We start from the raw sequence: 57671 nt of genomic DNA, 5'->3' as shown, positions 1-57671 counted from the left end.
CGGCGAGCGCGGCGTTCGCCCGAGATTCGGCCGCGCATTCAGCCGCGCATTCAGCCGATACGCTCGTCGGGCCGTGACGCGCTACGGGGGGCGCAGGAGCGATATCGACTGCGGCCCGACGGTCGAATGCATGCTAGTCATCGCGCCAAACGTCGCGCGAAATGCGAATGGCAGGATTCGGCAACGCGGCGCCCGCGGCGGGCCGCGCCCCGCTCATCCACGACCCTCGCCTCGACGCGATGTCGTTCTACGTGTCGACGTCGTCGAATTGCGAGGTCGTCAGCTACGCGGCGCTCGTGCGCATGACGATCTCACACGCCGGCAAATGCTTGTCGATCGGCGGTTTGAGTTGGGTCGCGACCGATCCCGGCACCGTCTCGGCGGCGACGCACGAACACCGCGCCTCGCCGCCCATCGGCCACACGGGAGCACACGCTAAACGACCGCGCCGGTCGCCGCCGCGACGACCGGATGCAAAAAAGCCGCTGCCTCGCAGCGGCTCTCGACAGCCGGCCGAAAAAAAAAAAGCGCCGTGCGGAAAACCTCCGCACGGCGCTTTTCCACGCCTGGCGAAACGCACGCCGAACGACTCCCGGCGCGCGTCCGACTGCGCTTACTGCTGCGCAGCAGCGGCGCGATCCTTCGACACCAGCTTTTCCTTGATTCGAGCCGACTTGCCCGAACGCTCGCGCAGGTAGTACAGCTTCGCGCGGCGCACGTCGCCGCGGCGCTTCACGACGATGCTCGCGAGCAGCGGCGAGTACGTCTGGAACGTACGCTCGACGCCTTCGCCCGACGAGATCTTGCGGACGATGAACGACGAGTTCAGGCCACGGTTGCGCTTCGCGATCACGACGCCTTCGTAAGCCTGAACGCGCTTGCGGTTGCCTTCCACCACGTTCACGTTCACGATCACCGTGTCGCCCGGGGCGAATTCGGGGATCGTCTTGCCTGCGAGCGCGCGCTCGATCTCTTCCTGCTCAAGTTTTCCGATCAGATTCATCACTGACTCCTAAAGCCATCTTGTCGACGTTTGCGCCCGCCTGCTTCCAGGCTCGGCCCCGATAGAGGATGGATTCACATCAGGCGCCGCGCACGCATGCGCGGCACCGCCAAATTCGCAAACGAAAGCGCCGCCGCCTCAGGAGGCCTGCTTCGCTTCTTTCGCGAGACTTGCAAGCCATGCCTCGTCGGCCCGGCTCAGCAACTTTTCGCGACGCGCCCGCGCAATCAGGTCGGGGCGCTTCGCGAGAGTGTTTCTCAACGCTTCCTGCCGGCGCCAGCGCTCGATCTCGGCATGATGTCCACCGAGCAGCACGTCCGGCACGCGCGCGCCCTCGTACTCCTCGGGACGCGTGTAATGCGGGCAATCGAGCAGCCCGTCGGCGAAGCTGTCCTGCACCGCCGATTGCGCATCGTTCAGCACGCCCGGCAGCAGTCGCACGACGGCGTCCATCAGCGCCATCGCCGGCAGTTCGCCGCCCGACAGCACGAAATCGCCGAGGCTCAGCTCCTCGTCGACGCAACGGTCGATCAGCCGCTGGTCGATCGCCTCGTAGCGCCCGCACAGCAACACGACGCCCGGCTCCGCCGCCATCCGCGCGACGCGCTCGTGCGTGAGCGGCGCGCCCTGCGGCGACATCATCACGACGCGCGAGCTCGCAACGCCTTGCGCCGCCTGCGCGGCCTTCGCCGCACCGATCGCCGCCTCGAGCGGCTTCGCGAGCATCACCATGCCGGGGCCGCCGCCATACGGGCGATCGTCGACGGTGCGGTAGTTGTCGGTCGTGAAATCGCGCGGATTCCACGTGCGCAAGCCGAACCGCCCCTGCTTCACCGCGCGGCTCGTGATGCCCCAGTCGGTCAACGCGCGAAACATCTCCGGAAAGAGTGTGACGACGTCGAACTGGATCGCGCTCTGCGTGGCTTCGTCCATTTCAGTAATCGGCTTCCCAGTCGACGACGACGCGTCCCGCCGCCTGCTCGACCGCCTTCACGTACACGCCGACGAACGGAATCAGCCGCTCGCCGGTTTTCGGCCGACCATCCTTGCCCGTCGCCGGATATTCGACGCGCATGATCGAATGCACGCCGTTGTCGATCAGGTCGGCGACCTTGCCGAGCGCGACGCCCGCCTCGTTGACGACGTCGAGGCCGATCAGATCGACCCAGTAGAACTCGTCGGCGGCGAGCGCCGGGAAATCGCCACGACGCACGAACACGTGAAAGCTGCGCAGCGCAAGCGCCGCATCGCGATCGGCCGAGCCGGCCGGATGCGCGACGACCGTGTCGCCGTGCAGCTTCGCCTGCGTGACGCGCACGAACTTCCGCTCCGCATCCCGCCCCACACCCTTTTGCAGCCACCAGTCGCGGGCCTCGAGAAGCGCATCGCCGCCTCGCCCCGCACCGGCATGGGCCGCGAGCTTGATCCAGCCCTTGAGGCCGTACGCATCGACCACCGCGCCGACCTCGACCGCATCGTCCGGCCATGACTGCACCGCATCGACGCAACTTGCTTCCGAATCAACCGCGCCGTCGCGCCCTCCCTTCTCGGGCGCGCGCTCGACCGGCTTGCGGACGAATACGCCGAACGACGGCGACCGCCCGCGCTTTGCATTACCGGAATCGTGACCAGCCATCAACGAACCTCACAGCCGGCACTTCCGGCACGCCGCGCCATATCAGGCAGCCGGCTGCGCCTTTTGCGCCTGCTTCACGAGACGCTCGACGGTCGGCGACAATTGCGCGCCGACGCCTTGCCAGTACGTCAGACGGTCTTGAGCGATGCGCAGCGCTTCGCCCTTCGTCGCGACCGGGTTGTAGAAGCCGACGCGCTCGATGAAGCGGCCGTCACGACGGTTGCGCGAATCGGTAGCGACGATGTTGTAGAACGGGCGCTTCTTCGAGCCGCCGCGAGCCAGACGGATGATGACCATATGAAATCCTTCGGGAAAACCGGGTTCGAAAACTACTGAAACGGGCGATTATAGCCCGAAACCGGTGGCACAACAAACACTTACCTGTCAAAAAACCCGGTCGCCGGCGCTGGAGGCTTACAATCGATCTGTTGCGCGCTCCGCGCTCGCCCGCCTTCGCCCGCCATGCGCCCTCTCATCGCCCTGTCCCGCATCGTTTTGTCAGGCCCGCCGGCGGTGCTGCATGCGGCAGCCGTCGCATGTCTCGTTCTTGCCACAATTGCCGCCCCCGCCGCGTCGGCCACGCTGCCGGTCGGCGAACTCAGCGTACCGCCCGGATTTCGGGTCCAGGTGCTCGCCGACGACGTGCCCACGGCGCGCGAAATGGCGTGGTCGCCGCGCGGCATTCTCTACGTCGGCAGCATGGACGGGCGCGTGCATGCGCTCGTCGTGCGCGACGGCCATGTTCGCGAGCATCACGTGATCGCGTCGGGGCTCGAGATGCCGGTTGGCGTCGCGTATCGCAACGGCGCGCTCTTCGTGTCGGCCGTGTCGCGGATTCTACGCCTCGACCGGATCGACGAGCGGATCGCCGCGCCGCCGAAGCCCGTCGTCGTCACGGACGCACTGCCGACCGACCGCCATCACGGCTGGAAATTCATCGCGTTCGGCCCCGACGGCAAGCTCTATGTGCCGACGGGCGCGCCGTGCAACATCTGCGTCGCCGACCGGGACCGCTACGCGATGATCGGCCGGATGAACGCCGACGGCAGCGGCTACGAGGTCTACGCACGAGGCGTCCGCAACACCGTCGGCTTCGCGTGGCATCCGGCGACGCACGAACTCTGGTTCACCGACAACGGCCGCGACCTGATGGGCGACGACCGCCCCGACGACAAGCTGAATCGCGCGCCGCGCGCGGGACTCGACTTCGGCTACCCGTTCTGCCACGGCGGCGACGTGCTCGATCCACAGTTCGGGCGCGGCCACGCGTGCGCGAGCTACGCGCCGCCCGTGCTCAAGCTGGGCGCACACGTCGCCTCGCTCGGCATGCGTTTCTACACGGGCGACATGTTCCCGCCCGAATACCGCGACAACATCTTCATCGCCGAGCACGGCTCATGGAACCGCAGCCGCAAGGTCGGCTACCGGGTCGTGCGCGTGATCGCGTCGCCCGACGGCCGCGCCGCGCGCCAGGAAGCGTTCGTCCAGGGGTGGCTGCGGCCCGACGAAAGCGTCTGGGGGCGCCCCGCCGACGTGCTGCCGCTGCCGGACGGCTCGCTCATCATCAGCGACGACTACGCGGGCGCGATCTACCGGATCACCTACGATGCGACGCATTGACACAACCGTAGCGTGACCGCACCGCGCCCAACATCGTAGAATGCGAGCCGACCCCGCCGCTCCCGGGCCTCACCCGGGCGTCCACGAAGAAGACCCATTGCCTCCCGACATGTCCAGCAGCACGTCCACGCCGCCCCGCTTCCGCTCGAAGACGCTCACCGCACTGCTCGCTTTCCTGCTCGGCTCGCTCGGCGCGCACCGCTTCTATCTGTACGGCTGGAAGGACCTCGCAGGCTGGGCACACCTGCTCGCGACGATCGTCGGCATTCCCGGCTTCCTGCTGCTCGCGGCATCGGGGCGGGCCGCCGCGCTTGGCTGGTGGCTCGCCGCGCCCGGCGCGATATCGCTGCTCGCCGCGTTTCTCGCGGCGCTCGTCTACGGACTGCGCGCCGACGACAAGTGGGACGCGCAATTCAATGCCGCGACGGGCCGCCAAAGCCGCTCCGGCTGGGGTGTCGTGTTCGTCGTCATCTTTTCGCTGCTGATCGGCGCATTCCTGCTGATGACCGGGCTCGCGCTCGCGTTCCAGACGTACTTCGAATCACAGGTCGAGGCCGCCAGGCAAATTTCGCAATGACGCATCCGCCGGCTCTGCCGGCGCGACACGACGCATCGCCCACGTCGCTCAGAACAGGCTGAGCTGCGACTGATCTTCCGAGTGGCCTTCCGCTTGCGCCGCCGTGCGCGGCCGCGCGAGCGACCGCGGCAGTTTCGAGCGCTGCGCGCAAAACTGCGAAAAATCGAGAATCCCTCGCGCGCGTTCGTTCAGCCCGCAGCGCTTGACCGCCATCCGGAAGCGCTGCTTGAGCAGATCGGCCCACATCCCTTCGCCCTTCATCCGGCGGCTGAAATCCGCGTCGTAATCCTTGCCGCCGCGCATGTCCCGCACACGCGCCATCACCCGCTCCGCGCGATCAGGGAAATGTGCGGCGAGCCATTCAGTGAAAAGCGGCGCGACTTCCCACGGCAGCCGCAGCACGATATAGCTCGCGTGCGTCGCCCCCGCGTCCGCGCACGCCTCGAGCACGCGTTCGAGATCCGGTTCGGTGACGAACGGAATCATCGGCGCGACGCTCACGCCGACCGGCACCCCGGCGTCGCGCAGCGCACGGATCGTTCGAAGCCGGCGCGCGGGCGTCGCCGCACGCGGCTCGAGCGCACGCGCGAGTTCGGGATCGAGCGTCGTGATCGTGACGGCCGCCATCACCTGCCGGCGCTCGGCCATCGGCGCGAGCAAATCGAGATCGCGCTCGATCAGCGGCGACTTCGTGATCGCGGCAAACGGCTGACCGTGGTCATGCATCACCTGGATCACCTGCCGCGTGATCCGCAGTTCGCGCTCGACCGGCTGATACGCGTCGGTATTCACGCCGAGCGCGATCGGCTCGGGCACGTAGCGCGGCTTCGCGAGTTCGCGCTCGAGCAACTCCGCGGCGTTCACCTTCGCGTAGATCCGGCTCTCGAAATCGAGCCCCGGCGACAGCCCGAGATAGCTGTGCGTCGGCCGCGCGAAGCAGTAAATGCAGCCAAGTCTTATACGTCACGCACCTTGTTCAGTACAGCCGCAAAGCTATACGAGGTTGCTACGCGCAGAAAATTACTGTACATATATACAGTAATACGATGGCAGAGTGATTGTTGTGAAAACCCAACAGATTGACTTCGTCAGGGGCAGAGGTGCGGCAACGAACCGAACGTCGAGGTTCGATGACTGGGAGCGTTCGCCTGATGATGAACGAGGAGCTGCAGACGCTGCCCAGGAGACCAAGACCGGCTGGCGCACAATAACTACCGAGGAGACAGCGCGGAGAATCATTTCTCGGAATCAATCCCCTGACATACCGTTCGACCAATCAATCAACCCCTACAGGGGCTGCGAACACGGGTGTTCGTACTGCTTTGCTCGCCCGACGCACACCTATCTTGGGTTGTCGGCAGGCCTCGACTTCGAAACGAAGCTATTTGCCAAGACCAACGCCGGGGAGCGACTTCGGCGTGAACTGTCTCGGGTCGGATACAAGCCGTCAGTCATCGCACTGGGAACAAACACCGACCCATATCAGCCGATTGAGCGCGAGCTGAAGATAACAAGGGGGATTCTGGAAATTCTGGAGGAGCATGACCACCCCGTGGCGATTACCACCAAATCTGCCTTGGTGACCCGCGACGCCGACGTCCTCGCACGAATGTCCCAAAAGGGTCTGGCTCGCGTGTTCGTCTCCGTCACCACGCTGGATGGGGCGCTCGCGAGAAAGATGGAACCCCGAGCCAACGCCCCGTTCAAGAGACTTGAAGCGATAAAAATCCTTGCGGATGCGGGAATACCGACTGGCGTTATGGTCGCTCCCGTGATACCTGCGCTGAACGACTTCGAAATTGAACGAATTCTCGAAAAGGCAGCAGACGCCGGGGCAGAAGCGGCTGGGTATGTAATGCTGCGCCTTCCACTAGAGGTTCGAGACCTCTTCGTCGAGTGGCTGGCGGTGCATTACCCGGACAAGCAGCGACACGTGCTGAGCCTGATTGAACAAGTGCGCGACGGTAACCTTAACGACTCGACGTTCGGTCAGCGGATGCGTGGCACCGGCATCCTGGCAGAGCTCATTCAGAAGCGCTTTTCGATGGCTTGTCGCCGGCTCGCCCTCAACACCCACCGACGGCAACTTCGCACCGACCTGTTTCATCAAGTCCAGGAGAAAACCCAACTATCCCTCTTTTAAGAACTAGCCGCCGGGTCCCCCCCACGCACACACTCTCTCAAACACTAGGCGACATAGCGGACTACCCTCGTGCAGCAACTTCAGCAAGTCTCAGTAGTTCCGACGCGGCGATGTCAAGCGCGTCGGCTAGGGCAAACAGTGAGTCAAGGGCGATTTTGCTCTGTCCGCGTTCAATCAAAGAGACGAAGTTCCGATGCAGGTTCGCTTTTTCAGCGAGCGCTTCTTGTGTAAAGCCCTTGGCAAGCCGGACTTTCCGAACGGCCTCCCCAAAGGCGGCGATACGGTCCATCTATCCCCCGACGTCAGACAATCGGGGAAGTGTCCCGGCACTTAGCGCAACAATCTACACAATATATTGTGCAAGACGCTTTGCGGCTTTACAATGCACAGTATATTGTGAATTGGCGCTGCTGGCAGCTACAAAGACCCGGGCCCAGCGGACGCACTGCTCCATCCTTTTCAATTCCAACCAAGACGGCCATGCGTTCAGTTCTTTTCCTGGATTACGACGGTTGCCTGCATCCCCACGATGTCTACCTCGTCGACGGGGTACCGGTCATGCGCAGAGACGGCCCGCAGCTATTCGAGCACGCCAACTTGCTCGCAGAACTGCTTGAGCCGTACCCCCAGGTGCAGATTGTTCTCAGCACGTCCTGGGTGGCTAAGTTCGGAATGATTCGGGCAACACTGTATTTGCCCGCAGCTCTGCAGCAGCGAGTCGTTGGGACGATATACGAGTTCCGTACTGACAAGACAGAGTGGGCCGAGCTCAGCCGGTTTGACCAAATCATGCGATATGTGAATGCAAATGACGTCAAGTCCTGGGTCGCTTTGGATGACGACAATAATTGTTGGCCCGAATGTTTTGAACGCCATCTCGTTTGCCCGATTCCCCGGCTCGGTCTCGGTGAGCCTCGCATTCAGAAGGAGCTTGCGGACAAGTTGCGGTCGGTCCATGACGCTGTCCAGCAGCGCCAGCGCCGTCAGCTCAACGAAGCTTGAGGCCTGTCGGGAGCTCTTGTGACGATATGGCAGTCGCGACCCGTAGCCGACATTCCGGAAATCGTGTTGCAGGCATGGCGAATTCTCGAGACCGATATCGGCGAGCGGCACTTTGTTGGCTTCCGCCCCGACCGAGGAACGGGGCGCGTGAGCTCTGCAATCGTTGAATGCGACATGCGCAATCGTGTCGGTGTAACCTGCTCCGGTCGCAGGTACGTACTCAATGGCCCTCCAGGTGCCGACCTTGAGGAAGGTGACTACACTTGGACTGCTTGGTGCCAAGTCAATCACATTAGCACCTACAGAGACGTAACCGACGAAATGCTCAAAGACTTGCGGTAGACCACATCGTCATGGCATCCGAAATCTTCTCCTGGGGTTATACCGCTTGGCGCTCGCAGCGTCCCAACGGTTTCGAAGTGTGCGGGTTTGTTGATGGTCGAGAGGTATCTGTTCTCTCAGACACGCCGGACTCTGCAGAGCGGCAGTTCTGTCGCGCTGCTCGCAGCGCATGGCTACGTCGGAAACTACGGCGTCTTTGTGGTCTGCCGGCGCGCGAATCAGTACCTCTTAGTTCAGCAGACACATATCAGGACGTCTCACTCGCCCGGATGCTCGCGGCCATCTTGAAAGGCACCGCAGAGGGGATGTGCCAGCAACTTGCAGGGGTGGTAGGTCGCCGACTTTAAAGGCCACCAGCAAGACTCCTTAAAACAAACAAGACGAAGTGGATGAAGAGATTAACGCTTGCGGCCACTGCGGCAGTTTTGATTGCGGGATGCGCTGTCACGCCTGGTATCGTCAATAAGCCAGCAGCCACCACCACAACTAAAACCGCCGCTGTCCAAAAGCCGACGACGCTCCCGACGCCGAAGGCGGTAGGAGCATCGAATCAATGCTTCATCCGCCATCCGAGCGGCTACGACGGTCTGCTGGTTTTCGGTGGTGTGAACACCCAAGGCCAATACCATTCGTGCGCCCCAGGTGCAACGTTGGAGATTACGCCCGCCTCGGCTGACTTCATCGGGGAACTCGTCTCCTACGTGTGCGACGCAAACAAGCCTGTCACCCAGACTCAGGTCCTGGACGGCACCGCAGTTCGGGTAACGTGTGTCTTTCGCGACAATGGCATCCCCCAGTATGTGCAAGGCGTTCACATGCAGGTCGTGCGATGAAGTACATGGTGGCAACAGCGGATAAGGCCTGCACAGCGGACGAGGAGACGCTGCTGACCACAGCCAACGCGGCCACCGAGCTGGGATGAAACGCAATGACGTTGTGGGACGATACTGAGCGACAAGCACTTGCCGCGACGCGTCAGATGACGCGGTCCGGCGAGTTGCTGAGCGAAACGGCGTTCCGCCGGCAACTCCGCGTCAGCGCGAGACGCTTCGCATGTCTGATTACGAACGGGAGTGTTTTTGCGATAGATGTCGATAGAGTCCAGTATTTTCCGGCGATACTCGCTGCCCGCGAGATTGACCTCCGACGTTTGCATTCAATCTGCCGCATTCTCGTTCCAGCTCCGCCGTGGAGCAGGTTTGTCTATCTGACCTCGCGCCACGCAAACATTGGCGGCATTTCACCAGTCGACGCGCTGCGAGATGAGAAGCAATACCGCCTGTTACGGCGTATGGCGTCCGCGTGGGCCGCTGAGTGGTCGCGAACGTCGGTGTCGATTTATGCAGGCCACCACGAGGAAGTACCCGTCGATACGGAACCTATCTTGACAGCGGCTGACGAGGTGGACCCGAGGACAAGTCTCTGGAAACGTGCAACGGCAGCTTTGCGAGTGGGCGGGTACAGACACCCGAGCGGGCCATACCCATCGGTTAGCGTCTTCACCGTGTTCGTCGTGCGCCATACTGCTGGCGAGACGACGACCATTCCAGAGGCGCGTATCCATGTGACCATCGACCACGGGACGGCACGGGCATTGTTTGTTCCTTGCAACGAATCGGACTACGAAATTAATGAAATCTCGGTCGCGTCCGCTGTCAGCGTCGTCGACGTTTTGCTCCGTACAATTACAAAGGCGGCAAAGAGCCAACGGTCGGCATGACGTACTTACTTTTCGAGCGCTGCTACCTTTGCTGTGAGTCGAGGTCGCGCATCCGACGCTGAAGGCTTGTCGGGGAACGACGCCCCATGAGGTCAGATGACTACTGTGCCGTGGGTAAGTCTTCCCGTGGTGGCCGGTGCGCAGAAAAGTGCTTTTTAAGAAGCGTCGTGACTTGCTCGCCCCCTTGCGCAGCATCCGATTGGCATGCCGCGTTGAAACTCCGATTCCATCATTCGACAGACTGCTTCACTGTACGATTCGAGACCGACACAGCCGCCAAGCTTACCTCCGACGTTCTCGTAGGCAAAGGAGTTGATGGGCGGCGGCGATACGTCGGACGTTGGGAGGCCGCTTATGCTTCTTCGGAAACCGAAAACTCCCAGACAAATGAAAGTCGAATCGTTTCGGAAGATTCTGGCGACCATTCGATTCCAACGCACCTTGCTTCGTCGAAGGCCGCGTATGCAAGCTTCGCGAAGTCGTCCAGAGGTACGAGATAGCAGGCAACAACCGATATCGGTGCCGCATGAATTGGTACGTCTCCGAGATGACCGATAACGCTCGCTGGGTCGTCTGCATGCGGATAGCTGAACGCGAACGCACTCGCTGCCAAGCCAGGGCCTTCACGCAGATGACCGAGCCAAGTAGGAGCATTCTGACTTGGGACGAGGACAACCGGAGTACCGCCTCTCTGTTGAATCCGTTGAGCTTGCTGTACAAGCTCGTCAAGGAAGATGGCGGTGTTTACATCGGGCAAAGACTCTGTGCCCTTTGCGCGGAAATACTTTTCAAGCACGCTCGAAGCAATTTGTTCTCCGACTAGCTTGTTGTACCACTCGATGGTGCAGTCATGTCCGCCTTCCAAAGGCGGGTCCGCGAATGGTCCTTTTCTAACGTTGGCAATGTTCACTCTGGAGACATCACCAGAGCGGGGTTCCGCGATAAACGTCGTTGCGATGGACAGTGGGAATGTCTTGCATTGTCCGTCCAGGACATAGCGTGAAACCGCCGAGGATGCGAGGTGCAGTCTGCTGTCCGCGACTTGTGCGTTCACGAATATAGCTTGCCTTGCTTCGGTAGTAGCAGTAGTCAAGGCGTCCAACTCACTTATCAATGCTGTTCGCGCGTCGTCGGCGCTGGTGGTCTTGCCCAGCGCCCGCCTCAGCTTATCGACAATGGGTAGTCTTGATGCGAGACCGGGCCAGTTCAGGGCGTCACTCAGTTGTCTAGCAATATGCCGCAGCGACTCTAGCTGGTTCAGGTCCCGAGACCAGTACGGAACCGCCGATACTACGGTGAACACCCCGGATGGTGTACGGCTACCAGCGGCGGCAAGCAGCAGTTCGATTTGAGTATTGAGAAGCGAGTGCATATCGGCATCGCCAAACCCGGAGAATACTCGTCCGCCAAGCCGGTCAGGCTCAAGGGCTTCGCATATCGTGCGCACGACGCCGTCGAGCCGACCCGCGTATCGCCTGTCAGCTATCTGCCCCCGTATCAAATGCAGGAAGACCCTTTGGAATTCGGCAATTTCCTTCAGCGCTACCGTGCCGCCATCCTTGTAGCTGCGGCCTGTCAATAACGAAATTGCCAGTTCGAAAGAAAATGCGGACTCGTCAGCCGCGTCTCGCGTCCATGAGAGCAATACGAGTGCGGTTACCAAGCGGACGTCCACCCAATGGCGTCGCAGTACGACCGACGCGAGCGCCTGCGCGGTGGCGGCCTGCTCCTCCTTGCCATCTGGAAGATTCTCGATATTGGTACGTACGACTGACCAATCGTCGTCAATGTGGGCTAGCGTATGGAGGGGGAACTCGTTGTCAGGCAGCGGGTGACCGTCGAACTGCGTTTCTTGAGTGCTCCACCATTTCAGGAGCGAATCCACGAGGTAGAGAGAGGCCACCCGGTCGCCTCGGACCACTGCTCCAGAGAACATCTTGAGTAGGTATCGGAGGTACTCTGCCGAGAATCTCAGTTGCTCTGACAGCGCGCGCCACGCATTTCCTGCGCTTTCGCGGGGCACACGGATATCGCGATAGCAGCTGGCTTCCCAACCTTCGATGAATGTCTTTAGGGCGGAATCGTACTGTCTGGATACAGGTAGGGGCAGTGCCACTGCATTCTCGGCGTCACGCGTCGTGAGACCCCGCTCGTCGGCCTTCGATTGCCACCAGATTCCAAGGCGATGCGACATCAATGTCGACAAGTTCAGCACGTACGAAACGATGTCTGAGTGCTGGTCGTGCAGGCGGTTGAGCAAACGGTAAGAAAGGTAGCAGCAACGACGATAGAACGACGTGTCAAGATTCGCGTCCGTTGCGGCGGCGATGACAAGTTCCCGGTAACCTCGCACCCAATCTTGGTGGAGGCGCAAACCTGCCATCTGGTATGGGTCCGCGAGTAGAGCAGCGTTATCGTTTGCCCCGTCGTCATTGATGAATGTTCCCGCTTTGATTAGCTCGGCGTGAAGGTCCGCCAGTGCAGATATCGTTTCCGTCGCGCCTTCGAATCGTCGTTGCTCGACGAGCGAGAGCACCTCGGTCGCCAACTCCTCGAAGATATCTATGGTGGAAATCGAGGGCTTCCTGTGTCCAAGTACCACCGAGCGACGAATTAGGAATGCCCCGATGTGACTTGGCGGCTTTCCGCTCCTGACCGTACATAGCGTTTCGCGTCCGCTGAGCGACTCGCCCGGGGCAAATGTCATTGAAAGGAGCGGTCGACCAGCTTGTGCAACCAGGCGCGGGGCCACTGAGCGCTTCCCCTCATGTGCCCGGACCCACAACTTCGCGGCTATACGAAGCGGACGGAGGCGGACGTCGACAATCGTCTTCGAACCTCGAACCACGATGGTGACGCAGGGCTCGCCGTCGGGCAATGGAAAGTACCGCACGTGCGGCTTGTTCGAAGGTCGGACCTCGTCTTCTAATGTTTCGTCGATACGGCCTTCGTGCAAAAAGACGTTGCCTTGGAGCCGTTCGCGAACGTCTACCGGTAAGGCCACGTTAACCGCAAAGCGCGTGAAAACCCGCATCCTGGTGCTGTCGTTGAGATATCGAACCGTTCGGTACAGAAACCAGGCGGTAAGCGCAACGTCGACAAAAAACCAAGCGCAGTCACCAGCTATGCCCATGGCCACCCACTCTGGCGGCACATAGGGAACGGCCAGATACTCAATTCCCATTGTCGCGACCAATGAAATCGAACTGATGCCGGCCGGAAGCACAGCCGCGTCCAGCAGATACAACTGTAAGCTAAGTTTTGCTGTTGCCCGCCGTTGGAGAAGCACCGCTACGAACGCAATCACGATTGGGTAGACGAGTGCGGCAATCGTCGCCTGCACTGACCAGAGCGTCCCGAAGTATGCGGAAAACTCGGCGTTGCTCCAGCTGTAGGAGGGAATCGTTAGCGCAAGGAATCGTGGGGCAGCCCACCAGAGCATCGCTATGAGGAACTTGAGCGCAACCAACGCCGATACGCAGATGAACGGGTGCGCCACCATAAAGGAAACTCGTCGCGCCGTCCGTGAGGCTACGAAAGCCCCTGAGCCTGGCTGACGCCCCAACCATTCATCCACAGTTTGATTGACCCGGCGTGATAGATTGTCGAAGACTATGCTCAGCATCGGCGGCTCCACCTGACCCGCAGGTTGAACGTTTCAGAAGTTATTTAGTGTTACCGGGAATCTCGAGCATTGTGTAAGCATGTGGCTCATGCGGCCAAGTACGATTTGTTTCTCGCGGGCAAGCCCAGTGTTGGGACTAGTTGTCGGTGGTGGCAAAGTGATAGGTCATCGACATATAGGGGTGAAAGTCTGGAATGATGCTCCGGAACTGTCCATCCTGCAGTCTGTGTTGGGCGATGCCCGGGAACATATCGTCCGCTATCGGAATCCCAGCATTGGGATTGTGAAACAATGACAATCCCTCTGCCCAGGTTTCGGTGACCTCACCCGGCTTCACTTCGAAGTGAAACAGCAACGGTTTGCTAGCGTTTGGGGCGTGGTGATGGCACGCACCCATGCGTATCATCCTCGACGCATCAGTGCCGAATCCAGCGATTCGACCAATACGATTGAACTTGGACAAAGTTCCTGTACTCGAAAACAGGACACCGCTCACGTGTTCCGCGTTCGGTAGATTGAAAAATCCAGCGGGTATCTTTGTGCCGTTCTCTTTGACGTACGGGTCGACCGCTTTGGTTTCAAGGCGAAGGTTGCCGTCTTCGTCGTGGCTTGCAGTCTGTGTGAGGCCGTAGAGATACTCAAGCACCGCCGGGTGACTCCACGTCATCGACTGTGGCTCGTGGAAGTCTGCAAGGGCAAAGACGAGCGGCAGACCCTTAACGTGTTCGAGCTCCCAGTAAGGCGGCTTCTTTGATAGCTTCGAGTGTAGCGTGCTTCCAAATTTGAGCGGCATGTATGCGAGCAACCGCTGCTCGATGTCGGCTTGGTCGCGTGGTTGCCAGGCGGGCTGGTCTTTTCGACGGAGGACTTCCGTATCACTCGGATTGACAGTGACTGCTTCGACGGCGACCTTTTGACCATATCGACCGAGTACGAAGTCGGGCGCATGCATGTCTCTGTCAAAATGGAACCCAGCTTCCTTAAAGTAAGCGAACAAATATAGTTCCCAGAGTCGAGCGTCGAACCCCGTAGTCTGAAATTGCTCAACGAAGTTGCCATCCACATCTACGAAGTGCCTCATCATCTCGGAAACGACTGTTCGCGCGCCGACCCAAAATTTATTTTCGGACAGAACAAGGAAGGAGGGGTGTAGGCGTTGCCGCTCCACAATAGGCGTCAAAACATCGAAGGCCTCACCTGTGGCGTCATGCTGAGGAAAGACCTTTTTGCCCGTTTCGATGTGTCGAGCCATCAACCGTTTCAATTGGCTGCGGGCAGTACCGACATATGGAAAGCTTAATTTTAAGTCGATTGCGCGGAAGCGTCCGACCTCATCACGGCCGAGTACGACAAGACTATAGTCGTTGTCCGTCATGTCCATGGCGACGACGCCTAGCACTCGTTCGTGAACATCCGCATACCACTCGAGCTCTAGAATTGCATCGCGAATGTGCGCGGAACGAGTCCAGTCGACATAAACATTGAATCGCTCACGGGATATCGCCTTGATGTTTCGCATAGTTAGAGTGGTCGCCGAGTTCTTGGGCTCTATTGCAATAGCTTGCCGTGTTCGTCGATGAGCAATTCCCCCCGGATGATGCTGGCTTCGCGAAGCAACCAGTGCAGGTTGTCGCTCTCTGGGAATCCTTCTTGCGAAAGTAGTGGTCGAAAGTATTCCAACAATGCGTCTCGCGCATAGCTACGCAACATATTCGCCACGCTGCGGATATTGTCCAAGTTGAGCGGAGCAGAGATGACGCGTTTCGTTAGAATGAAATGCGTCTCGAGAAACGAGGGGTCGCTTGCGGTGCGCAGCGCATGAAAAAGCTCATCATGCTTTACGTGGTCCGATTGGACGAAACGCAATAGTTGGTTCGGCGGGAATAAGTTCAGCGCGTCGGCGAACACTTTCGGTATCAGCGACACCAACATGGCGCTGCCAATCATCCGCTCAAAGAGCGCGTGGTCGTAGGTCGGCAAACTCTCAAGGCGTGCGAGAACTTTGTGGGCTTTGTCATCGTCGTTGGCGAACGGGCCAACGACTGCTTCGACGGCCATGTGAGGAACAAGTCTGAGTGCTTCGGGCGAATTATGCTCGTCCCAGTCGTGAACGAACCGTCCCACCACGTACCAATCCTCGAACGGACGCTGAGCTGTCGCGGACCCAACGGTTATGCTGTTTCCAGTCTCGCGCCGCCAATCAACATATGCACCCAAGAAGCGCCTTGCGTGGTAACCATCAAAGATTTTCGGATTGGACAAGCACTGGCGGACAAGCCAAGCTATCCCCAGCGGCTTCACCGTTGCAGCGGCTTCGATGACGGACTCGCCGACTTTCGGGCTAATGCCTAATTGTTGAGTGACGCTGTTGAAGACACGCGAGTTCAGCTCATCGATAAAGGAGGCAGGTGTGTCTTTGAGAGAGGCTATGACCTCGAGGGCGAGCACGCGCGGCTGTCCCCCGAAAGACGGCGGTAGTTGTGCAAGCAGCTCGGGCAGTGCTTTAGCTCCATAGCGAGCAAGTAGCACTTCCCATCCTGCGTGGTAGTAGCCACGGGCTATCCAGTCGCGCGCAGTGCCGTCGTCAATCTCTAGGCTTACGGTCTCAGCTAGACGATGATGATGTTGCGCGCCCGCCGATGCAAAGGCCACCTTCTGAAATTTGGCTACCCAGGCGCTCCCGAGCTCTGGGATTGTCATCCCGAGGACTTGCTGCGCGCTTTTGCTCATCGAAGGAAAACGCAGTAGGAGCTCTTCGAACACGCCCTCGTCACCGCACGAAATCAGTACTCGGTTAACGTGCCACCAGCCACTGGGTGCAGTCTCTGGCGCTTGCGGATAGTTCTTTGCCAACCAAAGAGCGAGTTCCCGGTTTGACCGTCGGTTACTGGCGAACCTAAGATGCCACGGGGACTGAGAAACTAAGCCCTGTAGATGCTGGGCTCCCCACTTTGGAATTTCGCTCCCGCATGCCAGTGCCGCTGCGAGCGCGAGCTTCGGCTCAACACGCTCGCTGAGAAGCATCTGCTCCAGCCACGGCAGCCATCGTGCGTCACCGTTTGTGGCAATTGCCTCAAGGGCCATCTGCGTTCCAGGGCCGCCAAGCCAGTTCCCCAGCGCGACCTTGTTTGCGAATAGTGTCGCAGAATCCAGGGCCGCCACCAACTCTGGAACATAAAGTTGAGCTGCCGATACTTCGCTCACGACATCGAGGGCCCTGCTCACGTAGCTTGCCCGGCCCGAACGAAAACCTGCGATGGCTCCCCGGCATCTCACTGCTAGATGCGGATGCAGGAACATCGACTCAAGCACGGCGGCAAGGGAGGTATCCATCGACGCGCGGCCAAGGCTCGAATCGAACGTCGCCGCCAAGACTGCGTCAGTGTTCGCAGTCGAAGCAACAAAGGCGGGTTCGACGAGTTCACCGGACTGGAGAGCTAGGGACAAGCTCTCACGTGTATCCAGTTGGAATAGCGATTGCTCAATCCGTGAACAGCGTAGAAGACCGGCACCCGAGAGCCAGCTCCAGTACAAGTCATGCACGGCGACTGCAACGCTTCCTCGGGCGGTGATAGTGCCGAGCTGCTTCAAAGCAGATTGCGGTTCCGTAATTTCGCGTGCTGTAGCCGCCCTGCGCAGTGCCGATAGAAATTTGTTATATGACCGTTCTTTCGCGAGAGAAAGGAGCGAAACCGCGTCGGAAAGCGCATCCTCGAACTGCTCCGGCATTTGTTTCGACACATGTCGGTGAAAATGGGCAATTAGTTCACCTTGGGTCGAAGTAGGCCCACCAAGCAGCAGGTAGAGCGACAGCATGAGCGGTAGCCGCAGTAGGTCGACTAGGTCGTCGCTGAGGGCTCGGCTACCATCAAGTGCTGACTCCAGAACCTCGCGAATTTGTCCAGGTGTGAGCCGTTCGAGAGACCAGCGCTTGAACGCTGTGTCGCTTTCATCTGGATGCCGAGCACAGGCGATTACTCGAACCCCGGCGAGAGTACGAAGGAGGGCGGCACGCTGGCTAAAGTTTTCTCCCGTTGCGAACTCGGACCATCCATCTAGTAACACGCAAACTTGCCGGCTTCGCAGTACTTCCGCTGCGTCGACGTCTGGAAGTAAAGTTCGAATTTGCGAAAGCACTTCGTCTGCAGTTTTGATGCCCCCGATGGGAAGGAGAAGTGGCAGAACACCATCTGACTCGGAGCTGGCCGTGGCGCCTGGGCGCTCGCTATCAACGCTGTCTGTGTCTTCTGCGGATGTTTTCGAGTCTTTCGTTTGTTCAAGCGGACCTGTTGCGATGCGAAAGAGCGCGTGGCTCTTGCCAGCTCCCGGCGCGGCATACACGATATGATGAAGCTCTGGATGGCGCAGGAGGTCTGAGAGTCGTAGTCGTGCAGGCTGTTTGTCGTTTTCAGTAACGCTGCTAACGACCCATCTGTCCACGTCAGATAGGCTGTCCAACGCTGCTAGTGCGCTAGTTGGAGCATCCGGAAAAAGCGGCAATAGCGAGGGTGGCCGGCCTTGGTCGCGCAATTTTCGAGCAACGTCCCTTAGCCGACCTATGGCGACCGTTGGGGCGTCGGTACGCGCGGGCGGAGCGCCCTCCGCTGCTGAGCGGAGCATATTACCGGTCAGGTCTGCGACTACTTGTGACGGAAGTGAATAGGCGGTCGCCTCCGCAAAAGCATTTATAAACTCTTGGCGGTCCAACTTTCGGCTCTGAGGTCTAAGCGCCGCTCTATATAGCGTTCCGAAAAGAGCGTCGTAAGCCCTCCGGGCAGCGCTTGCCTCAGCGTGAACCTCGCTTCGGATGCGGACCAAGTGGTCCCTTCCGTCCTCTCCAAGTTGCTCCCAAGGTGGCTCTCCGCATGCAAACGTCAACCTGGCCAGCAGACGACATCGAAGGTCATCCGCCGAGCAGTTGTTAAGAAATTCGGCGAGTTTGCCATTGGTAAATCGCGCTCGAAGTGCATCGTGCAGTTCCCCAACGTCACCGCCATTTGCGGCAATGGACCACACTTCCAGAGCTGGGGTGCCGCTCGGGAGTGGGTCCTTGAGCTCTCTGCCAATCGGTGAGGTGGTCAGAAACGTCAGGAACACCGGTCGCCCCGGATTGCTTTCTTGGAGCGAAAAGAGTGTTTCTACGGCTTTCAGGACATCTGCCGAGTTGAGTGTAATGGAGCCCGACTCACGGGTGTCCTTCACCTGCACCGCACGGAGAATCTGCTCGGCTTTGTCGGGGGAAGTAAGGAGCTCTGCGTAGTCTTCCGCAACTTCGAGATGTAGCTCACCATCGGGCGGGAGGCGCATCCACGCGGCTACCGAAGAATGCAGCTGATAGACATATCCTCGCAGAGAGGCAATCGCTTGCCTTGCCGCTTCTTCCTGACTTAGCGCCCACGGAGTCAGGGCCGGGCCGAAAGCAGTAATTGTATGGTTTGCCATCAACTCGCCCGCGCTCGTATCGTCTGAGACCTTGCGTTTAGAGGCGGCGCCGAAGTTGCGGCCCGCCCTCAACCATGCAATCAAAGTGTTGTTACATGAGCCGGGCCGCTACCGCAGAAAACTGCTCAAGGGCCGCCGCCAAGTCATCCGCGATTTCCTGCGCTAGCACAGCCGGCTCGGGGAGGTTCTCCGAATCTTCAAGGTCTTCGTCCTTCAACCAGAAGATGTCAAGATTCGTCTTGTCCCGCTTCACAAGCTCGTCGTAATCGAAATATCTCCAGCGACCATCCGGCTGGGCTTCGCCCCACGTGGCTTTACGCTCGTGACGGTTCTCGGCGTTGAAGCACTCCACAAATTCATCCAAATTCGCTCGCTTCAGCGGATTTGTCTTCAATGTGAAGTGCATATTTGTCCTCAGGTCGTAGACCCATAGTCCCTTCGTCCACGGAGCCTCCTGTGCCGGCTTTGCGTCGAAAAACAGCACGTTTGCCTTCACTCCTTGTGCGTAGAAAATACCGGTTGGCAGGCGTAGCAATGTATGTACATCGAACTGTTGCAGGAGGTTCTTTCTGATGGTCTCTCCTGCACCGCCTTCGAACAGCACATTGTCGGGCAAAACCACTGCAGCCCTGCCATGGATTTTCAGGAGGGACTTGATGTGTTGGACGAAATTGAGCTGCTTGTTCTTCGTCGTCGTCCAGAAGTCCGTTCGTTCGTAGGCCTGCTCCTCCTTTTCGAGCTCCCCCTCTTCGTTAACGACAGAAATGGAGGACTTCTTTCCGAACGGGGGATTAGTTAGCACCATCGAAAACCGTTCACTCGGTTGACTGGCGAGACTATCAACACCCGAACGAATCGGACAATCCTGCGACTGGACGCCGTGCAGGTACAGATTCATAATGGCCAATCGCGCGGTGGCAGGAACAAGTTCTCCACCTTGCACGAATCCATTCCGCAGGTGCTTCTTCTGGTCGGGGTCGAGGTCGGCCCCATAGTGGCGGTTGACGTAGTCGATAGCTTGCATCAGGAAGCCGCCGGTTCCGCAGGCCGGGTCGCACACCGTATCACTCGGCGCGGGCTGCATCGCATCGACGATGGCCTTGATGAGCTCGCGCGGGGTGAAGTATTGCCCTGCGCCTTTCGGAGACTCGGCAGCGCTCTTTGAGAGCAGCCCTTCGTAGATGTCCCCTTTCACATCGGCCTGGAGTGACATCCAGTTCTCGCCCCCAATCAAGTCGACGATGAGTTTCTTGAGCGTCGCGGGATTTTGGATATCCGGCCTCGCTTTCTTGAAAATTTCACCGAGCATGCCGGGCTGACGGCCGAGTTCGTCGAGAACGTGACGATAGTGGACCTCAAGTTCGTCGCCGTCCTTGGCTACAAGAGACTCCCAGTCCATGCCCTTGGGCACAATCGGCGGCCGGCTGTATGGGGACTGGGTCAGTTCGTGGGCCATTTTCAGAAAGAGCAGAAAGGTAATCTGCTCGGTATAGGCCATATACGACAGGCCGTCGTCGCGCAGCACGTGAGCGAAGCTCCAGGCTTTGTTGACGATGCTCTGAGTGGCGTTACTCATCGATATGTTCCTTTTTTAAGATTTCCGCGTCGCCAACATTCACCGGTAGATGCTCCTTTGAGGACTCTTTGGCAATCCAATCATCTACGCTAGCGGGTAAGTCATCAAGTTGGCGCGCAATAGCTTCTGACGCATGTAGCATTGTTCGTCAGAGTCACAACTCTGACGAATCATTGGACAGTCACGCCGCCTGCTCAGTACAGTCGATTAGATGTTCAGCGCTCGTCAACTTACCTTCGAATGCCGCCTTCAGTATGGACTGACGAAGCTGACGGGCACGAACGACGTCATGCTCCAATTGCCCTTCAATCCTAGTATGTGCAGCGAGTTGCTCGTCGATAAGTTGGACAATTTGCGACTGCTCACTGAATGTTGGTAACGGCACTACAACCGAGGCGACCTGTTGTAAATTCAGTCCTGGCTTTCCCGCGCCGTAAGCAAATTTGAGCAATTGACGTCGCCCTTGCGATTCGCACGTCAAGCACGCATGCAGGTACCTGCTAATTTCAGGCAGAACGGGACGCGCCAACGCAACATGCTGACTCACGTACGCCTCATCAATGTGACACGTAACCTCGGCGCACTTTGCAACGTTAGCGCCCGTGATTGTAATTAGCAGGTCACCAAGACGCACCAAAGTCCTTCCACCTTCAGAATCCTTCGGCGGATTCACATGTGCGACAGAATCAATGTTCAACAAGTCAGTGTTGATATCTTGCGAACGAATAAAGATTGGACCATCGTTTGAGTAATATTTTGCCCACCCCCTCGACCCACTCGTGATTGTTCCAGTGAGCTGCTGGAGTGTCGCCCAACACCATCCTGCCGGCAATTCCGGCAAATTCTTTACGTCGGGCCCAGCAGGTTCAGCATACTTGTCCCGCCAGTTCTTCGGGGGCCGCTTGCCCTGCGCAGAGAATCTCTCCGATTGCTCCCTCTCCCACTCGTCACGTCGCGCCGTAAGAATGCGCGAAAGAAGTTGCTCCCCAGTACTCGTGGAAGGATTGTTCGAGCGCCAGTCGACAGTCAGGCGGCCTTCCAACGCCATCTTGAGAACCGAAGCACGGTAGCGTCTCAAATTTCCGTATGCGCGAGAGAGACTTGCAACTCCGGTATCGACGTCAGAGAAAAGCTCGTCAAGTTTTTCAACGATTATGCGCTGCTCATCTTTCGTAGGAACTGGAGCAAGCGTCGCGTTGTAGTCATCGCGGCTAAGGCTTGGAATGGTAGTCGATTTATCGAGCGCATCGAGACGCAGAAATTGCAGCAGGTAACATGCAAAACTCAGGTCATAAACTGAATCATCAACCGTGTAGTAGGCCGTGTCGATTACCCAACACGCCTCCCGGGAAAGGTGCGCAATCCCCGCACCACCTTTCCTGCCAATAAGTAAAGTCTGTCCAGATGTCAAAGCCCGCGAGTGCCTTCCTGCTATGCCATTGGACCCGTAAACCGGAACTATTCCACTTCCGTCCCGTAAATTGGCGGGAAGAGCTTTACCGTATTCGATGGGCAGTGTTTTGCCCAGCGGCTTTATCGGCCACTTGTCACAAAAACTGAGCTTCTTCAAGCTGCTAACCTCTGATTTAATTCATCCAGCAATGGCCGCCACTGCTCACCAAAAAGCTGCACAACCTTACCCAGGCCGCCCATACGTGCAAAATTGACGTCGTCGGTCAGGTCGTCGGCATCAATGCTCAAAGCGTGTGCGATGTGGTCCTTGATAGCAACCAGCCATGCGAGCTGCTCGTCGTTAAAATTCATACCTTGGGCCTGCTTCTCGCCCAGCCACCGCGCAAATCGGGATTCCACCACATCGGCAATTGGCTCCGCCACTGTGGCTGGGTCAATCGCATGACGCACGAGTGCAATCAAATCCACCAGATGTTGCCCACCACCGTGGCGCACTTTCTCCGGCTCCGCGAGTTCGGCATATTGCCAGAGTCGCGTCACCGAATCGGGCTGTGCCGGATTTACATGGAATGGTGCCGCCGCAAGCTTCCGCGCAAGGTCCTTTACCTGTCCAAAGCGCAGCCCAAGCCGGTACGGCTTGCTGTACAGCACCTGGATGGCTTCGATGTCGTCCTTGTGCTGCTCCACGAAAGCCTTGAACTCCGTCATTATCGTCTTGGCCTTTTCCTTCGCAGCGGCCGAATAGGCGGCGGACAGCAGCTCGTCTTGCGTAATCTCATCAATGACCTGCTCGGCCTGCGTCTTGACCTCAATCAGAAGCTCGCGCAGCTTCGGGTTGGCAAATGGCTTGAGCGCCTCCCGCATGCGGTCACGCTCCACTTCGTCCCGCTGAGCTTCGGAAGCATCATCGGCACTGACCAGACCAAAGCGTTGCTTTGCCGCTTCCGCATTCGCGTCGGGGTCAATCGCTGACAGCAACCGGCCTGTTAGGGTGGCTAGACTCTCTCCGCCCGACGCCTTTGTAATCTCGCCAGCCTGCTCGGCCGAGAGCTCCCGCCCGAGCCTAGCCAGCCTCGCGGCCAGGGTCGACACGATATCGGCATGGACGTAACCTTGGGCGACCGCCTGCAGTACCTTGCCGAACGGGACCGAATGGTCGACGTCGAGAGGCTTGCACGCGGTCTTGTCGGACTCGCATACTCCAACGGCATCGACAATCACAAAGTGGGTCTTCGGTGGCGTTTTCTCGCCTGAGACGGCCTTGAGGCTGTCGTGGTCAATGACTCGACTGCCGCGCCCCTTCATTTGCTCAAAATAGCTCGCCGACGTGATGTTGCGCATGAACAGCAGGCACTCGATGGCTCTGACATCGGTGCCGGTGGCAATCATATCCACGGTCACCGCCACGCGCGGATTGTAACTGTTGCGAAACTGCGCAAGCAGATTCTCCGGCTTGTCGCCGGTCGTCTTGCTCGTAATTTTCACGCAGAAATCATTGCCCCGTCCAAATTCCGCCCGGATGACTTTCACGATGTCGTCCGCATGCAGGTCGGTTTTCGCGAACACGAGCGTTTTCGGCACCTCAGTTCGCCCTGGAAAAATCTCCGTGAACAAGCGCTCCTTGAACGTACGGATAACAAGGCGAATCTGGTCCAGCGCAACTACATCCCGGTCCAGTTGATTTGCCGTGTAAGTCAGGTCGTCTGCTAGTTCCGCCAACCGCTTCTTGAGCGTGCGTTTGTCCCGGTGCGGCACCAAGATGCCAGGTTCCTTTTCCAAAGTGGCACCCTGGGCCGAAAGCCGGGTCGCAATCCGGTAGACCTCACATCCGACGTTGACGCCATCGGCTACGGCCTTTTCATGGCCATAGTCGACCACCACATTGTTGTCGAAGAATCCTATGGTCTGCGGCGTGGGCGTTGCGGTCAGGCCAACCAAGAATGCGTCAAAATATTCGAGTACCTGCCGCCAGACGTTGTAAATCGAGCGGTGACATTCATCAATGATGATGAAATCGAACGTCTCGATGGGAACCTTCGCGTTGTAGACGACCGGGACGGGCTCCTTGAGCAGCGGATTTGCCACTTCAAATTGCGACACTTCCTCGTTGCCTTCGTCGTACTCTTCGTCACCCTTGAGCATCGAGTACAGGCGCTGAATGGTCGTGATGACGACCTTGCTCGAGTCGGCAATCGTGTTCTTGGTGAGCCTCTGGACGGAATATTCCTCGTTGAACTTATACCCGTTGTACGGCGACTGAAAGTTCTGGAACTCCGCCTCGGTTTGCCGGCCGAGGTTGGAACGGTCAACCAAGAACAGGATGCGTTTGGCCTTCGCAAAACTGAGCAGCCGGTAGGCGATATTGCACGCGGTGAATGTCTTGCCCGAACCGGTAGCCATCTGGATGAGCGCCTTCGGGCGATTCTGCGCGAGCGACTCCTCCAGTTTCTTGATGGCCTTCCCTTGTACTCCCCACAGGGTCCGCTCCTCTACTGGCGGCATTTCGCGCAGGCGCCCACGAACCTGCTCGCCAAGCTTGGCGAGGCGAATCAGCTCCTCGGGACGGTGAAACGTGAACACATCCCGACTACGGGCGTCGGGCTCAAGCGCGTTCGTGAACTGGGTGACCGTGCCCGTCGATTCGTACGCAAACGGGAGCGGCTTTTTCCACACCGGCAAGCCGTTCGGAAGGCCCAGCGTATATTTGCTCGACTGAGTTTCCACTCCCGTCAAGGTATGGCCTTCGGGCTTCGCCTCGACAACCCCAATAACCTGTCCATCTGCGTACAACAGATAGTCGGCGAAACCGGTTTTCAGCGGAAACTCCCTAACCGCGATACCCGGGCCCGCGTACAGGTCCATGTCCTTGTGGTTCTGAACGGTCCAACCTGCAGCATGAAGCTGCCGGTCGATTTCTTCCCGGGCAATCGCTTCGGCACCCATAGCTCTCGCTCTTTTCTCGTTGGTTTTCAGTGAGGTTCCTCGGTGTGTCAAACCGGTCGCGCACGGACCACCTTTGGCCCCCGGCTATCCCCCGTGCACGCTTGCCAATTCGGCGTTCCCGCTCGCTACCTGGCGCGACCTGCTTTGGTCTGCCACTATTAACTGCAACGAGCATTCCGGCGCAATCAGCGCGAAGCAGCATAATATACCTTGCCGCCTTCAGCGCGTGCCCCGCGAGTCTTCCGGTGGTTCCCGCCACAAGTCTTCCTTTCGAATAGCTTATTAGATTGTTGTGGCGCATTACTTATCGTCGTCGCAGGGCCCATCGACTTCTGCCCAGCGTCGCTTCACCGTAGGGTCCAAACATTAGAATCTGATTCCGTCGGTGCCGAGACTGTCTGGTCGCACCGAACGGGATTACCTGAAAGAAACGTAATAACACTGAGAGCAGAGGGCAGTCTATGAACCGGGGTTCGACGTGGGGCAAATGGGACCTGCATATTCATACGCCCGCCTCGTACGAGTGGCGTGGCGGGAGCAGATTGCGAACCGCAGCGAGTGAGGCCGAGCGCGATGCGCTGATGAAAGAGGTTGTGTCCGCGATGAACGCCTCGGGGTGCGTAGCGGTCGGCGTGATGGATTACTGGACTTTCGACGGTATCAAGGCCATCCGCTCCTACCAAAAAAGGCCGGACGCCCTACCGTTGACTCCGACGTTGTTTCCCGGTATCGAGCTTCGCATGGTCTCGCCGGGAAATTTCCGCCTGAACATGCACGTCTTGCTCAATCCCCGGCTCTCTGACGACCAGCTGGACGCATTCAAGGCGCAACTTCGTATCGCCAATTTCGACCGGCCGTTAGTCGATGCCAACCTGATTGAATACGGCAGGGTTCGCATTTCAAACGAGCGTCTCGCACAGTTGTCATTGCCCCGCGAAAGAGTTCAGGCGAATGATGCAGACGCGCTTATCGCCGCTTCGAAGACCATCGAGGTCACGCCGGAATCGGTGAAAGAGGCATTGAAGACTTTCGGCACCGACGACGCCATCTTGATGATTCCGTTCGATACGAACGATGGAATGGCGAAAATCCAGTTTCGCGAGCACTACAACTTTCCACGGGAGTTGCTCGCGATGGAGGCGATTTTCGAGGTCAGCTCCCTTGATACGCGTGACGCCTTTGTTGGCATGCGCACACCGAGAAACGAAAGGTTCTTTGATGAGTTCCAGTCCGCCATCGGGCAGCCCAAGCTCGCGGTTCGCGGAAGCGACGCGCACCGTTTGGCAGACTACGGTAAGTGCCCAAACGAGAAGTACACGTGGATAAAGGCTGAACCCACGTTTTCCGGCTTGCTGCAAGCGTGCAAGGAGCCCAACAATCGTTCGTACATCGGACTAGAGCCGCCCAAGCTGGAATTTGTTCGCCGAAACCCGCATCTTTTCGTGAGTGGGGTGGATATTCGCAAGACTGCGAGCAGCAAGGAGCCTGGCGTCTGGTTTGACGGCACCAAGCTGGAATTCAACGAAGACCTCGTCGCTATCATCGGCCGGAAGGGCAGCGGCAAGAGCGCCCTTGCAGACGTTATCGGCTTTCTGGGTGACACGCCAAACGGCCGTTATTTCTCGTTCCTTTCCGACAAGCGCTTCCGCCTCCCGCGCGACAACAAGGCAGCCTCCTTCGAAGGGCGACTCAACTGGGCGCACGGCGCCCGCGCAGGGGAATTTAGGAGCCTATCGAGTGATACCAACACTGCAGCGGTAGAGCGGGTCAAGTATTTGCCCCAGCGTTATTTCGAAGAGTTGTGCAACGACCATGTCGAAGGTAAGGACGACCTGCTGCAGAAGGAGTTGCAGAAGGTCATCTTTTCCCACCTTTCTCCTTCCGAGAAGGAGAACGCTAAGTCCCTTGACGAGGTGATTGAGATTCGCAGCGCGGTCATTCAGGACAGGCTGCGGCGTAACCGGAAGGAAGTCGAGAGGCTGAATGGGCGAATCGCCATGCTATCGACGCGGGCCGGCCACGACCGCGCAATGCACTTGCGACGCGAGCTTGACTTGTTCCTCGAAAAAATCCGCGTGCTGAAGGAACATGAGCCGAAGGTTCAGTTGCCTCCCAAGTCGGACGACCCTGGTCTCGCACAGCTAAACGAGGCCATTTCAAAGGCCGAAGGCGAGTTGCGTGAAGCCGATAACGTCATTGCGCAGAAGCGGAAGGAACAGGACTCTGCTCGGCTGAAACTAAGGCGCATCGGCGAAGTGCGAGCACGAGTAGCAGCGTTGCGGGAAAGCGTTGAGGATGCCAGGGGGCAGATGCACGACGCTCTCTCAGAGTTAGGCATTGGCTTCGAGCAGCTCGTGCGGTTGGAGGTCGACCTGTCGGGTCTCGATACACTTGAGGCCGCTATCAAGGCGGCGCAAACCGACGTCGAGCGCGCCCTATCGCCGGACGGCGAGGGCTCGCTGATTGTCTCGCGTCATCAGCCGGAGACGACGCTCGCGGAACTGAAGGCGAAGTTGGATGAGCCGAACCGGCGATATCAACAGGAACTATCTGCCCACGACGAATGGGAACAAAGCTGGCTGCAGCTTCTCGGGGGCGCGGATATCCCGGGCACCTTCTGGGCGGTGTGGTGGGAACTCGAGGCGCTGCCTGCGCTTGACGGTGAGCTGACGGACCTTCGGACCTTGCGCACCGCTGCGGCAAAGCAGATTTTGGCGGATATCCGGGGAATGGCGGCGGTGCGCGCCTCCCTTTATCGTCCCGTGCAGGAACTGGTGGACAGTGACAGCGATATTCGCACCCACCTACACGTCGAATTCTCCGTGAACCTGTCGTTTGATTCGTTCGCTTCAGGCATATTCGACTTCGTCAAACAAAGCGCGGGCTCTTTTGTCGGATACGAGGAGTCAAAGGCCCTCGTCAGTCGGATGCTTAGTGCGCACGATTTGAACACCGAAGCCGGGTTGGAGCGTTTTTTTGCAGAGGTCGAGACGGCGCTCTCGGTGGATGTCCGGGGCACAGACAGACGGCCTGTGAATCTTGGCAGCGTGTTGCGCAGTGAGAAGAAACCCCAACAACTGTTCGATTACATCTACCAGCTCGAGTACGCGCAGCTCACGTATGGACTCAGTATGGGTGGGGTTTCACTGGAACGTCTGTCGCCTGGACAGCGAGGGGCGTTATTGCTCATCTTCTATCTGCTCGTAGACCGTGACCGCATTCCGATTGTTTTGGACCAGCCGGAAGAGAACCTGGATAACGAGACGGTGTTCCGCCTCCTCGTGAACGTTATCAACAAGGCGAAGCAGCACCGTCAGGTCATCATGATTACGCATAACGCCAACCTGGCCGTGGCTTGCGACGCCGAGCAGATTGTCTGCTGCGACATGAACCGGGACGAGGGCAACCGTATCACGTACCGGTCGGGAGCCATTGAAGAGCTGCCGATGAACAAGGTCGTCGTCGATGTGTTGGAGGGGACCAAGCGGGCATTTGACAATCGCAGCCGGAAGTACGCATGAGACTCGCATACTGCGTCTGGCCCGCAGGCGTTGCGTTCCGGCTGCGACGCTTGCGGACCGCTGTCTGCTTGAGGCTGCGGCATCCAGCCTCGCATACCGGGGTTGTAGGGTGAAAATCCCGAAACCGGGGCGACTTGCCCGCAAAGTCGGGGCCTTGTCAGCTTTGTGGCTCCCCGATGACGTCGCATCTCGTCCGTAGCACCCTTCGCCCATCGAAGAAACTGTTGGAAACAGGTGAGCGTGACTGCCGGCATGAGAAGCGAGACGGGCGCGTCAGCAGCGCGACCGGCTGCTGAGGGCATGGCCGGGAACGATTTGGGAGCAGCAGCAATCGGGGAATGCTGGCAAGCGAGTGGCCGGAGGAGTATCCGGACGGGGCGGTGGCGTGGCTCGTGCTCGGTGATGCGGCTGCCGTTTGCCTGAGCGCTGGCCGGGCGGCCTATACACTTGCTAATGAGCGGGATACCCATTGTAAATCAAGCACTTATAGGTATTTCCAATTTTCTGGCTCGTGCCTCATCGGCTAATATTCGGTCAGGCGCCTCAATCAACGAAAAGTATCGCTCAGAGTCCTTAATAGGATAAGTCTACCCTGCGTGAGCCCACCCACCACGCACGGCGTTATGCACAACCTTTTCATCGAACTGCACGCCCTTCCTGAGCGATGTGGAGACTGACATCGGCGTCGCTTCGCGCGGCTGTGCACAGCCTTGTGCTGTGTACGGACAAGTTGTCCACACGGAGTTTACCGAGGTCGCGAATGATATGAATTGCCCAAATGTCCGACAAGAACGCCGCCCAAGACTCAATCGAACGTGCCGACGACCCCACGGAATGGGTTGTACGAAAGGTCAAGGAACTGTCCGATACAAAATCGAAGCGAGAATCCGATTTACAGACGGTTATTGGTCGGCTGTTACCGACTGGTTTCCCTTTTGTTGTGGACGATATCTCTGGAGCAATCTCAGAGTTAATTTTGTTTTACCTGTACGAAAAGCACTTCAAGGAGAAAGCTTCAGTACTCGTCATAAACAAGCTTGTTGCCTATGCGTTTGATTGCAAGGACTGGCTCAATTTTCTAGATTGCTTTGAAATTATATGGCACCAAGCTACCTTAGAAGACCTTGAGCGTTATGTGGGTGTGATGAATGCGGTGATTTCACCGAGTTCCGGCGAAGCATATCACAATTCGACTCCGCGACGGAGAGTTTCAACGATAGAAGGTCTTTATCAGTGGGCGCGCGAGAAAGTCATCTACGATGGACCCTTGCCTAAAAACGCGCTTTTGTGGCCCATAGACGGTAGCTCTTCAAACGAAGAAGGAACGTCGAGAAACAAAGTCACTGTTTCCCTCACTGCAGAAGAGGATGAACCCGTTCATGTGATGGAACTCGAGCAGGCGCGTTGCATTATGAAAAAGCTAGGTCCTTTACCTCGAGAAGTGATAGTTAATCGAGAGAATGTGCTGTTCGACTCAACTGATGAAGCCATTCGAGTCATGAGATTAGATGTACGCTCGTCGCGTGACCGGCTTGCCGCTGAGTACGGGCTGAATTCAGGACTTCGGATAAGCGAAATTCGCGGTATGAATTGCAATCTCTTTAACGGCTATAAGACTGAGTCAGTCGAACCGAACAAACATTATAAATTTTGGGTCGTTGGGAAGGGAAGAAAGCGTCGGAGAGTTGACGTGCCGGGATGGCTTATTCAGGAGACGCTCACTTATATGGAATGCGAACGCAGTCTAATCGTCTCCTCAGTCGGAATCGCGGCCAACGCGAATGCTTTGTTTCTTAATCCCGTGATTACTCGTCAGCATGCAGGGAAGCGCGTATCGGTTCGTACCTTGGAGCGTCAGTTCGCGAAAGCTTGCGTAGAGACTGGCCAATGCGTGCTAGAAGAACGAACGTCAATCAAACAACGGGGGAGCGTCGTTGAAGAGAAGACGTTTTACCAAGAAACTCCCCTCTTTGTTTTTCATGACCTTCGGCATACCTACGCCGTTTGGACTTATTACGCTCGGAAGCGGGCTGGCGACTTGGAGCCTTGGGCATACATCCAAGCGCGTCTTGGTCACAAGCATTTGACGACCACGATGAACAGGTATCTGAAAGCAGCCGGAGATTTTGAGGCTGCGGTGTCCGACGCTTTCATGCGGCACATCAATGAAAAATACTAACAGTTTACGCTATGCGCAACTCAGCGCTGAGCAGCTGAAGGCTATCGCAACAAAGGCCGAAAATGTTGTCATCAAATCCGAGTTGGTCTCTTACATCGGAAAGAAGGAGAATCTACCGTTCTTTGAGAAGGCGCTAACGAACGTGCGAATTTCGTTTTCAGGTTTGGCATGCGCTGACGAATTCATCGCAGCTTTTGTTCTATGGTGTAACAGCGGGAAGCGAAAGGCAAAGCGAAATTTCGAAACAGGGCAGTCCCAGGTATTCAAGGGCTGGGTTACGTTTCTCTGGAAACGGGGCCTTCAAGAGCTTCCGACGCATGAAATCACACGTTCAACCACTGACGACTTTATTTTGTATCTCAAAAAAGAGAGTGGTCTTGCGTACGATACCCAGAGGCGGTACTGGGGGATAGTTCGCCAATTTCTGGAAGAGATGCGGAAGAATGTCGACTTGCGAAGGAGATTGTCGCCAGACCTCTCATGGCAGAATCGGCCGTACCCGAGGTCCGCAGGTGACAAGAATTCCGCAGAGGCATTAGACGCTGTGACACTAGGTGGGCTGTTGCGCGCCTGCCGGCAAGAAGCCACGGAGACCATTCGCGATTTTTGGCCGCTGCGAGCAGTAATCACCGGGCGAAAACCCTATCTTCCTGACGAGACGCGTCGCGGCAGAGGACGGTATGCCGCAATCGAGGCGTGTGTCTGGCGTCTAAAGGAACGTCATATGCCGCTCATCCCGCAGCAGGTTGAGCTTAATCGAATCGACCGAGATTTGGGCCATGCAATCCAGAACATACATGGCCTACATCGGGTAACTCTGCCGTTCTACCCGACTCCGGAGCGACTCATTCCTTTCGTCCTGCTGCATGCAATCTACACTTTCGGAAACACAGGGCCACTCCTCGGAATGCGCCTTCGACAGATAACTCACAAAGAAGTCTTGGGCGTCAAGAGGATTGTTTACAGGTTCGTGAAACATCGCGCGAAGAAGCAGTATCTGAGGAGCTTCGCACATCAGGACGACGACCCCCTTTCCCCGGCGAAACTGCATGAGTTCGTGGTTGCATGGACGTCTCGAATCCGAGAACATGCAGGGATTTTCGCGAACAACCTCTACGTCTTCGTTACGAGAGAGCGAGTTGTACGAGGGTTTTTGACTGGCGAGCAGTCTGGCAGTGATTCTGACCAATGCTGGAAGTACGCATTGAATGAGTTTCTGAAGCGCCACAGTCTTCCGAAAATCACCATTAGTAATCTTCGCGCGACCGGTCTCGACATCGTTCGCGTGCTGAGCGGAGATGACCTTCGCGCCGTGAAGGCCGCCGGCGGTCAAGAAAGCGCCCAAGTCATACGCGACCACTATGAAGGTGTTCCCGCGCAAGGTCGTCGACAGGAAGCCTTGGGCGAAGTGATGACCACGATGGAAGGTTGGATTATCACCGAGGGAAGGATTGACCCTCGCGGCGCTCCGACATATTCAGACATATTGGCCGCAACGCCTGGATGGCATTGTGCTGACCCTTTTGATTCTCCAATCCCTGGCGAGGTCAAGGGGCGGCGTTGTCAGGCCTTTGGACGGTGTCCTGGGTGCGGCTTGGGGACCGTCAATAAATTCTCTGCCTATTCGCTCGCGCGAACTTTGCAACTTCTCGAAGAGGTGAAAGCGGCTAGAGAGTATCTTGATACGCCGCGCTGGAATGAGGCCTACAAGGAGGTCCAAATCGCGCTTCAGGAGAAGTGGATTCCGTCCTTTACGGATAAGGACATTTGGGACGCAGCGTCGAAGCTTTCACTTAACCCGATTGGTTGGCTTGAATGAAACAGGCACAGACAAAGGCGAAGAAGACGACCACGCGAAACGCTCGAGAGTCCGGACCCCCGACGAGGGTCTCCGAGCTCTCTTTGTGGACTGACTTTGTGTGGAGATTCGTCAACACTACACCCGGGCAGAAAAACAACATTTTCTGGGACTTTCTGCTTCCCGACGGCACTCGGTCAACGGACAAACAGAACAAGGTTCTGCTTGAATCGTTTCGGGAAGTTTGCTGGGGAATGCTCCAAGACGGAGGATGGTACGGGCGCACCTTCAGTGTGGGTAGCGCCGTACGTATGAACGTTGGTGTGAAAGAGTTGTTCTGTTGGATGAACTATAACGGCCTCACAGACTTAGGGGAGCTTACCCGCGAACATTGGAAGCAGTATCTCGCAGATTTGCCGACGCTCATTATGGACCGTGAGCGCTTTTATGAAGACGCGCAAAGCCTTTCTGATAGCTGTGAAAATATCGAATCTGTCGAGGAAGCTGACGAGTACGATGACACTCAAGATGAAGACGACGAAGAGGCGCGAGATTTCGACCAAGTGCTGAAGGGCCAAAAGGTTGAAGACGACGAGCTAGCGCTTGACGATGACGATGAGATTACCTATGGACGGGTCAACAATCGAGTTCAAACCGCTTACTTGATTTACGCACAACGCGCTCGCGTGCACGCACGAGGTTTCCCCTGCTGCGACTTATTGCCGTTTTCGGGACGGAAACTAGCCGATGTGACCGGCGAAATCGCGAGGTATGTCATCAAGCGTATCCCTCCGCTGCCGGATGAAATTTCGCATCCGTTGCTTGAAGCCGCTCTTGCATGGGTCGACTTATATTCCACAGACATACTTGCTTTACAGACGTCATATCTTGACGCTAGAACCGACGCTCTTGCGCGCGGAGTGTCAAGAGCGCAAGCAACCAAGCTCGGTCGTGAGGCGATTGCCGATTTTTCGTTCACTGCGCGCGGACCAGATGGCGCGCCTTGGAGAGAGAAGCTGGAGTCGTTCAACGTGTTGATTCAAGACGGCCACGATACGACTTATCGCAGAGTTGAGACGCTGAGATATTTCTGCAATCGCGTTAGTAGCGCTGCCACAACGGTTCTCCAGTATATGGTGGGCTTGCGCGGTAACGAAATTTGTGGGCTGGAGGCCGGCTGGGACGAACAAGAGGGGCTGCCCTCGTGCGTTGTACGGAAGTACTCTAGTTCCGGCTTGTTAGAGATGTTTTTCGTTCGGGGTCTCGTGAGCAAAGGGAGGCCGAGCCCTCAAAATGATGACTGGTTGCTCGGCTGTCGTCCAGCTGGTGCGACCTACCTTCCACCGCCTGTTCGCGCGCTATGCGTGCTAGAGAAGTTGTTCGCTCCATGGCGTAAACTGGGAGAAAGGACTGAGCTCATCGTTAGCTTTAGTGCGAGCCGGGGAGTGGCTTGGCTACCTTCGTCCATCGGCCGATTCACCGTTGGTGCATTGAGACGAGGCTTCAAGAACTTCGTTTTATCGGAGCTCGACGTGAGCCGCTTACCTCTCGAGAGCAAGCGGGGAGAGGACTTGACCGCATACATTCAAACTAAAGGGCGGAACATTCTACCGTCCCAGGGACGAAAAACATTTGCGGCATACATATTGGATGCTCGTTCATCTTTGCTTCCTGCTGTGCGCCAGCATTTCAAACACTACAGCGAGGCCACCACCGAGTCAGCGTACTACCCGACCGAGGCACGGTTGCGTAACGAAATCGAGGCAGTCGTCTCGTCGGAAACAATCAATTTCTTCGTTTCAGTAATTCAAGGGAAGAAGCTTGAAGGTCGTATGGGCGACATAATCGCGAAGTATTTCAACGAGGAGCAGTTCACTAGCGCTTCGACCTTTGCGGAGTTGGTAGACCGAGTTGCCGACGTCGTTACCACGCACGATTTGCGGATATACTTTTCCGAGTACGGAAACTGTTTCATTCGAGCGAACCCGCTAGAGTCGCGATGTCGAGCCGCATCGGAAACCATTGGATGGGGAGCAACAACCCCCGATTTCAATATTCGGAACCCGGGGATGTGCGCAGGTTGCGGCTGCTTCGCAATCGATTCGTCTCACCGCATCTTCTGGGTCAAACGATACGAACATTATTCATCGATGTTCAAGCGCGCATTGGGAGCTGGACACGAACATGAGTTCGCGGTCCATAAGGCTAGAGCGGACCAGGCCAAGAAAGTGCTCATCTTGCTAAAGCATGTCAACGCCGATTGAGGGCATGATAATGGAAACGTTGAATGAAGACCCGGTCGCTGCTGATTTCATCTCTGCGCTCCAGCGCCTCATTGATGGAACGCCGACACATCCAAAGCTCATCGCGAAAGCTGCGGACGGAAAGCTTCGCGTGAATCTTCTAAGCGTTTCCATTGAAGCGGGGCATTCCCGTACCCTTATCGGCCACAAAGATTGCGCCTATCCGGACGTGCGCAATGCAATTCTCCGGACCCTTGAGAACTTCGGCCCCAAGGAAACACTCAAGGCCGAGATATTGAGGTTGCGCAACCAAGTTTCTGAGCTCCAAGACAAGCTAGAAGAAAGGGACAGTTATAACGTTAGGTTGCTTCTGCGATTGCGAGCTTACGAACAGGGAAATGACGCCTCCGGTAAGCGAATGAAGCCAGCCTCAAAAAGTGAACGTCAGGCAGCTATGTCTATTGTTGGCGGCTCAGAGCAAAGAACCGAAAAGAAGAAGCCGAGCCCAAATCAAACAGCTGGTGAGACTTAGAACACCCGCTGTGGGTCTTTTGCGTTTTGCTCGAACACGAGTCAGGTCTGGATTTGTCAGCCCTGAGGAGCTCGAATTAAACAGCTCGGGTTCGGGCTCGAAAGACCAACGGCTGCCCCGAGGCAGCCGTCGCATGCGGGATTCTAAAGTATATTTGCGCTTTCGGCGCTTACGTCTGACATTTGGATAATTCATCACATCATTTCGCACGCCAAATTGAAAGCTTCCGGTAAACCCCGTGTGGACAACTTGTCCGTACACAGCACAAGGCTGTGCACGGCCCCTTCGGGGTTCACAAGTTGACCACACTTGAGGTTGCGCCCGCGAGCGGGCGCCTATCAAGAGATATCCAAAGGTCAAAACCAAGGGGTACCACGAGCGTGAACAAAAAGGAATGTCGCATAACGTGCTCGCACCCGCGATACGGGTTCAGCGACACGTTGAACGGAATGTCCGGCGACGCATTGCGCGTGAGGATCGTCCTCGCGCGCTCCTCGAACACCTGCGTGCGCAACGGCGCGGGCGGCTCGCCATCGTTGTCGCGCGTCCAGCCGTCGTCGACCGTCTCGCGCTCGACGGTCTCGTAACGCCCCTGCAGGTTGCCCACCGCGCCGCGCCCCTTGCGGGGCGCGGGCGGCGCCACTGGATATTCGACGTCGGATCGTTCGCTCATCGTGCCTCTGGTAAGCGGCCCGGGCCGCCAATGACAAAACCGCCAATCACTGTACAAACATACAGTAATTGGCGGTTCATGCCAAGCGCCTCGGACGCGCGCTCACTCGTTGACCGCGATCATCAGCGTCTCCTTGATTTCCTCCATCACGACATAGCTCTTCGATTGCACGGCGCCCGGGAGCTGCAGCAGGATGTCGCCGAGCAGCTTCCGGTAGTCGGCCATCTCGCCGATCCGCGCCTTGATCAGATAATCGAAGTCGCCCGACACCAGATGGCATTCGAGCACCTCGTCGATCTTCATCACTTCGCGGCGAAACTGCTCGAACATGTTGCCGCTCTTGTGATCGAGCGTGATCTCGACGAACACGAGCAGCGCGGCGCCGAGCTGCGCGGGATCGACGTGCGCGTGGTAGCCGGTGATCACGCCGTCGCGCTCCATCCGCCGCACCCGCTCGATGCACGGCGTGACCGTCAGGCCGACGCGCTCGGCGAGGTCCTTCATCGCCATGCGGCCGTCCTCTTGCAGCAGCTTCAGAATGCGCCGGTCGAGCTTGTCGAGCGCGCGTACCGGCTGACGTTGAGTTCTCATCTCTTTTTTACTGAAAATTGGAAAAATACAATAACAAAACCTAGTGACTCAACCATACCATAGCGCAAAAAACTAGGCCGTATGGAGATCGCAGAGCGCATCGGGTGCGCCGCGCCATCCGGCGTTTTCTCTATCCGGAGCAGCTATGCGTGTGGTTATTTTGGGCAGTGGCGTGGTCGGCGTGGCGAGCGCCTATTATCTGGCGCGCGCGGGCCACGAAGTCACGGTGATCGACCGCGAGGCCGGCCCCGCCCTCGACACGAGCTTTGCGAACGCGGGCCAGATCTCGCCCGGCTACGCGGCGCCGTGGGCCGCGCCCGGCGTGCCGCTGAAGGCGGTCAAGTGGATGTTCGAAAAGCACGCGCCGCTCGCGGTCCGCCTCGACGGCACGCGCTTCCAGTTGCAATGGATGTGGCAGATGCTGCGCAACTGCACGACCGAGCGTTATGCGCTGAACAAGGGCCGGATGGTGCGCCTCGCCGAATACAGCCGCGATTGCCTGCAGGCGCTGCGCGCCGAGATGGGCATCCAGTACGAAGGCCGCACGGGCGGCACGCTGCAGGTCTTCCGCACGCAGCAGCAGCTCGACGGCGCCGCGAAGGACATCGCGGTGCTGCGCGAGGCGAACGTGGCGTTCGAACTGCTGTCGAGCGACGCGCTGAAGAAGGCCGAGCCGGCGCTCGCCGCGGTGTCGCACAAGCTGACGGGCGGCCTGCGGCTGCCGGGCGACGAGACGGGCGACTGCCAGCTCTTCACGACGCGCCTCGCCGCGCTCGCCGAGCAGCTCGGCGTGACGTTCCGATTCAACACCAGCATCGACGCGCTCGCCGTCGCGGGCGGCAAGATTGCGGGCGTCCAGTGCGGCGGCGAGATGGTGCGCGCCGATGCCTACGTGGTCGCGCTCGGCTCGTACTCGACGAACCTCGTCGCGAATCTCGTGAAGATCCCGGTATATCCGCTGAAGGGCTATTCGATCACCGCGCCGATCGTCGACGCGGCGAAGGCGCCCGTGTCGACCGTGCTCGACGAAACCTACAAGATCGCGATCACGCGTTTCGACGATCGGATCCGCGTTGGCGGGATGGCGGAGATCGTCGGCTTCGACAAGCGGCTGCGGCAGGCGCGCCGCGAAACGCTCGACATGTGCGTGAACGACCTGTTCCCGGGTGGCGGCGACACGGCGAACGCGACGTTCTGGACCGGCCTGCGGCCGATGACGCCGGACGGCACGCCGATCGTCGGCCGCACGCCCGTGCCGAACCTGTTCCTCAACACGGGCCACGGCACGCTCGGCTGGACGATGTCGTGCGGCTCCGGCCAGTTGCTCGCCGATCTGATGTCCGGCAAGAAGCCCGCGATCCGCGCGGACGACCTGTCGGTGCATCGCTATCTGAGCGAGACGGACGGCGAGCATCGCCCCGCATACGCATGACGCGCTGACGCGCGATCGGGGCGGCCCGCATGCAAGGCCGCCTCCGATCGAGTAGGGTGAGGGGTTACCCCCTCAGCCCTCTCACACCACCGTACGTGCGGTTCCGCATACGGCGGTTCAGTTAATGCTCTGGAGGCGATCCACCGTCCGACGGATCGAGACCAGTCCCCGTGCATCGAAGTAGGCATTGGGTAACGCCTGCTTCAAATGGTGAGAACCGGCGTTCCACCAAGGTCCTCGCCCGTTCACGCTCGATTTCCATGCCCGCTCCGGGCGTAGGCCCAGTGCGATCATGTTGCGCTCTCGGGTTCGGGGGCGCTTCCACTGCCGCCAGATCAGGCAGCGCAAACGCCTTCGCAACCATCCGTCCAGCCCCTCCAGCCGCTTGTGCTGCTGGCTGAGCCGGAAGTAATTTGCCCACCCCCGTAGGACCGGGTTGAGCTTCCGGATCGTCTGCTCAAGGGACCCGCTTCTTCCCTTCAACGTCAGATCCCGCACCCGCGTCATCAATCGCTTGATGCTTTCCGGTGCAATCCGGATCTGTGCTTGACCCAACCTCACCGCCACCCGGTATCCCAGGAACTTCCGCGTGCTCGGCCGCGCCACCGCACTCTTGGCCTCGTTCACGCGCAGCTTCAAGACCTTCTCGAGATAGGCCCTGATTCTCGCCATGACGCGCTGTCCTGCTTGTTGGCTGCCAACGTAAATGTTGCAGTCGTCAGCGTACCGGCAGAACGCCAGCCCTCGGCTCTCCAGCCTCCGATCCAGATCACTCAGCAATATATTCGACAGTAGCGGGGACAGCGGGCCGCCTTGCGGCGTGCCCTCCGTCCTCGCACGCGTCACGCCGTGCGCCATCATCCCCGCTTCGAGGAAGCGGCGAATCAGCTTCAGCGTCACTTTGTCTTTTACATGCCTCGCAACCCGGCCCATCAGCACATCATGGTTGACTCGATCGAAGAACTTCTCCAAATCGATATCGACCACCCAATGCCGACCACCCTGAACATAGGCTTGCGCCTGACGCACCGCGTCCAACGCACTCTTGCCCGGTCGGAATCCGTAACTACTCGCCGAGAACGTCGGCTCCAAGATCGGTTGCAATACTTGGTGCAGCGCTTGCTGGATCAGTCGGTCCACCACGCTTGGCACGCCCAGCGTCCTCACCCCGCCTTGCGGCTTCGGTATGTCCGCCCGGCGTACCGCCTGCGGTACGTACCGCCCTTCCAGCAGCGCCTGCTTCACACTCGGCCAGTGCATCTTGAGCCAGTCACCAAGGCCTTCCACGCTCAGCCCATCTACCCCGGCTGAACCCTGGTTCCTCAGCACCCGGCGGTATGCTCGCCTCATGTTGCCGCGTTCCACGACGCGCTCCATCAGCGCGTCGCCCTCCGATTTCGTTTGCCCAGATGTCGCCGTGCCCGTCTCCGCACCCCGCACGCAGCCCGGTGGCTTCCGGCCACCCCTCGCGTGCTCGGCCACTGTCTCCAGCGCTTCTGCATCCATAACAGGCTTCGAGATCATCCGTCCTACTCTCGGCATTCACTGTTCCGGCCTTCGGTCCCGGTCCTCTTCGGCTCTCCGCCTTCGCCTTGACCTACTATGCCTTCTGCTGACTTCTGCTTCCGCGTCCCGCCGCCTCTCGACCTCGGTAGCTGGCCTTACCGCGCCAGCACAGAAACAGATCTCCCCGGGTATTGCGCACTCACCTTCACGCTTATGCCTGTCGGATCTACGTAACAACGTCGGTGCAAGTTTCGGGCTTCGGTGAATTGGGACACCTTACCCAGTCGCTACGCCTCATATCCGCTTCCTGTTCGTCAGGCCAGCGCTTTGCCTCCCAGCTTCCTTCAGACTCCCAGTCACCCGGGAAACCCTTGCCTTCGGCTAACTCTTCCCCTTGCCGGGCGAGTAGAGGACTTTCACCTCCCAGTGAGTGCGCCCTGCCGGGCGCACCCAAAAAGAACGGCGCCCGAGGGCGCCGTTCTGCGTTTGAGCGTCTAGCGGACGAACCGGCCGAGCCCGACGATCAGAACTGGTCTTCCGTCAGCGCGAACACGCCTTGCCCGCCCTTCGCGCCGACGATCGACGCTTCGAACCCGCTCGCCTGCGCGAGGATGTGCTCCGCATAGAACTGCGCGATCGCGATCTTCGCGTCGTAGAACTTCGGGTCATCGGCGCGCTTTTGCTGCGCGACGAGCAGCGCGCGCGCCATTTGCCAGCCGCACAGCACGATGCCCGCGAGCTTCAGATACGGCACGCCGCCGGCGAACACCGCGTTCGGATCGCCTTTCACGTTCGCGACGACAAAGTCGACGACGGCCGACAGCGCGCGCGCGCCGTTCTCCAGTTGAACCTTCATCGCGGCGAACGCCGGGCCGTCGTGCGCGCCGAGCGCTTCGACCGTCTGCCGGATCTCGCCGACGATCGCCTTCGCGACCGCGCCGCCGTCGCGCGCCGTCTTCCGGCCGACGAGGTCGTTCGCCTGGATCGCGGTCGTGCCTTCGTAGATCGCGAGAATGCGCGCGTCGCGGTAGTATTGCGCGGCGCCCGTTTCCTCGATGAAGCCCATCCCGCCGTGCACCTGGATGCCGAGGCTCGCGACCTCGTTGACCATCTCGGTGCTCCAGCCCTTCACGATCGGCACCAGATACTCGTAGATCGCCTGATGCTTCGCACGCACGCCTTCGTCGGCCGCGCGGTGCGCGTGATCGCTATGCGCGGCGGCGACGTAGGACAGTGCGCGCGCGCCTTCCGTCAGCGCGCGCATCGTCGCGAGCATCCGGCGCACGTCCGGGTGATGGATGATCGTCACCGACTGCTTTGCGGAGCCGTCGACGGGACGGCTCTGCACGCGCTCCTTCGCGAACTCGGCGGCCTTCTGGTACGCGCACTCGGCGACGCCGATCCCCTGCATCCCGACGCCGAAGCGCGCCGCGTTCATCATGATGAACATGTACTCGAGGCCGCGGTTCTCTTCGCCGACGAGATAGCCGATCGCGCCGCCGTGGTCGCCGTACTGCAGCACCGCAGTCGGGCTCGCCTTGATGCCGAGCTTGTGCTCGATCGACACGCAATGCACGTCGTTGCGCGCGCCGAGGCTGCCGTCTTCGTTGACGAGGAACTTGGGCACGATGAACAGCGAAATGCCCTTCACGCCTTCGGGCGCGTTCGGCGTGCGCGCGAGCACGAGGTGGACGATGTTGTCCGCCATGTCGTGTTCGCCCCACGTGATGAAGATCTTCGTGCCGAACACCTTGTACGAGCCGTCGGGCTGCGGCTCCGCGCGCGAGCGCACGAGCGCGAGGTCGGAGCCCGCCTGCGGCTCGGTGAGGTTCATCGTGCCCGTCCAAACGCCCGCGATGAGCTTCGGCACGTAGCGGGATTTCTGTTCGTCGGTGCCGGCCGTGAGGAGCGCTTCGATTGCGCCGTCGGTCAGGAGCGGACACAGTGCGAACGACAGGTTCGATGCGTTCAGCATCTCGATGCACGGCGTCGCGATCAGCTTCGGCAGGCCCTGGCCGTCGTATTCGGTCGGATGCTGGAGCCCCTGCCAGCCGCCTTCGGCGAACTGGCGGAACGCATCCTTGAAGCCGGGCGTCGCCGTGACGGCGCCGTCCTTCCAGCTACTCGGGTTCTTGTCGCCCTCGATGTTCAGCGGCGCGAGCACCTCGCCGCAGAACTTCGCCGATTCGTCGAGCACGGCCTGCGCCGTGTCGAAGCCGGCGTCCTCGTAGCCGCGCAGCTTCGCGACCGCGTCGATGCCGGCCAGTTCCTTCATCACGAACAGCATGTCCTTGACGGGTGCGGTATAGCTCATGGTGCTCCTCTCCTGGTCTGCTTATGGTGTGAAAAGGGGCGCTCGCCGCGCCCCTTTGCTCATGTTCGACTGGCTCGTGCGTTGAACGCGACGCGCGCCGGCTGCTGAACGTGTCAGCCGAGCTCGTTCACGAGTTCCGGCACGAGCGTGAACAGATCGCCGACGAGGCCGTAATCGGCCACGCTGAAGATCGGCGCTTCCGGATCCTTGTTGATCGCGACGATCACCTTCGAATCCTTCATCCCCGCCAGGTGCTGGATCGCGCCCGAGATACCCACCGCGATGTACAACTGCGGCGCGACGATCTTGCCCGTCTGGCCCACCTGATAGTCGTTCGGCACGTAGCCCGCGTCCACCGCCGCGCGCGACGCGCCCAGCGCCGCCTGCAGCTTGTCCGCCAGCGGCTCCAGCACCTTCGTGTAGTTCTCGCCGCTGCCGAGGCCCCGGCCGCCCGACACGATGATGCTCGCGCTCGTCAGCTCCGGACGATCGAGCTTCGTCACTTCGCGGCTCACGAACTGCGAGATGCCCGCGTCCGCCGCCGCGTCGATCTTCTCGACCGACGCGCTGCCGCCTTCCGCCGCGACCGGATCGAAGCCCGTCGCGCGCACCGTGATCACCTTGATCGGATCACCCGACTGCACCGTCGCGATCGCGTTGCCCGCGTAGATCGGGCGCTCGAACGTGTCGGCCGAATCGACCGCCGTGATGTCCGAGATCTGCGCGACGTCCAGCTTCGCCGCGATCCGCGGCGCGATGTTCTTGCCGTAGGCCGTTGCCGGCGCGAGGATGTGCGAGTAGTCCTTCGCGACGTTCAGCGCGGTCGCCTCGACGTTTTCCGCGAGACCGTCCGCGAGCTGCGGCGCGTCGGCCAGCAGCACCTTCGATACGCCCGCGATCTTCGCCGCCGCGTCCGCCGCGCCCTGCGCGTCGTGGCCCGCGACCAGCACGTGAATGTCGCCGCCGATCTTCGTTGCCGCGGCCACCGTGTTCAGCGTGGCTGCCTTGATCGACGCGTTGTCATGTTCCGCAATCACCAGAATCGTCATCTCTTTGCGCTCCCCTTACAGCACCTTGGCTTCGGTCTTCAGCTTCTCGACCAGCGTCTTCACGTCCGCGACCTTCACGCCCGCCGCGCGCTTCGGCGGCTCCACCACCTTCAGCGTCTTCAGACGCGGCGCGACGTCCACGCCCAGGTCTTCCGGCTTCACCGTCTCCAGCGGCTTCTTCTTCGCCTTCATGATGTTCGGCAACGTCACGTAGCGCGGCTCGTTCAGGCGCAAGTCCGTCGTCACCACCGCCGGCAGCGTCAGCGACAGCGTTTCCGCGCCGCCGTCCACTTCGCGCGCGACGGTAGCCTTGCCGTCGGCTACCGTCACCTTCGACGCGAACGTCGCCTGCGGCAGGTTCGCGAGCGCGGCGAGCATCTGGCCCGTCTGGTTCGAATCGTCGTCGATCGCCTGCTTGCCGAGGATCACGAGCTGCGGCTGCTCCTTGTCGACCAGCGCCTTCAGGATCTTCGCGACGGAAAGCGGCTGCACCTCGTCGTTCGATTCGACGAGAATCGCGCGGTCCGCGCCGATCGCGAGCGCCGTGCGAAGCGTTTCCTGAGCCTGCGCGACGCCCACCGACACCGCGATCACCTCGGTCGCCACGCCCGCTTCCTTCAGGCGCACCGCTTCTTCAACGGCGATCTCGTCGAACGGGTTCATCGACATCTTCACGTTCGCGATATCGACGCCCGTGCCATCCGACTTCACGCGGACCTTCACGTTGTAATCGACCACTCTTTTCACTGGCACCAGGATTTTCATGCACACGCTCCAAAGTTACGAATACGATCAGCGGCCATTTTATAGCGTGGCTCGCTGACGCGGCGGCGACGCCGGTCATTCAATTTGCGGCTGCGCCGAGGATAGCGCCCCCTTGCGGCATGCCGATAATAGCGAACGGTCGTTCTATTTTAAAAGAGAAAAAACCCGGACGCCAAGCCCGGGCTTTCGATTTTCGCCTCTAATCGGCGGCATCCCTTATTCCTCCTACCATGCGGCGATCACCGCGCCGCCGAACCGGCGCTCGATGAAGCGCTTCACGTCGGGCGACCGGTATGCGGCGACGAGCTTCGCGACCCACGGCTTGTCCTTGTCTTCGGCGCGCACCGCGAGAATGTTCGCGTACGGGCCATTCGGGCCCTCGATTGCGATCGCGTCCTGCTTCGGCTTCAGGCCGGCTTCCATCGCGTAGTTCGTGTTGATCGCGGCCGCGTCGACGTCGGCGAGCGAGCGCGGGATCTGCGCGGCATCGAGCTCGACGATCTTCAACTGCTTGGGGTTGTCGACGACGTCGAAGCGCGTCGCCTTCAGGCCCGCGCCGTCGCGCAGCTTCAGCAGGCCCTGCTTCTGCAGCAGCAACAGCGCGCGGCCGCCGTTCGTCGGATCGTTCGGGATCGCGATACGCGCGCCCGATTGCAGCGCCGCGAGCGACTTCACGCGCTTCGAATAGATGCCCATCGGGAACGTCACGGTGTCCGCGACCTTGACGATCCTGTAGCCGCGGTCCTTCACCTGCGCTTCGAGATACGGGGCATGCTGGTAGCTGTTCGCGTCGAGGTCGCCCGCCGCGAGCGCCGCGTTCGGCTGCACGTAATCGGAGAATTCGACGATACGGATGTCGAGCCCGCTCCTCGCCGCGACCTTCCTCACTTCCTCCATCACCTGCGCATGCGGGCCGCCCGTCACGCCGACCTTGATCGTCTGCGCCTGCGCCTGCGCGCTCGCGACGCACGCGGCCGCGCCGAGCGCGGCGGCGAGCTTCAGCATCATTCTTCGTTGCATCTTCGGATCTCCTCAGCGGTTGCGGCGCCGTCGCGTGTCGCGTTGCGCGGCGCTCGTTCGTCTTCGATTGCCGATCGCGTCACTTGTGGCTCAGGCGCCGCACGAGCCAGTCGCCGAACGACTGCACGATCTGCACGAACACGATCAGGATCGCGACGACCGTCCACATCACTTCGGGCAGATAGCGCTGATAGCCGTAGCGGATGCCGAGGTCGCCCAGGCCGCCGCCGCCGATCGCGCCCGCCATCGCCGAATAGCCGACGAGCGACACGAACGTGATCGTGAGCCCCGCGACGATGCCCGGCAGCGATTCGGGCAGCAGCACCTTGAACACGATCTGGCCCGTCGTCGCGCCCATCGCCTGCGCGGCTTCGATGAGGCCGCGGTCGACTTCGCGCAGCGCCGTCTCGACGAGCCGCGCGATGAAGGGCGCCGCCGCGATCGTGAGCGGCACGACGGCCGCCGCGGTGCCGATCGACGAGCCGACGGCGAGGCGCGTGAACGGAATCACCGCGACGAGCAGGATGATGAACGGCGTCGAGCGCACCGCGTTGACGATGCCGCCCAGCACGCGGTTCACCGCGAGATTCTGCAGCACGCCCTGGCGGTCGGTGAGATAGAGCAGCACACCGAGCGGCAGGCCGACGAGCGCGCCGACCGCTCCGGAAATGCCGACCATGATCAGCGTCTCCCAGAACGACTGCACGAACATATCGAACATTTCACTCAACATACGAAAGCTCCTCGACGACCACGCCCTGCTCGCGCAGATACGCGAACGCCTGCCCCACCTTGCCCGGCTCGCCGGTGGCGAGCACCGCGAGCGAACCGAACGCGCGCCCCTGGATCTCGTCGATCTGGCCGTGCAGGATGTTGAAGTCCAGCTCGTAGCGCCTGATCGTCTCGGAGAGGATCGGCTGGTCGACGCCCGAGCCCGTGAACGCGAGGCGCAACAGATGGCCCGAGCCCGTCTTCAGGCGCTCGGCAACGCGCGCCTTCATCGCGGGCGGCAGCTCCTGCGCGATCACGTCGCCGATCAGCGCGCGCGTGACTTCGTGATGCGGGCGCATGAACACGTCGATCACGTTGCCCTCCTCGACGACGCGCCCGGCGTCGAGCACCGCGACGCGATCGCACACGTCCTTGATCACTTCCATCTGGTGCGTGATGAGGACGATCGTGAGGCCGAGCTCGCGGTTGATGCGCCGGAGCAGGTCGAGGATCGCGCGCGTCGTCTCGGGGTCGAGCGCGGACGTCGCTTCGTCGGACAGCAGCACCTTCGGCTTGCTCGCGAGCGCGCGCGCGATGCCGACGCGCTGCTTCTGCCCGCCGCTGATCTGCGCCGGATAGCGGTCCTTCTGCGCGGCGAGGCCGACGAGATCGAGCAGCGGCAGCACGGTCGCCTCGATCTCCGCGCGCTTCACGCCGGCGAGCTCTAGCGGCAGCGCGATGTTGTCGAACACCGTGCGCGACGACAGCAGGTTGAAGTGCTGGAAGATCATCCCGATGTCGCGCCGCGCGCCGCGCAGCTCGCCGGCCGACAATTGCGTCAGGTCGCGCCCGCCGACGAACACGCTGCCTTCGGACGGCCGCGTGAGCAGGTTGATCGTGCGCACGAGCGTGCTCTTGCCCGCGCCGCTGCGGCCGATGATGCCGAATACCTCGCCCTGCGGAATCGTCAGATTGACGTTGTGCAGCGCCTCGATCCAGCCGCGAGGCCCCTCGAAACGCTGCGAAAGGTTGCGAATTTCGATCATGTAAAAAACGGCGGAACGGCGCAGCCGGATGTGCCGGGCTTCGCTGTCGACCGCCGCCGCATCTTGGGAATAGCCCGCGAGTTTACCGCATTCGTCACATTTCTCTTAATAATCGATTTCCAACTTTTCATAACCAAAGGCGATTAGAGGACGACGCCCGCGCGGGCCGTCACGGACGGCGTCTATGATCGAGCCCATCCCTCATAACGACACGCCGGAGACGCCCGCCATGGACGCAGCCGCTTCGACTTCGCCCCGCTTAGCCGCCGATTCCGGCACCGCCCCTCAGCGCGGGCGCCTGCGTACCGCCGACGGGCTCGAGCTCGCGTCCTACCGCTGGCCCGCGGCCGCGTCCCCGTGCGCGGCGCCGCGCGCGACCGTCGCGCTCGTGCACGGGCTCGCCGAGCACGCGGGCCGCTACCAGGCGCTCGCCGAACGGCTGAACGCGGCGGGCATCGAGGCCGTCGCAATCGATCTGCGCGGGCACGGGCATTCGCCCGGCGAACGCGCATGGGCCGAGCGCTTCGATCGGTATCTGGAAGACGCGGACGCACTCGTCGCGAGCGCCGCGCGCGAGAACACGCCGCTCTTCCTGATGGGACACAGCATGGGCGGCGCGATCGCCGCGCTCTACGCGGTCGAACGCGCGGCCGCGCGCCGCCCGGGCCTGGCGGGCCTGATCCTGTCGAGCCCCGCGCTCGCGCCCGGACGCGACGTGCCGAAGTGGATGCTCGCGATGAGCCGCTTCATCAGCCGCGTGTGGCCTCGCTTTCCGGCGATCAAGATCGACGCCGCGCTGCTGTCGCGCGATCCGGCCGTGGTCGCCGCGAACCGCGCCGATCCGCTCGTCCACCACGGCTCGGTGCCGGCGCGCACGGGCGCCGAGATTCTCGGCGCGATGCGGCGAATCGAGGCCGGCCGCGCGGCGCTGCGCGTCCCCGTCCTCGTCTATCACGGCACCGCCGACAAGCTGACCGAGCCCGACGGCAGCCGCGATTTCGGCCGGCACGTCGGCTCGCCCGACCGCACGCTCACGCTGTACGAAGGCAACTATCACGAGACGATGAACGATCTGGAACGTGAGCGCGTGATCGGCGCGCTGATCGACTGGATCGTCGCGCGCGCGCCGGCGCGCGGTTGAGGCAGGGACGTCAGGAAGCGCGCCGACCGGTTCGTGCGGACACGCCTGCACACGGCGGCGCTCCGCGGCTCGACATCGAGCATCGGCGCCCGTGCCGTCCGCGATGCGCGCCCTACGCGCTCACACCTGCGCGAGCACGCGCAGATGCGCGACCACGCTTCGCCCGAGCGCGGACAGGTTGTAGCCGCCTTCGAGGCAGCTCACGATCCGGCCTTGCGCATGCCGCCGCGCGACTTCGCAGATCTGCTGCGTGATCCACTCGTAGTCGGCTTCGACGAGCCCCATCCCGCCGATGTCGTCCTCGCGATGCGCGTCGAACCCCGCCGACACGAACAGCATCTGCGGCCTGAACGCGTCGAGCCGCGGCAGCCACATCAGATCGACCGCCTCGCGCACCGCCATCCCGTTCGTGCGCGCGGCCATCGGCAGATTGACCATGTTCGGCGCCTGATGGTCGACGCCCGAAAACGGATACAGCGGATGCTGGAAGAAGCTGCACATCAGCACGCGCTCGTCGTTCGCGAATGCGGCCTCGGTGCCGTTGCCGTGATGGACGTCGAAATCGATGATCGCCACGCGCTCGAGACCATGAGTCTCGAGCGCGTGGCGCGCGGCGATCGCGACGTTGTTGAAGAAACAAAAACCCATCGCGCGCGCGGGCTCCGCATGATGGCCGGGCGGACGCACGCTGCAGAACGCGTTGTCGTAGCGGCCCTCGAGCACCGCATCCGTCGCCTCGACGGCCGCGCCCGCCGCGCGCAGCGCCGCGCGCCACGTGTAGCGGTTCAGCGACGTGTCGGGATCGATCTCGACGTACCCTTCCTTCGGAATCCGGCTGCGGATGTAGTCGATGTGCGCCTGCGTGTGCACGCGGGCCAGCGCCGTCTCGCTCGCAAACGGCGCCGTCTCGTGGACGATCAGATCGTCGATGCGGCTCGCGATCAGTTGATCCTGGATCGCCGACAGTCGCGCCGGCGACTCGGGATGCCACTCCCCCATCTCGTGCAGCAGGCAGTCGGGGTGCGTGTAAAAGGCCGTTGGCATAAGCTCGTTCCGCGACGCGGCCGGTGCGCGCCGCAGGTCTCCGTCAAGGATGTCCGCGATATCGTCTGGTGCGAAGTTCGCCGCTAACTTACCACATCGCGCCCCGCGCCGGGCCGGCGCGACGGGCGTGTCGGTTATACTGCCCCGAAATCATCCGTCTCGTCCGCTTTGCTTCGACATGACCTTCCACCAGCCTGCCGCACCCGTCTCGCTCGCTTTCCGTCTTCGCCTCCCGCTCGCCGCGCTGTCGCTCGCCGCGACGCTCTTCGCGTCAGCCGCCGTCGCGCAAACGCAGCCCGCCGCGGCCGTCGTCGCGCAAGCGCAGCCGCAGCCAAGCGCGCCGCAAGGACAGACGTTCGAAGAAGAAATCGTTCCGCAGCGCTACGCGAACAATGCGAAGATCGACGCGTTCATCGCCGACATGGTCGCACGCCACGACTTCGACGCCAACGCGCTGCATGCGCTGTTCGCGCGCGTGAGCTACTCGGCGACCGCCGCGAAGCTCGTGATGCCCGCGCCGTCGCCCACCGTCAAGAACTGGCGCGTCTACCAGTCGCGCTTTCTCGACGCGGTGCGCGTGAACGCCGGCGTGAAGTTCTGGCGCGCGAACCAGGGCACGCTGCAGCGCGCGTCCACGGAATTCGGCGTGCCGCCCGAGGTGATCGTCGGCATCATCGGCGTCGAGACGATCTACGGCCGCTACATGGGCAACTTCCGCACACTCGATGCGCTGACGACGCTTGCCTTCGACTATCCGGACACGCCGAATCGCGACGCGCGGCAGGCGACGTTCCGCAAGAACCTCGAAGACTTCCTCGTATGGACGCGCGACAGCCAGCTCGACCCGACGAGCGTGCTCGGCTCGTACACAGGCGCGATCGGCATTCCACAGTTCCTGCCGAGCAGCATCCGCGATTACGCGGTCGATTACGACGGCAACGGCCACATCGATCTGCGCGCGAGCCAGGCCGACGCGATCGGCAGCGTCGCGAACTATCTGAAGCAGCACGGCTGGGAAACCAGCCGGCCGGTGGTATGGAACATCGCGCCCGATACGGGCAGCCAGGGCGTCGCGCAAGCGGCGGCCGACGGCCGGCCCGAGCCGCACTGGGCGCTGTCGCAGTTGCTGCGCGCGGGCCTCGTGCTCGACGAGGCGTCCGTCAACATCGCATCGGAGGCGAGCACGCCCGTCACCGTGATCGATCTGCCGACGCCCGGCCGCACAACCGAATACAAGCTCGGACTGCAGAATTTCTACGTGCTGACCCGCTACAACCGCAGCTTCTTCTATGCGCTCGCCGTCTATCAACTGGGCGAGCGCGTGAAGGCACAAATGGAAGCGAGCGGCGCGCTGACGTCGGCGCCTGCCGATGCCGCACCCGCGGCGCCCGCGGCGCAGCCGTCGTCCGAGTGACGCCGACGCGGCGCGGAGCGCGCAATCGCCGGAATGAAAAAAAGCGCTGCTTGAGCAGCGCTTTTTTTCACGTGCCTGCGAGACGGCGCCGTGCGTTACGCGGGGAACACTCCCGTCGACAGATAACGATCACCGCGGTCGCAGACGACGAACACGATCGTCGCATTCTCGACCTGCCGCGCGACGCGCAGTGCGACTTCGCATGCGCCGCCCGACGAGATGCCGCAGAAGATGCCTTCGACGGCCGCGAGCTTGCGCGCCATCGCTTCGGACGCGGCCTGGCTCACGTTCTCGACGCGATCGATGCGGCTGCGATCGAAAATTTTCGGCAGATACGCTTCCGGCCACTTGCGGATACCGGGAATGCGCGAGCCCTCGTCGGGCTGTGCGCCGACGATCTCGACGTTCGCATTCCTTTCCTTCAGATACCGCGACGTGCCCATGATCGTGCCCGTCGTGCCCATCGCGGATACGAAGTGCGTAATGCGGCCCTCGGTCTCGCGCCAGATTTCGGGGCCGGTGCCTTCGTAATGCGCGAGCGGATTGTCCGGATTCGCGAACTGGTCGAGAATCACGCCCTTGCCTTCGCGCTGCATCTGGTCGGCGAGGTCGCGCGCGAATTCCATGCCGCCCTTCACCGGCGTCAGCACGATCTCCGCGCCATACGCGGCCATGCTCTGACGACGCTCGACGGACAGATCCTCCGGCATGATCAGCACCATCTTGTAGCCGCGGATCGCCGCCGCCATCGCGAGCGCGATGCCGGTGTTGCCGCTCGTCGCCTCGATCAGCGTGTCGCCCGGCTTGATCGTGCCGCGCTCTTCCGCCTTGCGGATCATCGACAGCGCGGGACGGTCCTTCACCGAGCCCGCCGGATTGTTGCCTTCCAGCTTCGCGAGAATCACGTTGTTGCGCTCGCGAATCTCGTCGTCCGGCAAGCGGACGAGTTGCACGAGCGGCGTATTGCCGATCGTGTCTTCGATAGTTTTGTAAGCCATGAACGTCACGTTTATCCGATGCCGATGAACGGGTCGATTGTAAACCAGCGGAGAAACATGCGCGCCGATGGCCATCAAGCCTGCCGCCGAAAGCGTCCGGCCTTCCGGCGCTCGATGTGCTCGACGTGCGCGAGCCGCCCGACGTTCATGATTGCCGCGCCAGCCGAGGCCCGCGCGACATACGCACGCGCGAGTACGCTGCGTGGCGGCCATGCAAAAAGCCCGCGGCATGCGCCGCGGGAATTCGCCGCCGAAGCGGCGCCTGAAGGAGGCATCACCCTGCCGCCGGCCGCTCGATTGCGAGAGGCCACCAGCACCAGAATCGTCAGCAGCCCGGATTATCTCTTGCCGGCCGCCGCCGCTTTCTGCGGCGCCGCGGCTGCGGCGGGCGCGCGGGCCGCACCGATCGCGAGGCCCTCGGCCTGCAAGCGCTCGACCGTCTTGCCGCCCATGCCCTTCACTCTGTGCGCGAGATCGGCCGCGTCCTTGAACGGGCCGTGCGCGGCCCGCTCGTCGACGATCGCCTTGGCTTTCGCCGGGCCGATGCCCCTGATGCCGCGAAGCGCATCGTCGTTCGCGACGTTGACGTCGACGGCAGCCCATCCGTGCGCGGCCGCGGCGCACAGCGCGACCGTCGCGAGAAGTTTCTTCAGCATCTGGATCTCCGTGGAAAAACGGCCGGCGGCTGCCGACCGTGAGACCCAGTCTAAGGAGGCGGGCGCGCCGCTTACAGTTGGCCGAACAGCCAACGAACGTAGCGATCGACGCCTTCCTGCACCGTCAGGAACGGCGCATCGTAGCCGGCCGCGCGCAGCTTCGTCTGGTCGGCCTGCGTGAAGCACTGGTATTTGCCGCGCAGCGCGTCCGGAAACTGCACGTATTCGACGAGCCCCTGCTCGACCTGCTCGGCGAGCGTGAGCGCGGACTTGCCTTCGAGCGCGCGCAGCGTGTTGACGACCGTCGTCGCGATGTCGTTGAACGGCTGCGCGCGGCCGGTGCCGAGATTGAAGATGCCCGACTTCTCCGGATGATCGAAGAAATACAGGTTCACCCTCGCAACGTCCTCGACCGACACGAAATCGCGCGTCTGCTCGCCCGGGCCGTAGCCGTTGTACTCGCCGAACAGCTTGACCTTGCCCTCGGCGCGGAACTGGTTGAAGTTGTGGAACGCGACTGACGCCATGCGCCCCTTGTGCGACTCCCGCGGCCCGTACACGTTGAAGTAGCGAAAGCCCGCGATCTGGCTCTTCGCGCTCGGCATCACGCGGCGGATCACCTGATCGAACAGGAACTTCGAATAGCCGTACACGTTGAGCGGCGCCTCGACCTCGCGCTCCTCGACGAAGCGGCTCGAGCCGCCGTAGATCGCGGCCGACGACGCATACAGGAACTGCGCGCCCTGCGCGAGGCACGCGTCGAGCACCGCGCGGCTGTAGCGGAAGTTGTTGTCCATCATGTAGCGGCCGTCGGTTTCCATCGTGTCCGAGCAGGCGCCTTCGTGGAATACCGCGCGCACCTTGCCGAAGTCGCCGCGCGCGAAGCGCTCGACGAATTCGGTCTTGTCGAGATAGTCGTCGATCTCGCAATCGACGAGGTTCCTGAACTTGTCCGCGCGCGTCAGGTTGTCGACCGCGATGATGCGCGTCTCGCCGCGCTCGTTCAGCGCCTTGACGATGTTCGCGCCGATGAAGCCGGCCGCGCCGGTAACGATGAGAGTCATGATCGTTCTGCCGATGAGAGTGTGCGTATGGCGCGCGGGCGGCGCGCGCCGGTGTCGTTCAATGAAACAGTTCGTCGTACTCGACGGTCGCGGTGCCGAGCTTGCCGACCACGATGCCCGCCGCGCGATTCGCCAGCACCACCGCTTCGACGAGCGGCAGCCCGGCGCCGAGCATCGTCGCGACGGTCGCGATCACCGTGTCGCCCGCGCCCGACACATCGTACACTTCGCGCGCGAGCGCGCTCACGTGCAGTTCCCCGTCGTTCGAGAAGAGCGTCATCCCCTCTTCCGAGCGCGTGAGCAGCAGCGCGTCGAGCGCAAGCGCTTCGCGCAGCTTCGTGACGCGCGCGCGCAGATCGTCCTCGGACGTCCACCGCCCGACGACCTCGCGCAACTCCGCGCGGTTCGGCGTGATCAGCGACGCGCCGCGATAGCGCGCCCAGTCGGCGCCCTTCGGATCGACGAGCACGGGCTTGCCCGCCGCGCGCGCCTTCGCGATCATCGTCGTCACGTGCGTGAGCCCGCCCTTCGCGTAGTCGGACATCAGCACGACGTCGTATGACGGCAGCAGCGCGTCGAAGCGCGCGAGCCCCGCGAGCAGCACCTCGTGCGTCGGCGACGCCTCGAAGTCGACGCGCAGCAATTGCTGCTGCTGCGCGAGCACGCGCAGCTTGATCGTCGTCGGCAGCGACGGATCGCGCTCGAGATACGGCGTCACGCCGCTCTCGCCGAGCAGCTCGACGATCCGCTCGCCCGGCTCGTCGCGCCCGACGACGCACAGCAGGCCCGCCTGGCCGCCGAGCGTCACCGCGTTGCGCGCGACGTTCGCCGCGCCGCCCAGCCGTTCCTCCTGCCGCTGCACGTGCACGACGGGCACGGGCGCCTCGGGCGAGATCCGGTTGACGTTGCCGAACCAATAGCGATCGAGCATCACGTCGCCGACGACGAGCACGCGCGATTTCGCGATCTGCTCGCGCGGCACGGCGCGCGCGGTCGCGGCGAGCGCCGCGCGCTTATCCGCGCTCGGAAGAGAAAGGCTCGACATAGGGGCGTCCAATGGCGTGGTAATCGATGCCGAGCTCGGCCATCGCGTCGGGTTCGTACAGGTTGCGGCCGTCGAAGATCACGGGCGCCTTCAGCACCGATTTCAGATGCGCGAAGTCCGGGCTCTTGAATTCCTTCCATTCGGTGACGATGACGAGCGCGTCCGCGCCCGCGAGCGCATCGTCGGCCGAATCGACGAACGCGAGCCGCGCGAGCGCGTCGGGCCCGTCGTGCAGATCGAGCGCGAACACGCGCCGCGCCTCGTCGAGCGCGACGGGATCGTACGCGCGCACCGTCGCGCCGCGCGCGAGCAGCGACGCGATCAGGCGCCGGCTCGGCGCTTCGCGCATGTCGTCGGTGTTCGGCTTGAACGCAAGCCCCCAGACGGCGAACGTGCGGCCCGCCAGATCGGCGCCGTAGCGCTGCGCGATCTTGTCGAGCAGCACGTTCTTCTGCGCGTGGTTCACGTCCTCGACCGCCTCGAGAATCCTGAGCGGCTGACCGTTCTCGCTCGCGGTGCGGATGAGCGCCTGCACGTCCTTCGGAAAGCACGAGCCGCCGTAGCCGACGCCCGCATACAGGAAGTGATAGCCGATCCGCGGATCGGAGCCGATCCCGCGCCGCACCGCCTCGATGTCGGCGCCGACGCGGTCCGCGAGATTCGACATCTCGTTCATGAACGAGATGCGCGTCGCGAGCATCGCGTTCGCCGCGTATTTCGAGAACTCGGCCGAGCGCACGTCCATGTAGATCGTGCGCTCGTGATTGCGGTTGAACGGCGCGTAGAGCTTCTTCATCCTCTCGCGGGCGATCGCGCCCGCCGCGTCGTCGTCGACGCCGATGATGATCCGGTCGGGCCGCATGAAATCGTCGACGGCCGCCCCCTCCTTCAGGAACTCGGGATTCGACACGACCGAGAAGCGATGCCCGGCGCTGCCCGCGAGGCCGCGCGCCGCGAGCGCCTCGTCGATCACCGCGTGCACGCGCTGCGCGGTGCCGACGGGCACCGTCGACTTGTCGACGATCACCTTGTAGCCCGTCATGTGGCGGCCGATGCTGCGCGCCGCCTCGAGCACGTATTGCAGGTCCGCGGAGCCGTCCTCGTCGGGTGGCGTGCCGACCGCAATGAACTGGATCTCGCCGTGCGCGACGCTCGCCGCGACGTCGGTCGAGAACGTGATGCGTCCCGCCGCTCGGGTGCGCGCGATGATTTCCTGCAGCCCGGGTTCGTGAATCGGCATGCCGCCGTTGTTCAGGATGTCGATCTTGCGGGGATCGACGTCGAGGCAGAACACGTCGTGGCCGATCTCGGCGAGACACGCGCCGGTGACGAGGCCCACATAGCCCGTGCCGATGATGGTGATCTTCATAAGTATTCCGATGATTCGCTCGAGCGGACGGCGTCCGCCCGGTTCAGGCCGCAGGCGGCGTCGCGCCGGCCCGCGCGGCCTGCCCCATTACCGCCCCATTACCGCCCCATTACGCAACGGCGGGTTCGACGCGCCGCGGCGCATAGGTTTCCCAGCCGCTGCATCCAGGACACTGCCAATAGAAGAGGCGCGCCCGGAAACCGCAATTCTGGCATGTATATCGTGGCAGATTCTTGGTGCGCTGCCTGACGAGCGCGCGCATCATCTCGAGCTCCGCGCGGCGCGGCTCGTCGGCCGCGGCGATCTGCGCGTCGAGCAGATGCAGCATGCCGGACAGGTTCGGCGCCTTTTCCATCTGCGAACGTGCGAGCGCGTGCGCGACGCCGTTGCCGCGCAGTTGCGCGACGTACTGATAGACGACGTCGAGCAGATCGTTCGACGGATAGCGCTGCGCATAGCCCGTCAGCAGTTCGGCGCCTTCGGCCGCCCGATCGAGCGCCGTGTAAGATTTCATCAGCCTGTCGGCGACGAGCGGCAGGTACGCGGGATTCTGCGTCTCGATCCGGCGCCAGTGCTCGATCGCCGCGCGATGGTCGCCCGCCGCGGCGGCCGCGTCGCCCGACAGGATCGCCGCGCGCGCGTTCTGCGGATTCACCGCGAGCGCGTCGCGCAGATGCCCGGCCGCGAGCTCGGCGTTCTTGCGCTGCAGCGCATCCTGCGCAAGCTCGCAATGGAACTGCGCAATCTCCGTCACAAGACGCGGCGCGCCCATCGATTCGATCCGCGTCGCGGTGTCGATCGACTTGTTCCAGTCCTTCTCGATCTCGTAGATCGTGAGGAGCGCGCGCTGCGCGTCGAGCGCGTAGTCGCCTTCGGCGAGCATGCGGAACGTCTCTTCCGCGCGATCGAGCAAGCCCGCCTTCAGGAAATCCTGGCCGAGCTCGAAGAGCGCGTGGTCGCGCTCGTTCACGGGCAGATCGTTGCGGCTCAAGAGGTTCTGATGAACGCGGATCGCGCGGTCCGTTTCGCCGCGGCGGCGAAACAGGTTGCCGAGCGCGAAGTGCAGCTCGACCGTTTCTGGGTCGAGCTTCGCGACTTCGATGAACGCGTCGATCGCTTTGTCCGGCTGCTCGTTCAGCAGGAAATTCAGGCCGCGGAAATACGAGCGCGGCAGGTTCGCGCTCTCGGACAGCAGCTTGTTGAGGTCGTAGCGCGACGCCATCCAGCCGAGCGCGAACGCGACGGGAATGGCGAGCAGCCACCAGAAATCGAGATCCATGCAACGTGTGTCGAAAAAAACCTGGGCCGCGCATCGTGCGCGGCGTCGGCATCGTTAAATGACGGGCGGCATCGGCGGCTGGTCGACGACGGCCGGGTTCTCGCGCACGGCGCGCAAGTCGCGCTTCAGGCGGCCGTTCTCCATCCGCATCCGGAAGATCGCGGGCAATGCCGACAGCAACCCCGCGATCAGCCCGACGCCGAAGAACGCGAGACCGATCAGGATCAGCGGAGCCTGCCAGTTGTAGCCGGCGAGGAAATTCAGCGTCGCGCTTTGCGTATTCGCCAACGCGAGCACGAGCAGCAGCACGAACACCAGCACACGGATCAACCAGACGATGAACTTCATGACTCCCTCTCTTTGACTGAGATTGTTCGGCGGCGCATGCGACTCCCCTTCGCAGCGTCTCGGGCGCCCCGTATTGTAAAGGAAGCGTTTCGCGCTTCGTGAATCGCTTGCGCGGCGCTTGACGCGCTTCGCGAAACGCGCGTGGCGCACCCAAAGAAAAAGCGCCCCGCAAGGGGCGCTTTCTTTCAGCCATGCTGGCTCGACCTCGGCTGCGACGGAACCGTCACTGGCCGTCTTCCGGCTCGTCGTTCTTCAACGGCTCGCCGGCGCGGCCGTCGACGCGCTCGCGCAATTCCTTGCCTGGCTTGAAGTGCGGCACGCGCTTCTCGGGCACCTGCACCTTCTCCCCCGACTTCGGATTGCGCCCGACGCGCGCCGGGCGACGGTTCAGACCGAAGCTGCCGAAGCCGCGAATTTCGATGCGATGCCCTTTCGACAATGCGTCGGACATCGCATCAAGCATCGTTTTCACCGCGAAATCCGCATCCTTCAACACGAGCTGCGGAAATCGCGATGCCAACTGGGCGACCAACTCGGATTTGGTCATACTTCAGCAGACCTCGCGAGGCTTACTGGTTCTGGCCGTCGAGCTTCGCCTTCAGCAGCGCGCCGAGGTTGGTCGTACCGGTCGCGGCGGAGCTCGAATCGGCTTGCAGGCCGCGCATCGCTTCCTGCTGCTCGGCCGAATCCTTCGCCTTGATCGACAGGTTGATGCCGCGCGACTTGCGATCGATGTTGATCACCATCGCGTTGACCTTCTCGCCTTCCTTCAGCACGTTGCGAGCGTCTTCGACGCGATCCTGCGAGATTTCCGACGCGCGCAGGTAGCCTTCGACGTCCGGCGTCAGCGTGATGACCGCGCCCTTCGCATCGACCGACTTCACGACGCCG

Annotated in this window: 43 protein-coding genes and 3 pseudogenes (1 of these 46 only partly in view); 15 read left to right on the top strand and 31 right to left on the bottom strand. The window is 61.0% G+C overall.

What is annotated here, in order from left to right; translation table 11 throughout:
- Positions 1-200: 200 nt before the first annotated feature.
- Positions 201-407: pseudogene (locus tag AQ610_RS32755) on the top strand (GNAT family N-acetyltransferase); the annotation flags it as partial.
- Between the two features lie 206 nt (positions 408-613).
- Here the strand turns inward: AQ610_RS32755 and rplS are convergent.
- From rplS to rpsP, 4 genes are all read right to left on the bottom strand, one after another.
- A complete protein-coding gene (gene rplS / locus AQ610_RS05795) occupies positions 614-1003 on the bottom strand; it encodes a 50S ribosomal protein L19 (RefSeq protein WP_006025749.1) in 390 nt (129 codons plus the stop codon).
- A 138-nt stretch (positions 1004-1141) separates the two neighbouring features.
- Positions 1142-1936 carry a tRNA (guanosine(37)-N1)-methyltransferase TrmD gene (gene trmD / locus AQ610_RS05790; RefSeq protein WP_006025748.1) on the bottom strand — a complete coding sequence of 265 codons (795 nt, stop codon included), beginning with the start codon at positions 1934-1936 and terminating at the stop codon, positions 1142-1144.
- A gap of 1 nt (position 1937) precedes the next feature.
- On the bottom strand, positions 1938-2639 hold the full coding sequence (gene rimM, locus AQ610_RS05785; RefSeq protein ID WP_006025747.1) for a ribosome maturation factor RimM: 702 nt from the start codon (positions 2637-2639) through the stop codon (positions 1938-1940).
- Positions 2640-2681: 42 nt separating this feature from the next.
- A complete protein-coding gene (gene rpsP / locus AQ610_RS05780; protein ID WP_004189402.1) occupies positions 2682-2936 on the bottom strand; it encodes a 30S ribosomal protein S16 in 255 nt (84 codons plus the stop codon).
- A gap of 165 nt (positions 2937-3101) precedes the next feature.
- On the opposite strand from rpsP, the gene AQ610_RS05775 reads away from it, so the two are divergent.
- Both AQ610_RS05775 and AQ610_RS05770 read left to right on the top strand, forming a co-directional pair.
- Positions 3102-4259 (top strand): PQQ-dependent sugar dehydrogenase, encoded by a 1158-nt coding sequence (locus AQ610_RS05775; protein ID WP_043282374.1) that lies wholly within the window; start codon positions 3102-3104, stop codon positions 4257-4259.
- Between the two features lie 109 nt (positions 4260-4368).
- Positions 4369-4836 (top strand): NINE protein, encoded by a 468-nt coding sequence (locus AQ610_RS05770; RefSeq protein WP_009913234.1) that lies wholly within the window; start codon positions 4369-4371, stop codon positions 4834-4836.
- Positions 4837-4884: 48 nt separating this feature from the next.
- Here the strand turns inward: AQ610_RS05770 and AQ610_RS05765 are convergent.
- Positions 4885-5787 (bottom strand): annotated as a pseudogene (locus AQ610_RS05765) (PA0069 family radical SAM protein); the annotation flags it as partial.
- A gap of 112 nt (positions 5788-5899) precedes the next feature.
- Between AQ610_RS05765 and AQ610_RS05760 the strand changes: the two are divergent.
- Positions 5900-6979: a PA0069 family radical SAM protein gene (locus AQ610_RS05760; protein WP_043282475.1), complete on the top strand. Its 1080-nt coding sequence runs from the start codon at positions 5900-5902 to the stop codon at positions 6977-6979.
- A 61-nt stretch (positions 6980-7040) separates the two neighbouring features.
- Here the strand turns inward: AQ610_RS05760 and AQ610_RS32750 are convergent, their stop codons facing one another.
- Positions 7041-7268, bottom strand: coding sequence for a helix-turn-helix domain-containing protein (locus tag AQ610_RS32750; protein ID WP_043302202.1), 228 nt, complete (start codon positions 7266-7268; stop codon positions 7041-7043).
- Between the two features lie 191 nt (positions 7269-7459).
- Here AQ610_RS32750 and AQ610_RS05755 point away from each other — a divergent pair, with 191 nt between their 5' ends.
- The 3 genes from AQ610_RS05755 to AQ610_RS35815 all read left to right on the top strand — a co-directional run bounded on the left by AQ610_RS05755 (position 7460) and on the right by AQ610_RS35815 (position 10043).
- The gene (locus AQ610_RS05755) at positions 7460-7981 is read left to right on the top strand and encodes an HAD domain-containing protein (RefSeq protein ID WP_009913237.1); all 522 of its coding nucleotides are present in this window, start codon (positions 7460-7462) and stop codon (positions 7979-7981) included.
- A 731-nt stretch (positions 7982-8712) separates the two neighbouring features.
- Positions 8713-9156: a hypothetical protein gene (locus AQ610_RS35820; protein ID WP_144411928.1), complete on the top strand. Its 444-nt coding sequence runs from the start codon at positions 8713-8715 to the stop codon at positions 9154-9156.
- A gap of 95 nt (positions 9157-9251) precedes the next feature.
- Positions 9252-10043: a hypothetical protein gene (locus AQ610_RS35815; protein WP_144411927.1), complete on the top strand. Its 792-nt coding sequence runs from the start codon at positions 9252-9254 to the stop codon at positions 10041-10043.
- A 352-nt stretch (positions 10044-10395) separates the two neighbouring features.
- Here AQ610_RS35815 and AQ610_RS05745 read toward each other — a convergent pair whose 3' ends face one another.
- The 6 genes from AQ610_RS05745 to AQ610_RS05725 all read right to left on the bottom strand — a co-directional run bounded on the left by AQ610_RS05745 (position 10396) and on the right by AQ610_RS05725 (position 25042).
- Positions 10396-13668, bottom strand: coding sequence for a hypothetical protein (locus tag AQ610_RS05745; RefSeq protein WP_144411926.1), 3273 nt, complete (start codon positions 13666-13668; stop codon positions 10396-10398).
- 136 nt (positions 13669-13804) lie between these two features.
- Positions 13805-15187, bottom strand: a complete 1383-nt coding sequence (locus AQ610_RS05740; protein WP_006025741.1) for a hypothetical protein — start codon at positions 15185-15187, stop codon at positions 13805-13807.
- Between the two features lie 29 nt (positions 15188-15216).
- A complete protein-coding gene (locus tag AQ610_RS37215) occupies positions 15217-19194 on the bottom strand; it encodes an NACHT domain-containing protein (RefSeq protein WP_144411925.1) in 3978 nt (1325 codons plus the stop codon).
- A gap of 7 nt (positions 19195-19201) precedes the next feature.
- Positions 19202-20686 carry a class I SAM-dependent DNA methyltransferase gene (locus AQ610_RS05730; protein WP_006025739.1) on the bottom strand — a complete coding sequence of 495 codons (1485 nt, stop codon included), beginning with the start codon at positions 20684-20686 and terminating at the stop codon, positions 19202-19204.
- Between the two features lie 181 nt (positions 20687-20867).
- Positions 20868-22256, bottom strand: coding sequence for a restriction endonuclease subunit S (locus tag AQ610_RS32745; RefSeq protein WP_009913249.1), 1389 nt, complete (start codon positions 22254-22256; stop codon positions 20868-20870).
- On the bottom strand, positions 22253-25042 hold the full coding sequence (locus tag AQ610_RS05725) for a type I restriction endonuclease subunit R (protein WP_006025738.1): 2790 nt from the start codon (positions 25040-25042) through the stop codon (positions 22253-22255). Before AQ610_RS05725 ends, AQ610_RS32745 begins: the two co-directional genes overlap by 4 nt.
- 461 nt (positions 25043-25503) lie before the next feature.
- Between AQ610_RS05725 and AQ610_RS05720 the strand changes: the two genes are divergently transcribed.
- From AQ610_RS05720 to AQ610_RS35795, 5 genes are all read left to right on the top strand, one after another.
- Positions 25504-28563 carry a TrlF family AAA-like ATPase gene (locus AQ610_RS05720; protein WP_006025737.1) on the top strand — a complete coding sequence of 1020 codons (3060 nt, stop codon included), beginning with the start codon at positions 25504-25506 and terminating at the stop codon, positions 28561-28563.
- Positions 28564-29341: 778 nt separating this feature from the next.
- Positions 29342-30742 (top strand): tyrosine-type recombinase/integrase, encoded by a 1401-nt coding sequence (locus AQ610_RS32740; RefSeq protein WP_080594973.1) that lies wholly within the window; start codon positions 29342-29344, stop codon positions 30740-30742.
- A complete protein-coding gene (locus AQ610_RS35805) occupies positions 30729-32561 on the top strand; it encodes a site-specific integrase (RefSeq protein ID WP_144411924.1) in 1833 nt (610 codons plus the stop codon). Before AQ610_RS32740 ends, AQ610_RS35805 begins: the two co-directional genes overlap by 14 nt.
- Positions 32562-32644: 83 nt before the next feature.
- Positions 32645-34804: a hypothetical protein gene (locus tag AQ610_RS35800; protein WP_144411923.1), complete on the top strand. Its 2160-nt coding sequence runs from the start codon at positions 32645-32647 to the stop codon at positions 34802-34804.
- 10 nt (positions 34805-34814) lie between these two features.
- Positions 34815-35315, top strand: a complete 501-nt coding sequence (locus AQ610_RS35795; protein ID WP_144411922.1) for a hypothetical protein — start codon at positions 34815-34817, stop codon at positions 35313-35315.
- 406 nt (positions 35316-35721) lie between these two features.
- On the opposite strand, the pseudogene AQ610_RS05695 reads toward AQ610_RS35795, so the two are convergent.
- Positions 35722-35988, bottom strand: a pseudogene (locus AQ610_RS05695) (PA0069 family radical SAM protein); the annotation flags it as partial.
- Between the two features lie 102 nt (positions 35989-36090).
- Complete coding sequence (locus tag AQ610_RS05690; RefSeq protein ID WP_006025733.1) at positions 36091-36579, bottom strand: Lrp/AsnC ligand binding domain-containing protein; 489 nt, start codon at positions 36577-36579, stop codon at positions 36091-36093.
- 145 nt (positions 36580-36724) lie between these two features.
- Here AQ610_RS05690 and AQ610_RS05685 point away from each other — a divergent pair, with 145 nt between their 5' ends.
- Positions 36725-38011: a D-amino acid dehydrogenase gene (locus AQ610_RS05685; protein WP_009913255.1), complete on the top strand. Its 1287-nt coding sequence runs from the start codon at positions 36725-36727 to the stop codon at positions 38009-38011.
- A 117-nt stretch (positions 38012-38128) separates the two neighbouring features.
- Here AQ610_RS05685 and ltrA read toward each other — a convergent pair whose 3' ends face one another.
- The 7 genes from ltrA to AQ610_RS05650 form a co-directional block, all read right to left on the bottom strand.
- Positions 38129-39535 (bottom strand): group II intron reverse transcriptase/maturase, encoded by a 1407-nt coding sequence (gene ltrA, locus AQ610_RS05680; protein WP_082262312.1) that lies wholly within the window; start codon positions 39533-39535, stop codon positions 38129-38131.
- A 505-nt stretch (positions 39536-40040) separates the two neighbouring features.
- On the bottom strand, positions 40041-41831 hold the full coding sequence (locus AQ610_RS05675) for an acyl-CoA dehydrogenase (RefSeq protein ID WP_009916193.1): 1791 nt from the start codon (positions 41829-41831) through the stop codon (positions 40041-40043).
- A 113-nt stretch (positions 41832-41944) separates the two neighbouring features.
- A complete protein-coding gene (locus AQ610_RS05670) occupies positions 41945-42880 on the bottom strand; it encodes an electron transfer flavoprotein subunit alpha/FixB family protein (RefSeq protein WP_045554826.1) in 936 nt (311 codons plus the stop codon).
- A 15-nt stretch (positions 42881-42895) separates the two neighbouring features.
- Positions 42896-43645 carry an electron transfer flavoprotein subunit beta/FixA family protein gene (locus AQ610_RS05665; protein ID WP_004189750.1) on the bottom strand — a complete coding sequence of 250 codons (750 nt, stop codon included), beginning with the start codon at positions 43643-43645 and terminating at the stop codon, positions 42896-42898.
- Between the two features lie 225 nt (positions 43646-43870).
- A complete protein-coding gene (locus tag AQ610_RS05660) occupies positions 43871-44665 on the bottom strand; it encodes a MetQ/NlpA family ABC transporter substrate-binding protein (RefSeq protein WP_080594972.1) in 795 nt (264 codons plus the stop codon).
- Positions 44666-44744: 79 nt separating this feature from the next.
- Positions 44745-45398, bottom strand: a complete 654-nt coding sequence (locus AQ610_RS05655; RefSeq protein ID WP_006025728.1) for a methionine ABC transporter permease — start codon at positions 45396-45398, stop codon at positions 44745-44747.
- Positions 45388-46422, bottom strand: coding sequence for a methionine ABC transporter ATP-binding protein (locus AQ610_RS05650; protein WP_006025727.1), 1035 nt, complete (start codon positions 46420-46422; stop codon positions 45388-45390). The genes AQ610_RS05655 and AQ610_RS05650 overlap by 11 nt, the downstream gene beginning before the upstream one ends.
- A gap of 298 nt (positions 46423-46720) precedes the next feature.
- Between AQ610_RS05650 and AQ610_RS05645 the strand changes: the two genes are divergently transcribed.
- Positions 46721-47563 (top strand): alpha/beta hydrolase, encoded by an 843-nt coding sequence (locus AQ610_RS05645; RefSeq protein ID WP_080595006.1) that lies wholly within the window; start codon positions 46721-46723, stop codon positions 47561-47563.
- Between the two features lie 120 nt (positions 47564-47683).
- Here AQ610_RS05645 and AQ610_RS05640 read toward each other — a convergent pair whose 3' ends face one another.
- Positions 47684-48607 carry a histone deacetylase family protein gene (locus AQ610_RS05640; RefSeq protein WP_006025725.1) on the bottom strand — a complete coding sequence of 308 codons (924 nt, stop codon included), beginning with the start codon at positions 48605-48607 and terminating at the stop codon, positions 47684-47686.
- Positions 48608-48785: 178 nt separating this feature from the next.
- Here AQ610_RS05640 and mltB point away from each other — a divergent pair, with 178 nt between their 5' ends.
- Entirely contained in the window at positions 48786-50021 is a 1236-nt protein-coding gene (gene mltB / locus AQ610_RS05635) for a lytic murein transglycosylase B (RefSeq protein ID WP_006025724.1), read from the top strand.
- Between the two features lie 95 nt (positions 50022-50116).
- On the opposite strand, the gene cysM is transcribed toward mltB, so the two are convergent.
- The 9 genes from cysM to rpsA form a co-directional block, all read right to left on the bottom strand.
- Entirely contained in the window at positions 50117-51019 is a 903-nt protein-coding gene (cysM, locus tag AQ610_RS05630) for a cysteine synthase CysM (RefSeq protein WP_009916396.1), read from the bottom strand.
- A gap of 338 nt (positions 51020-51357) precedes the next feature.
- A complete protein-coding gene (locus AQ610_RS05625; RefSeq protein WP_006025722.1) occupies positions 51358-51675 on the bottom strand; it encodes a ComEA family DNA-binding protein in 318 nt (105 codons plus the stop codon).
- 71 nt (positions 51676-51746) lie between these two features.
- On the bottom strand, positions 51747-52739 hold the full coding sequence (gene rfaD, locus AQ610_RS05620) for an ADP-glyceromanno-heptose 6-epimerase (RefSeq protein WP_006025721.1): 993 nt from the start codon (positions 52737-52739) through the stop codon (positions 51747-51749).
- Positions 52740-52797: 58 nt separating this feature from the next.
- Positions 52798-53784, bottom strand: a complete 987-nt coding sequence (rfaE1, locus tag AQ610_RS05615) for a D-glycero-beta-D-manno-heptose-7-phosphate kinase (protein ID WP_009916397.1) — start codon at positions 53782-53784, stop codon at positions 52798-52800.
- Positions 53753-55153, bottom strand: a complete 1401-nt coding sequence (locus AQ610_RS05610; RefSeq protein ID WP_006025719.1) for a UDP-glucose dehydrogenase family protein — start codon at positions 55151-55153, stop codon at positions 53753-53755. Before AQ610_RS05610 ends, rfaE1 begins: the two co-directional genes overlap by 32 nt.
- Before the next feature lie 109 nt (positions 55154-55262).
- Positions 55263-56432: a lipopolysaccharide assembly protein LapB gene (gene lapB / locus AQ610_RS05605; protein ID WP_006025718.1), complete on the bottom strand. Its 1170-nt coding sequence runs from the start codon at positions 56430-56432 to the stop codon at positions 55263-55265.
- Positions 56433-56486: 54 nt separating this feature from the next.
- Positions 56487-56780 carry a LapA family protein gene (locus AQ610_RS05600; RefSeq protein WP_004195986.1) on the bottom strand — a complete coding sequence of 98 codons (294 nt, stop codon included), beginning with the start codon at positions 56778-56780 and terminating at the stop codon, positions 56487-56489.
- A 223-nt stretch (positions 56781-57003) separates the two neighbouring features.
- Positions 57004-57327, bottom strand: a complete 324-nt coding sequence (locus AQ610_RS05595) for an integration host factor subunit beta (RefSeq protein ID WP_009916398.1) — start codon at positions 57325-57327, stop codon at positions 57004-57006.
- A 22-nt stretch (positions 57328-57349) separates the two neighbouring features.
- Positions 57350-57671, bottom strand: partial view of a 30S ribosomal protein S1 gene (gene rpsA, locus AQ610_RS05590; protein WP_006025716.1) — the 3' portion only. The gene runs 1391 nt beyond the window's last position; only the last 322 of its 1713 coding nucleotides appear in the window; the start codon falls outside the window, past its right edge — the gene reads right to left on this strand; its stop codon occupies positions 57350-57352.

Origin of the sequence: Burkholderia humptydooensis, assembly GCF_001513745.1 — a bacterium.
GTDB classification, from domain to species: domain Bacteria; phylum Pseudomonadota; class Gammaproteobacteria; order Burkholderiales; family Burkholderiaceae; genus Burkholderia; species Burkholderia humptydooensis.
This window is presented reverse-complemented; position numbering and strand designations above follow the sequence as displayed.

What these genes read in the sequence shown, in the direction of transcription:
- rplS (WP_006025749.1), bottom strand. Translation starts at nt 1,003, where the DNA reads ATGAATCTGATCGGAAAACTTGAGCAGGAAGAGATCGAGCGCGCGCTC.
- trmD (WP_006025748.1), bottom strand. Translation starts at nt 1,936, where the DNA reads ATGGACGAAGCCACGCAGAGCGCGATCCAGTTCGACGTCGTCACACTC.
- rimM (WP_006025747.1), bottom strand. Translation starts at nt 2,639, where the DNA reads ATGGCTGGTCACGATTCCGGTAATGCAAAGCGCGGGCGGTCGCCGTCG.
- rpsP (WP_004189402.1), bottom strand. Translation starts at nt 2,936, where the DNA reads ATGGTCATCATCCGTCTGGCTCGCGGCGGCTCGAAGAAGCGCCCGTTC.
- AQ610_RS05775 (WP_043282374.1), top strand. Translation starts at nt 3,102, where the DNA reads ATGCGCCCTCTCATCGCCCTGTCCCGCATCGTTTTGTCAGGCCCGCCG.
- AQ610_RS05770 (WP_009913234.1), top strand. Translation starts at nt 4,369, where the DNA reads ATGTCCAGCAGCACGTCCACGCCGCCCCGCTTCCGCTCGAAGACGCTC.
- AQ610_RS32750 (WP_043302202.1), bottom strand. Translation starts at nt 7,268, where the DNA reads ATGGACCGTATCGCCGCCTTTGGGGAGGCCGTTCGGAAAGTCCGGCTT.
- AQ610_RS05755 (WP_009913237.1), top strand. Translation starts at nt 7,460, where the DNA reads ATGCGTTCAGTTCTTTTCCTGGATTACGACGGTTGCCTGCATCCCCAC.
- AQ610_RS35820 (WP_144411928.1), top strand. Translation starts at nt 8,713, where the DNA reads ATGAAGAGATTAACGCTTGCGGCCACTGCGGCAGTTTTGATTGCGGGA.
- AQ610_RS35815 (WP_144411927.1), top strand. Translation starts at nt 9,252, where the DNA reads ATGACGTTGTGGGACGATACTGAGCGACAAGCACTTGCCGCGACGCGT.
- AQ610_RS05745 (WP_144411926.1), bottom strand. Translation starts at nt 13,668, where the DNA reads ATGCTGAGCATAGTCTTCGACAATCTATCACGCCGGGTCAATCAAACT.
- AQ610_RS05740 (WP_006025741.1), bottom strand. Translation starts at nt 15,187, where the DNA reads ATGCGAAACATCAAGGCGATATCCCGTGAGCGATTCAATGTTTATGTC.
- AQ610_RS05730 (WP_006025739.1), bottom strand. Translation starts at nt 20,686, where the DNA reads ATGAGTAACGCCACTCAGAGCATCGTCAACAAAGCCTGGAGCTTCGCT.
- AQ610_RS05725 (WP_006025738.1), bottom strand. Translation starts at nt 25,042, where the DNA reads ATGGGTGCCGAAGCGATTGCCCGGGAAGAAATCGACCGGCAGCTTCAT.
- AQ610_RS05720 (WP_006025737.1), top strand. Translation starts at nt 25,504, where the DNA reads ATGAACCGGGGTTCGACGTGGGGCAAATGGGACCTGCATATTCATACG.
- AQ610_RS32740 (WP_080594973.1), top strand. Translation starts at nt 29,342, where the DNA reads ATGTCCGACAAGAACGCCGCCCAAGACTCAATCGAACGTGCCGACGAC.
- AQ610_RS35805 (WP_144411924.1), top strand. Translation starts at nt 30,729, where the DNA reads ATGAAAAATACTAACAGTTTACGCTATGCGCAACTCAGCGCTGAGCAG.
- AQ610_RS35795 (WP_144411922.1), top strand. Translation starts at nt 34,815, where the DNA reads ATGGAAACGTTGAATGAAGACCCGGTCGCTGCTGATTTCATCTCTGCG.
- AQ610_RS05690 (WP_006025733.1), bottom strand. Translation starts at nt 36,579, where the DNA reads ATGAGAACTCAACGTCAGCCGGTACGCGCGCTCGACAAGCTCGACCGG.
- AQ610_RS05685 (WP_009913255.1), top strand. Translation starts at nt 36,725, where the DNA reads ATGCGTGTGGTTATTTTGGGCAGTGGCGTGGTCGGCGTGGCGAGCGCC.
- ltrA (WP_082262312.1), bottom strand. Translation starts at nt 39,535, where the DNA reads ATGATCTCGAAGCCTGTTATGGATGCAGAAGCGCTGGAGACAGTGGCC.
- AQ610_RS05675 (WP_009916193.1), bottom strand. Translation starts at nt 41,831, where the DNA reads ATGAGCTATACCGCACCCGTCAAGGACATGCTGTTCGTGATGAAGGAA.
- AQ610_RS05670 (WP_045554826.1), bottom strand. Translation starts at nt 42,880, where the DNA reads ATGACGATTCTGGTGATTGCGGAACATGACAACGCGTCGATCAAGGCA.
- AQ610_RS05665 (WP_004189750.1), bottom strand. Translation starts at nt 43,645, where the DNA reads ATGAAAATCCTGGTGCCAGTGAAAAGAGTGGTCGATTACAACGTGAAG.
- AQ610_RS05660 (WP_080594972.1), bottom strand. Translation starts at nt 44,665, where the DNA reads ATGCAACGAAGAATGATGCTGAAGCTCGCCGCCGCGCTCGGCGCGGCC.
- AQ610_RS05655 (WP_006025728.1), bottom strand. Translation starts at nt 45,398, where the DNA reads ATGTTGAGTGAAATGTTCGATATGTTCGTGCAGTCGTTCTGGGAGACG.
- AQ610_RS05650 (WP_006025727.1), bottom strand. Translation starts at nt 46,422, where the DNA reads ATGATCGAAATTCGCAACCTTTCGCAGCGTTTCGAGGGGCCTCGCGGC.
- AQ610_RS05640 (WP_006025725.1), bottom strand. Translation starts at nt 48,607, where the DNA reads ATGCCAACGGCCTTTTACACGCACCCCGACTGCCTGCTGCACGAGATG.
- mltB (WP_006025724.1), top strand. Translation starts at nt 48,786, where the DNA reads ATGACCTTCCACCAGCCTGCCGCACCCGTCTCGCTCGCTTTCCGTCTT.
- cysM (WP_009916396.1), bottom strand. Translation starts at nt 51,019, where the DNA reads ATGGCTTACAAAACTATCGAAGACACGATCGGCAATACGCCGCTCGTG.
- AQ610_RS05625 (WP_006025722.1), bottom strand. Translation starts at nt 51,675, where the DNA reads ATGCTGAAGAAACTTCTCGCGACGGTCGCGCTGTGCGCCGCGGCCGCG.
- rfaD (WP_006025721.1), bottom strand. Translation starts at nt 52,739, where the DNA reads ATGACTCTCATCGTTACCGGCGCGGCCGGCTTCATCGGCGCGAACATC.
- rfaE1 (WP_009916397.1), bottom strand. Translation starts at nt 53,784, where the DNA reads ATGTCGAGCCTTTCTCTTCCGAGCGCGGATAAGCGCGCGGCGCTCGCC.
- AQ610_RS05610 (WP_006025719.1), bottom strand. Translation starts at nt 55,153, where the DNA reads ATGAAGATCACCATCATCGGCACGGGCTATGTGGGCCTCGTCACCGGC.
- lapB (WP_006025718.1), bottom strand. Translation starts at nt 56,432, where the DNA reads ATGGATCTCGATTTCTGGTGGCTGCTCGCCATTCCCGTCGCGTTCGCG.
- AQ610_RS05600 (WP_004195986.1), bottom strand. Translation starts at nt 56,780, where the DNA reads ATGAAGTTCATCGTCTGGTTGATCCGTGTGCTGGTGTTCGTGCTGCTG.
- AQ610_RS05595 (WP_009916398.1), bottom strand. Translation starts at nt 57,327, where the DNA reads ATGACCAAATCCGAGTTGGTCGCCCAGTTGGCATCGCGATTTCCGCAG.